The sequence below is a fragment of the Pseudomonas sp. No.117 genome (assembly GCF_054558395.1).
This window is the reverse complement of sequence record NZ_BAAJNP010000002.1, coordinates 618997-675707: the sequence shown is the minus strand read 5'-3', so window position 1 is coordinate 675707 and position 56711 is coordinate 618997. Positions and strand designations below refer to the sequence as shown.

The following is a 56711-nucleotide window of genomic DNA, read 5'->3' as shown; positions in this document are numbered from 1 at the left end:
CACCAGGGCGTGCAGGCCGAGACGGGCAAGAGTGGCGCGCCAGTCGTCGGCACGGTGACCCTCGGCGGCGACGAAGTTAAGCACCGGCACCAGCGGTCGCCCGCAGCCGGCCAGCACCGCCAGTTCGTCGCGATACTTGGCCAATACCGGCTCGCGCGCATCGATGACATAGAGCCCGGCGTCGGAGGCGCGCAGCTGGCGGATCACCTTGGCTTCCTGCTCGAACCTCTGGCGGGCTTCCACGCTGTCGAGGAAGCGGTCGAGCAGGGTGGCGGCATCCAGGCGTTCACCGGGGCGTTCGAGTTGTTCCAGGTAGTCGCGCAGGGCGATGGCGTCTTCCAGGCCCGGGGTATCGTAGAGCTCCAGCAGGGCTTCGCCGTCCACCGATAGCCGGGCGCCCTCCACATGTCGCGTGGTGCTGGGACGATGGGAGACCTCGCCGAAGTCGACGTCGCGGGTCAGGGTGCGCAGCAGCGAGGTCTTGCCGACATTGGTGTGACCGACCAGCGCCAGGCGCAGGGGGCCGCTCATGGATTCGTCTCCAGCCAGGCCAGTTCTTCGAGGTCACCCGCACAATGCGTCAGGCGCAGGGCATCCAGCGCCTGGCGCCAGTCGTCCAGGCGGACCAGATCGAGCTTGCCGCCCAGGGGCGCAGGAAGCAGCCAGATGCGAGTCGCCGTGGCGCAGCGCGACAATTCCGCCAGCAGGGCCAGGGTACCGCGATCGGGCGAGCGGCGGGGGTCGCAGGCGATCAGCAGGCGGCGGGCCGGGTAGCGGGTCAGCTGTTCCAGCAGGTGGCGGCGGCCCTGGCCGTCGTCGAGCACACCCGCGTCGCGTACCCCGGCGGGCAAGGGCGGCGGCCAGCTGTGGTCGGTGAGTTCGATGCCCACCAGCAGGGCCTCGTCGCCGGCCTGGGCCAGGCCACTGGCCTCCTGCTGCGGCAGCTGGGCGGGGGCGGCGTCATTGACGCCCAGGCGTTCGCTGGTCGGCAGCAGGCGTTCGCGCAGGCGCAGATAGCCGGGGCGCTCGACGTCCAGGCGCAGGCGCTGGCGGCCGCGTTGCCAGCGCCACAGGCAGAGCAGGGTCAACAGCAGGCGTGGCAGCAGGCCGTAGACCAGCACCACCCCCAGCAGCCAGCCGGCCCAGGCCTGGCGCGCCCCGGCCAGGGGGCTGGCGGCATCGCCACTGGCGGCGATGCTGGCGGGGTCGGGTAGCGGGAAGCCCAGCCACTGGGGCAGGGCGCCGAGGACCTGGGTGACGACGACGAAGGTGTCGCTGCCCAGCAGGGTGGTTTCCCAGACGAACAGATAGCTGCGTCCGGAGAGCAGTGCCAGCAGGGTGGCCAGGGCGCTGCCGAGGATCAGCAGCCAGAGACCGTGCACCAGGCCGCCCAGGGCCCAGGGCAGCAGCCGGGCGCGGCCGAGCAGGCCGACCAGCGCCGGGCCCAGGTGCAGGGCGCGGGCATCGCGCGCCAGGCGGCCGGACAGCCACAGCCAGAGGCGCGCCAGCGGCGAGGCCAGTTGCCGACCGCCGCCCATGAGACCGAACGTCCAGACCAGCAGGCTGAGCAGATTGAGGCCGAGCAGACTGCCCAGCGCCCAGAACACATTGACCGGTCGACTGCCGTCGCCCAGCGCCCCGGCGGCGAGACCAGCGCCGCAGCACAGGGCGACGATCCCCAGCAGCCAGGCGGCCAGCACCGCGCCCTGGCGCCAGCGGCGCCGCGCGGCCAACAAGCCGTCACGCTGGCCGAGCAGGCGGGCGCGATTCACCAGGCGCGTCTCGAAGGCGCCCCCGGATGCCCGCGCCTGGCGATTGGCCTCGGCGTCTTCCAGCGGGCCGCTGTCTTCCTCGGTCAGGCGCAAGGCCTCGGTCAGCCAGAGATCCTCGAAGGCGGGGGAGGGGGTAGCGGTCACGCGTCGGCGCCCTTGCAGCAAAAACGCCGAGGATAGTCCCTGGCGCCCGCCCTGTTAACGGCTCTGCTATGCTCTGTCACCATGAAAACCTCTCTTCCCCTGAGCCTGATCGTCGCCGTGGCCGACAACGGCGTCATCGGCATCGACAATCGGCTGCCCTGGCACCTGCCGGCGGAACTCAAATATTTCAAGGCCGTGACCCTCGGCAAGCCGCTGGTCATGGGTCGCAAGACCTGGGACTCCCTCGGCCGCCCGCTGCCGGGACGGCTGAACCTGGTGGTCTCCCGTCAGACTGATCTGCACGCCGAAGGTGCCGAGGTCCGGGCTTCGCTGGCGGCTGCCGTGGAGCGCGCTGAGGCTTGGGCCCGGGAGCGCGAGGCCAGCGAGATCATGCTGATCGGCGGCGCCCAGCTGTTCGCCGAGGCCCTGCCGGTGGCGCAACGTCTCTACCTGACTCGCGTTGCCCTGGCGCCGGAAGGGGATGTGTTCTTTCCGGACTGGCAGGAGAGCGACTGGCAACTGGTCTCGCGGCAGGAACATCCGGCCGAAGAGGACCGCCCTGCCTACTCCTGCGAGGTCTGGGAGCGGCGGGCCTAGCTGCCGCCTCCGCGTCTCGCGCTGCCTCTCGTAGGTTGGCGCTGAACGCAGCGAAGCCCAACATTCCCTGGTCGGCTCCCGCATGTTGGGTTTCGACGATAGGGCCGTCTCAACCCAACCTACGCCAGACCGGTAGGTTGGGTTGAGCGCCAGCGAAGCCCAACAATCCCAGGCTGGGTTCCTCATGTTGGGCTTCGACGATGGAGCCGTCTCAACCCAACCTACGCGGGTCGGTAGGTTGGGTTGAGCGCAGCGAAGCCCAACGGTGTCGGGCCGTGCGCGGGGGTGTTGGGCTTCGACGATGGAGCCGTCTCAACCCAACCTACGCGGCTGGTAGGTTGGGTTGAGCGTAGCGAAGCCCAACACGCCCACCAAGGCCCCCTCAGATCGCCTTGAGCTTCTTCGCCGGCAGGTAGTCGCGGTGCACGCGCTCTTCCACCAGGTACAGCCAGCAGGGGCCCTCCACCTGGGGGAAGAGGCGGACTTCCTGGATGCTGCTGGGCTTGAACGCGCCGTTGCCGAGCTGCACGGCCACCTCTTGCCCGAGGCGGAAGCGGGGGATGACTCCACTGTCCACCACGCTCTGCTCGGCCTTGGTGGCCGGGCGGCCCAGGTACTCGCCCAGGTCCACCGGACCGGACGGACCCTCGGCGACGGTATCCACATGGAAGCTGTAGGCGGTGGCAAGGCCTTCGTCGCCGCCATGGATCTCCCCCTGCTTGATGCGCGAGACCGCCTGGTCTAAGGCGGCGTCGAGCGTCAGCTCGTTGTTCGATTGCAGGGTGATGACGATGCGGCGTTCGAAGGGGTACTGGCTCATGGTTTCGACTTTTTCGGCAGAAGAAGAAAAGAAGGGACATCTTGTGCCCCCTTTGGCCGGCGCCTGTCCAGCCGGGGGCGCCCGATCGGTGACTTCGTTTGCAACCCCAGGTGTCGGGCGGCTCGACGGTTGCTAGTCCTTGCGCCGCTTGAGCTGGTCCTTGAGCTGGCTGGGCACCTCGCGAATGATCAGCAGGTCCTGGCCTTCGTCGTACTCGATGCGCGAACCCAGGAGGTGCGCCTCGAAGCTGATCGACAGCCCCTCGGCGCGGCCGGTGAAGCGGCGGAATTGATTGAGGGTGCGCTTGTCCGCCGGGATCTCCGGCGCCAGGCCGTAGTCCTTGTTGCGGATGTAGTCGTAGAAGGCGCGTGGGGCCTCGTCGTCCATCAGCTCGGAGAGGGCGTCCAGGGCCATGGGCTCGCCGCGCTTGGCCTGGCTGCTGGCGTAGTCCACCAAGGTGTCAGTCTTTTCCTTGGCGGCTTCCTCGGGCAGGTCTTCGCTTTCCACGTAGTCGCTGAAGGCCTTGAGCAGGGTGCGGGTCTCGCCCTTGGCATCGACGCCTTCCTGGCAGCCGATGAAGTCGCGGAAGTAGTCCGAGACCTTCTTGCCGCCCTTGCCGCGGATGAAGGAGATGTACTGGCGCGATTGCTTGTTGTTGCGCCATTCCGAGAGGTTGATGCGCGCCGCCAGGTGCAGCTGGCCCAGGTCCAGGTGCTTGGCCGGGGCCACTTCCAGGGTCTCGGTGACGGTCACCCCTTCGCTGTGGTGCAGCAGCGCGATGGTCAGGTAGTCGGTCATGCCCTGCTGGTACTGGGCGAACAGCACGTGGCCGCCGGTGGAGAGGTTGCTGTTCTCCATCAGGCCCTTGAGGTGCTCCACCGCCTGGCGGCTGAAGGCGACGAAGTCCTGCTCGCCTTCCAGGTAGGCGCTGAGCCAGCCGCTGAAGGGATAGGCGCCGGATTCCTCGTGGAACAGCCCCCAGGCCTTGTTGGGCTTGGCGTTGTAGCTGTCGTTGAGATCGGCCAGCAGGTTCTCGATGGCCTGGGAGTCGGCCAGTTCGGCGTCCCGCGCGTGCAGGGTCGCGGGCTGGCCGTCGGGCTTCTTGTCGATCAGATGGACGATGGCGTGACGGATCGGCATGGCGGACTCGGGTAACGGGAAAAGTCCGCCAGTCTAACGCCCAGGCGCGGCGACGGGCAGGCCCCTGACGCCGCAGCCTCAGGACGCGGCCGGCTCCTGCTTCTCCTCGGCGGCATTGCGCAGATGCCGGGTCATGAAGAGCGCCGCCTCCTCGCGGCGGTCCGTCAGCAGCAGGTCGATGAGCTGCAGGTGCTCCTGGCAGCGACGCTGGGCCTGCTCGCGATCCACCGACTTCTGGTATTCGATCAGCCGCCGCAGGCGATTGAGCCGGCGCAGGGCGTCGAGGATGAAGGCATTGCCCGAGCAGCGGGCGATGGTCTCGTGCAGGCGGGTGTTGGCGTCGAAGATCTCCGCCGGCGAAGCCTCGAACACCCGGCCCTCGGCCAGGAGCTCCTGCTCGTCGCGGCAGCGGCGCAGCGCCTCGGCATCCAGGGTGAAGTCGGCTTCGCCGATGCCGGCCGGTTCGATCAGCAGGCGGAAACGGTAGCTCTGGGCATAGGCGGCGGGCGAGGTGAGGCCTTCGACGAAACTCCAGCCATAGCCTGGCAGCCGCTCGGCCCAGCCCTCCTGGACGATGCGCCGGAGGATGTCCGCCAATTGTCCGCGGGTGACCTGGTAGCGACGGATCAGCTCGTTTTCCGAAACCTTCAGCGGCAACTCGCCCTCGATGCGGTCCCGGGCGATGGCCAGGTACAGGCGCTCGCTTGCCGATACCTCTTCGCGCGCCTGGGGCGTGGCCACCAGGGCTTCGGCAGCCACTGCGAAGCCGCCATCGACATGGCGCATGAGCAGGGCCTGATCGGCCATCTGCTGCAGGGCACTGCGCACCGGCGACCGCGACACCCGCAGTCGCTCGGCCAGCGTCCGTTCGGGCAGCCGCGTGCCCACCGCCAGCTGGTGGGAGGCGATGTAGCTGAGGATGTCGGGGATGAGGCGGGAGGCGAGGGTGTTGCCCATGGCAGCGCTGGCGAATCGGCGGGAAGAGTCAGGAATGCTAGCACGGGAGCCGCCGGGCGCAGCCGGCCCGGGCGGTTCTCTCAGGGTAGCGCCATCACTCGGCGCTGGGGCGTACGTCCATCTCCTGGAGCTTCACCAGCCGGCTGCGATGCTTGAATCTATAGCCCAGCCAGACGGCGAGGAACAGCGGCAGGCTGATGTAGGTGGCGGCCAGACCCAGCCAGTCGACCCCGTTCGGACCGAACAGCGCCCCGTAGTTCTGCCCCAGGGTGATCACCAGGCAGAGGGCGAAGGCCAGCAGCGGACCGAAGGGGAACAGCTTGGCGCGGTAAGGTAGGTCTTCCAGGCGGCGGCCCTGGGCCAGGTAGCCTTGGCGGAAGCGGTAGTGGGACACGGCGATGCCCAGCCAGGCGATGAAGCCGCACATCCCCGAGGTGTTGAGCAGCCAGCCATAGAGCGCCTTGTCGCCCACCAAGGAGGTGAAGAAGCACAGGGCGCCGACCGCCGTGGTGGCCAGCAGGGCGTTGCGCGGCACGCCGTTGCGGGCGACGCGGGCGAACAGTCGCGGCGCCTTGCCCTGTTCGGCGAGGCTGTGCAGCATCCGGGTCGAGGCATACATGCCGGAAGTGCCGGCGGAGAGTACCGCCGAGAGGATCACCGCGTTCATCAGGCTGGCGGCGAAGGCCAGGCCGGCACGCTCGAACAGCAGGGTGAACGGCGAGACCGAGACGTCGCTGGCATCGTTCTGCAACAGGCGCGGATCGGTGTAGGGAATCAGCATGCCGATGACGAAGATCGCCAGCACATAGAACATCAGGATGCGCCAGAACACCTGGCGGATGGCGATGGGCACGTTCTTGCGCGGATTTTCCGACTCACCGGCGGCGATGCCGATCAGCTCGGTGCCCTGGAAGGAGAAGCCGGCAATCATCGCGACCCCGACCATGGCCTGCAGGCCGCCGACGAAGGGCGCCTCACCCTGGGTGAAGACCGAGAGCCCCGGCGGCTCGATGCCGCTGAAGATGCCGAGAATGGCGGCCAGGCCCAGGCCGATGAAGACCACCACGGTGGCGACCTTGATCGCGGCGAACCAGAATTCGCTCTCGCCGAAGCCGCGCACCGATACCGCATTGAGCAGGAACATCAGGCCGAGGAACAGCGCGCTCCAGAGTAGCCCCGGTACCTCAGGGAACCAGAAGCCCATCACCAGTTGCGCCGCCACCAGCTCGGCGGCGATGGTCACCGCCCAGTTGTACCAGTAGTTCCAGCCGAGGGCGAAGCCGAAGCCGTCCTCGACGAAACGGCTGCCATAGATGGAGAAGGAACCCGATACCGGCTGGTAGGCGGCCATCTCGCCCAGGCTGGTCATCAGGAAGTAGACCATCAGGCCGATCAGCGCATAGGCCGCCAGGGCGCCACCCGGACCGGCCGTGGCCACGGTGGCGCCGGAAGCGACGAACAGGCCGGTGCCGATGGAGCCGCCGATGGCGATCATGTTGAGGTGACGGGGCTTGAGCCGGCGCTGCAGGCTCGGGGAGGGGGTGGACATGAGGTTTCCAGCTGGCAGTTGAACGGGGTCCGGCGCTGGCTCTGGCGGCCATTCGCGGTAATCGAAGCTAAGGGATTGCGCCACCCGCGAAAGACGTCCCGCGGGGACAGGCGGCAAAAAAGCGGCGAAGCTTAGCAGGCCGCGGGTGCCAGGTGGGATGACGGTCGTCGGTGCGGCGTTGTCGCAGTCCGATCATTGCCGGCCTGCGCTTCGGCTAGCATGGGCCCAGGTCGTAGAAGGCAGTGCAGCGTGATCGATTCGAGAACCTTCGGTAGCGGTATCCAGGGCAAGAACTACCTGCAGTTGCAGTCGACGCGGCCGCGGCCGGAGTTTTCCCGGCTGGTCGGCTTCATCCTGCTCGATCACTTTTCCCTGCCGTCCTTCACCCAGGCGCTGGACACCCTGGTCACCGCCAACCTGCTCGCCGCTGGGACCTTCGCCACCCGGACCTACAGTCCGACCGGCGCCGAGGTGCTCAGCGACCTGGGCATCGTCATCCGTCCGGACGGCGACTATCGCGCCGTGGAAGGCGCCCGCTTCGACCTGCTGGTGGTCTGCGGCGGGCTGCGCACCCCGCTGGAACTGGACCCGCGGCTCAAGGCGCTGCTGGTGCGGGCGGCCAAGCAGCAGGTCACCCTCTGCGGGCTGTGGAACGGCGCCTGGCAGCTGGGTCAGGCCGGGGTGCTGGACGGTTATCGCTGCGCCATCCATCCCGAGCAGCGCAGCGCCTTCAGCGAGCGGGTGCGCGGCTGCAAGACCTCGGCGGAAAGCCATGTGCTGGATCGTGATCGCCTGACCGCCGCCAGCCCCAGCGGCGCCTTCCACCTCTTCCTCGAATGGATCGGTGCCCAGTGCGGCAGCGCCCTGGCCGATGGCCTGGTCAACATCCTAGCCTTCGAGGAGTCGCGCTTTCGCCAGGTCAATCCGACGCTCAAGGTTCAGATGACCCCGCCGCTGCGCGAGGTGGTGACCCTGATGGAAGCCAACATCGAGGAACCCCTGACCATCGAGCAGCTGTGCGACTACGCGGGCCGTTCGCGGCGCCAGGTCGAGCGGCTGTTCCGCGAGCAGCTCGACACCGCGCCCATGCGCTACTACCTGGAGCTGCGCATTACCGAGGGCCGCCGTCTGCTGCAGCACTCCACCCTGTCGGTGCTGGAGGTGGCGGTCGCGTGCGGCTTCACCTCGGTCACCCACTTCAGCAAGAGATACTCGGCTTATTTCGGCTATCCACCATCTAAGGAGCGGCGGCTGAAGTACTAGGCCAGAACTTCGCCACCCCGGCATGCGCAACGCTCCCTGAGCAGCCGGAGTGGCCCGGCTCAGAGCGTTTCGTCGGCGCACAGGAACGGCTCCGTGCCGCCTCGCTCGAAACATCACCCCGTGCATTACGGCCTGCGTGATGCATCGAAGGGGCCCGAACGACCTACCGAGCGAGGCAATTCCATGACCGATCCACGTAACGTCGCCCACGACAAGAAGGTGCAGCAGGAAAAGAAGCATCAGGGCGAGGACATCGCCGCCGAGGCCGAGCACGCGCCGCAACCGGGCAAGAAGCCTGCGCTGAAGGACCATGACGAGCAGGCCGACGACAGGGCCTGACGTTACCCTGGCCTCGCAAGCGGGGCCTGCGCCGATGCTGACAGCCGTCAGCATCGCACTCCTTTGAAAGCCTCATCCGCCAAGCGCCGGCTCCAGTTGCCGGTTCCGCTCCGCCGCATTCAGGCACAGCAGTCCCGCCAGGGCGAACAGCAGCCCGAGCAGCATGCCCGGCGCCAGGGGTTCGTCGAAGCAGGCCCAGGCCCACAGCAGGGCCACCGGCGGGCTCAGATAGAGAGCGCCGCTCACCGCCTGGGGACTGCCCTGGCGCAGGCACAACCAATAAAGCCCGTAGCCGAGCAGGGTCGGGATCAGTAGCCAGAGCACCGCCAGGGCGAAGCCGGGGGTCAAGGGCGGGCGCAGCGACCCTTCCAGGCCGGCGGCCACCGTCATCACCAGGCTGCTGGCGGCGAGCTGGATGAACAGCTGGGTCGGCAGCGCCAGACGACTGGGCGGCAGGCGACTCTGCACCAGGGTGGCCAAGGCCAGTGCCAGGGCGCCGCCGAGGGGCAGGGCATAGGCCCAGCCGGGGGCCACGCCCAGGCCCAGTCCCGCTCCGGTGGCGAGCAGCACCCCGGTCAGCCCCAGGCCCAGCCCGAGCCACTGGCGGCCGCTAGTGCGCTGTCCCGGCAGCAGGCAACAACCCAGGGCCACCAGCAGCGGCGACAGGTCCGAGAGCAGCGCCGCCAGCCCCGGCGAGACGCCCAGCTCGATGGCCTTGGCTGCCGGGGCGATGCAACCGGCGAAGGCGAGGGCGCCGATGGCCGCTTGCTGACTGATGCTCTTCAGCGGCAACCGGCGCAGCTCGGCCCAGGCAAAGGGCAACAGCAGCAGGGCGGCCAGGGCGAAGCGCCAGAGCGTGACCAGCAGTGTGGGCGCCTGGTCCGCGGCGTAGCGATAGCCGACGAAACCGGCACTCCAGCACAGCACCAGGGCGAACTGACGGAATAGCGCGGAAGAGCGGATGGTAGGCATGAGCAGGCTCCAGGTGACGGAATGCCTTGAGCCTGGACCGGGGTGCTAATACACTCAAACGACATTATTGGTAGCTATTGTTCGATAAAAACGCATCATGCCCGCGCCCCTCGATATCGACGTCCTACGCACCTTCCACACCATCGTTCGGCTGGGGCAGTTCCGGGCCGCCTCGTTGCAGCTCAATCGCAGCCCCTCGGCGGTGAGCAGCCAGATCCGCCGGCTGGAAGAGCAGACCGGCGGACGGCTGTTCGAGCGGGACAACCAGGCGGTGACCCTGACCCCGCTCGGTCGCCGAGTACTTCTGGAAACCGCCGACCTGCTGCAGGCCCACGACCGCATCCTCGCCGGTCTCACCGGCCAGCCGGTGGTGGGCGAGGTGCGCCTGGGGGTGGCCGAGGACTATGCCGCCCGGCTGCTCAAGGCCGTGCTGCCGCGGCTGCAGGGCGAGTATCCCGGCATCGTGCTCGAGGTGCTCACCGGTAACAGCGGCCAACTCCGGCGCTGGCTCGGTCAGGGCTTGCTGGATCTGGCGCTGCTGGTGGGGCCGCCTGGCGCTGCCCAGGCGGAGGGCCAGGTGTTCGGCCATACCCAACCGGTCTGGGTCGCCGGTCCCGGTCTGCTGCTGACCCCGGACACCCGCGTGCCCCTGGCCCTGCACGGCGAAGGCTGCAGCTATCGGGAGCTAGGGATCGACCTGCTGACCCGCCAGGGCCGGCCCTGGCAGGCGGTTATGACCAGCGCCGCCTCTTCGGCGCTGGAGGCGGCGGTCGAACTGGGCCAGGCGGTCGCCATCACCGACCGCACGCGGATGACTGCACCCATGCGCGAATTGCGGCCGGAAGACGGCTTTCCCGCGCTGCCGGTGCACGAATTGCGCCTGGCGTCGCCGCCAGGAGAGCGCAGTCCCGCCTGCGCCCATCTGGCGGCCTTGATCGCTGAAGATTTCCATCTCTAGGCGGGGGAGGAGATACTGCGCCTCTTTGCCGCTTCGACCCCCAGGCCCATGGAAAACCTCCCGCTGTTCGACCTGCCCGCCACCGCCCCGCCGGAAAAGCCCACCGCCAAGCGTGCCCGCAAGCCGGTCGCGCGCGCTGGCCTGCGCCTGCTGCACACCTCCGACTGGCACCTGGGGCAGCACTTCCTCGGCCGTACCCGCGAGGCCGAGCATCGGGCCTTCCTGGCCTGGCTGGTGACCCAGGTGGAGGAACAGCAGGTAGACGTGGTGCTGGTGGCGGGGGATATCTTCGATACCGCGACCCCGCCGAGCTATGCCCGCGAACTGTACAACGGCTTCATCGTCGCCCTGCGCGGTACGGGGGCCAGCCTGGTGGTGCTGGGCGGCAACCACGATTCCGCGGCGGTCCTGGCGGAATCCCGCGAGTTGCTGGCCTGCCTGGATACCCGGGTCATCCCCTGTGTCAGCGCGACGCCGGCGGATCAGTTGTTGGAACTGCGTCGGCGGGACGGCGAGATCGGCGCGCTGCTCTGCGGCATTCCCTTCGTCCGCCCGCGTGACGTGGTGCAGAGCCAGGCGGGGCAGAGCGCCGATGACAAGCGCCAGGCGCTGCAACAGGCCATCCAGGGGCATTATGCCGAACTGCACGGCCTGGCCGAGGCGCGGCGCACCGAGCTGGGTGGCAGCCTGCCGATCATCGCCACCGGCCACCTGACCACCGTGGGTGCCAGCGCCAGCGAGTCGGTACGGGAGATCTACGTCGGCAGCCTCGATGCCTTTCCCACCAGCGCCTTCCCGCCGGCGGACTACATCGCCCTCGGCCATATCCACCGGCCCCAGCGGGTCGGTGGCCTGGAGCACGTGCGCTACAGCGGCTCGCCGCTGTGCCTGAGCTTCGACGAGGAGCGCGCCAAGGAGGTCCTGCTGGTGGATTTCGCCCATGGCCTGGAGCGGGTGACGCCCCTGGCGGTGCCCTGTTTCCAGCCGCTGGCGGTGGTGCAGGGCAACCTGGATACCCTGGGCACGGCCCTGGCCCAGGCGGCCGCCGACGGCAGCGCCGAGTTCCCGGTGTGGGCCGAGGTGGTGGTGGCCGGCGATGACTACCTGGCCGATCTGCAACCGCGCATCAATGCGCTGGTCGCCGAACTGCCGCTGGAAGTACTGCGGGTACGCCGGGCGCGTAGCGCCGCAGCGCCTACCCTGCAAGGCACCCAGCGCGAGACGCTGGAGGAACTCAGCCCCCTGGATGTCTTCCAGCAGCGCCTGGCGGACGAGCAGCTGGACGACGAGCTGCGCACCCGGCTGGAAGGGCTTTACCGCGAGGTTCTCGGCGAGATGCCCGCCTGATCGCAGCGAAACGCTTCCATCGGACGGTTTTTTTCGACAGGAACAACGCCCGTTTGCCCGGGGTCACCCTCCTAAGCACCCGCCATAGGAGGAGACCTGATGAACGACCTATCCCCACCCCTCGCCGCTACCCACCGGGCGCATTCGACGCGACAGGTACCCAATGTCCAGGGCAGCGAGCGCGTCATCTCCCTGTTGGGCGGTGGCCTGCTCATCCTCGGTGGTCTCCGCCGCGGCGGCCTGACCGGCTGCGTGAAGATGGCCCTGGGCGCCATGGCGCTCAGTCGCGGGGTACGCCAGCGCTGCGAGCTCAAGGCCGCACTGCAACCCTCGCCGTTCGAGCAAGCCCTGGCCGAGCGCTGGGGCTGGCACAATCCCACCGCCATCCAGCGCAGCGTCACCATCGCCAAACCACGCGAAGAGGTGTTCGCCTACTGCACAGACCTGCAGCACCTGCGCGAGCTGCTGCCCTTCGTCGATCGTATCGAGCTGGGCGCCGATGGCGATAGCCACTGGCATGCTTCTGGTCCCCTGGGCCGCACCCTGACCTGGACCCTGGAGCAGAGCGAGCGCCGCGACAACGAATTCCTGCTCTGGAGCACCGTGCCCGGCACGGTGATGGCGCACAAGGCCAGCCTGACCTTCAGCGACGCACCCCAGGGGCGCGGCACCCTGGTCCAGGCCGTCCTGGCCTGCGAGGCGCCCGCCGGGTTGCTCGGCCATGCCGTCACCGAAGGCATCAGCCGCTTCACCGGCAAGGCGGTCAATCTCGGCTTGCGCCGGCTCAAGCAGCAACTGGAGACCGGCGAGATCGCCACTCCCGAGATCACCCGCAGCGGCCGCCCGCTGGCGCCATCCCATCCGCCGGTCACCCGGCCGGCCGACGAACCCCAGGCTGACCTCGACGCCGGCCTGGGTACCCAAGCGAGGACCGAATAATGCGCGCGCTGACCTGGCAAGCCCCCAACCGTCTGCAGGTGGAAACCGTTCCAGACCCGGAAATCCTCAATCCGCGCGATGCCATCGTGCGCGTCATCATGTCCTCGGTGTGTGGCTCGGACCTGCACCTGCTGGGCGGCTACGTCCCGGCGATGAAGCCCGGCGACATCATCGGCCATGAATTCCTCGCCGAGGTGGTCGAGCTGGGCAGTGGCCTGCGCAATGGTGACCTGGCCATCGGCGACCGGGTGATCACCATCTCCATCATCGGCTGTGGTGACTGCGAGCACTGCCAGCGCGAGGACTACAACTGCTGCGACAACAGCAATCCCAAGCCCGAATTGACCGACCTGGCCTATGGGCAGCCCTGCACCGGCATCTTCGGCTACAGCCACGCCTTCGGCGGCTACGCCGGCAGCCACGCCACCTACGTGCGGGTGCCCTATGCCGACGTCAACCTGTTCAAGGTGCCCGATGGCGTCAGCGACGCCCAGGCGGTGTTCGTCTCCGATGCCGTGCCCACCGGCTACTACGCGGCGGACCTGGCCGACATCCAGCCCGGCGACACCGTGGCGGTCTGGGGCTGTGGCGGGGTAGGGCAGATGGCCATTCGCAGCGCCTACCTGCTGGGTGCCGAAAGGGTCATCGCCATCGACCGCTTCAGTGATCGCTTGCAGCTGGCGGCGCAGAAGGCCGGCGCCATCACCCTCGATTATGAGACCACCAACATCCACGAAGCCTTGCTGGAGCTGACCGGCGGCCGGGGCCCGGATCGTTGCCTGGATTGCGTCGGCATGGAAGCCCACGGCACCCAGCTGGACTACACCTACGACAAGACCAAGCAACTGCTGCGGCTGCACACCGAGCGGGGTTCGGCGCTACGCCAGGCCATCCGTGCCTGCCGCAAGGGCGGCACGGTCTCGGTGATCGGCGTCTACGGCGGGGTGATCGATAAATTCCCCATGGGCGCCATCGTCAACAAGGCGCTGACGGTCAAGTCGGGCCAGCAGCCAGGGCAGCGCTATGTGGAGCGGCTGTTCGAGCACATCAAGAAGGGCGAGCTGGACCCCTCCTACCTGCTCACCCACCCGATGAGCCTGGAGGAATCGCCCTATGGCTACGAGCTGTTCAAGTCAAAGGACAAGAACTGCATGAGGGCGGTGTTCATGCCTTGAGGGGCAGCCCGGTGATCCTGATGCCGCCGGGCTTCTTGGCGTTTACACCAGCCAGGTCGTCAGCGGCTGCACCAGCGCGGCGACCCGGTGGTCGCCGCTGCAACTGACCAGGGCCAAGGTGCCCAGGCCGATCAGGATGGGCATGCCGAGAAAATCGAAGGGGGACAGAGGCGAGCGCACGACGAATCCTCCCGGGATACGAGGTTGCAGAGCGATACCTTGCAGTTGAGAGCGGGGCAGGAGGCAAGTTCAGCGATGGACACGACCACAGGTCGAATGGTCGGTTGGCATGGGCGAGCGCGCCCAACAATGCCAGAATCGGCGGTTCGCCGAGTCGTCCTGGAAAAGCCCGATGAAGATCCTCACCCTGCGCCTGAAGAACCTCAATTCCCTCAAGGGTGAGTGGAAGATCGACTTCACTGCCGAGCCCTTCGCCAGCAGCGGCCTGTTCGCCATCACCGGGCCGACCGGGGCGGGCAAGACCACCCTGCTGGATGCCATCTGCCTGGCGCTCTATCACCGCACGCCACGCATGAGCAAGGTGGGCGGGGACAGCAATGAACTCATGACCCGCCACACCGGCGACTGTCTCGCCGAGGTCGAATTCGCCGTGCGTGGCGAGCGCTACCGCGCCTTCTGGAGCCAGCGCCGGGCCCGGGATCGCGCCGATGGCGCCCTGCAACCACCCAAGGTGGAACTGGCCAAGCTGGATGGCAGCATCCTCGCCGAAAAGACCGGCGACAAGCTGCGGCTCACCGAGGAACTCACGGGCCTCGATTTCGAGCGCTTCACCCGTTCCATGTTGTTGGCCCAGGGCGGCTTCGCGGCCTTCCTGGAGGCCAGTGCCAGCCAGCGTGCCGAACTGCTGGAAGAGCTGACCGGTACGGCGGTGTACGGGCAGATCTCCCAGCGGGTGTTCGAGCGCGCGCGGGAGGCCAAGGGGGTGCTGGAAGGCCTGCGCCAACGCGTCGCCGGCGTCGAGGTGCTGGATGACGAGCGCCGCCAGGCGCTGACCGCCGAGGGCGCCAGCCTGGCGGCGCGCGAGGCGCAACTGGGCGAAGAACTCAAGGCCTGGCAGGCGCAGCGGCACTGGCTGACCGAGTTGGAACAGGCGGCGACCAGCGAGCAGCAGGCGCAAGCCCGCCTGGCCACGGCGCAGCAGGCCTGGGACGCGGCCGAACCGCAACGCCAGCGGCTGGCCCTGGCCGAACCGGCAGCGCGCCTGCTGCCCCTGGAACAGGCCTGGCGCGAGGCCCAGGCGCGCGAGCAGCGCAGCGGTGCAGAACTGACGCAACTCGATCAGCGTATCCAGGCCCTGACGGGCCAGCGCGAGACCGCCCTGGCCCAGGCCCTGGGCGCCAGTCTGGAACAGCTGCGCCAGGCCGAGACGGAGCAGGCCGATACCCTGGCGGAACGCCAGCACCTGGACGCCAGCCTGGCGGAGCGCAGCGCCCATGCCGAGCTGGGCGAGCGCCTCGGCGATTGGCGCAGCCAGCTGGCCCTGCGCGACGAAAGAGCCGAAGGCCTGGCCCGTCTCGGACGACGCCAGCAGGAGCAGACCCGCCAACTGCAGCTGCTGGTCGAGGAGCGGGACGCCCAGCAGGTCGCGGTGACCCGGGCACGCGACCAGGCGAGTGTCGCCCAGGCCGCGGAACAGGTGCACCTCGAGCGCTGGCAGGCCGCCCTGGACGGTCGCGACGAAAAGGCCTGGCGGTCCCTCTGGCAGGCGGCGCTGGGGCGGGTCAACGAAGTGGACCAGCTCGATCAACTGGTCGAACGGCAGCGGCAGCTGCACACCCAGCTGGAACGCCTGGCCCGTACCCAGGGCGAGCGCCAGCGCCAGCACGATGACCAGCAGGTGCGACTGGATGCCCTGCGTGGTCGCTATCGCGAGGTGGCCCAGCAGGTGCGCGAGCGTGACAAGCTGCTCGAGCAGGAAAGGGTCATCCGCAGCCTCGAAGCCCAGCGCGCCGAATTGCAGCCCCATGAGCCCTGTCCGCTCTGCGGCTCGCGGGAGCATCCGGCGGTGGCCGAATACGCGGCCCTGGACGTCTCGGCCACCCAGACGGCCTTGCAGGAAGCCAAGGCCGAGCTGGAACGACTGACCCAGGAAGGCAAGGACCTCAGTGAAGCCCTGGCCGCCCTCAAGGCGCAGCTGGCGCAGACCACCGAACAGCAGACCGACGCCAACCAGCAGCTGGAGCAACTGGGCGAACTCTGGCGCCAGCGCTGCGTCGCCCTGGGCGCCGATCCCGCCGCACCGGGCGCGGTGGCCGAGTTGCGCCGCCGCCAGGACACCGAGTTGGCCCGCATCCAGCAGGTCCTCGCCACCCTGGATGGCCTGCGTCAGCAGGGCGAGGAAAGCCGCCAGGACGCCCAACGAGCGGCTCGCCAGCAGGCCGATGCCGAACAGCGCCTGGCGCTGGCCGAGGCGGCCTGGGAGCGCGCCCGCCAGAGCCTGGCCGAAGGCGCGGACGAGCAGCGGGCGGCCGAGGCACAACAGGCCCAGGCGGAGCGCGAGCTGGCCGCGGAGCTGGGGCGCTGGGGCCATGAGGTACCCGGCCGCGCCGCCGAGTGGCTGGCCGCGCGCGACCAGGAGTGGCGTGCCTGGCAAGCCGATGGCCGGCGCGCCCTGGAGGTGCAGCAGCGCCTGAAAGACCTCGAACAGCGTCTGGCCACCCTGGCGCCCGTGGTGGAGCAATGGCGTAGCCGGGCGACGGCGGTCGCGCCGGCCCAGGTGGCGCCGGAGGCGGCGGCCGCCATCCTCGCCGAGGCCACCCAGACCTGGGACGACTGCCGCGAGCAGGGCGCGGCCTTGCAGGGCACCCGGCAGTCGTTGCAGGCGCGCCTCGAGAGCGAGACGCGGGCGGTGACCGACGCGGGCGAGCGCTGGACGGCGGCCCTGGCCGCCAGCGCCTTCGCCGATGCCGACGCCTGGCGCGCAGCACAGTTGGACGAAACCGAGCGCCGCGCCCTGAGCGCCGCGCTGGCAAATCTCGATACCGCCCTGACCGAAGCCCGTGCCCTCGCCGGGGCGGTCCAGGAGCGTGACGCCACCTTGCGCGCCCAGCCCCTCACCGAGCGCAGCGCCGCCGAGGTGGATGCCGACCTGGCCGCCGGGACCGCCGAATTGCGCACCCTCGGCCAGCGCCAGGGTGAGGTCGGCGCCGCCCTGCGCGAAGACGAACGTCGTCGCGACGGCCTGCAAGCGCTGCTGGTCGAGATCGCCGCCCAGGAGCGCGACCACGACCTCTGGCAGCACCTCAATGGCCTGATCGGTTCGGCCGACGGCGCCAAGTTCCGCAAGTTCGCCCAGGGCCTGACCCTGGATCACCTGGTGCACCTGGCCAACGGCCAACTGCAGCGGTTGCACGGTCGCTACCGATTGATCCGGCGCCAGGCGGCCGAGCTGGAATTGCAGATCCTCGACACCTGGCAGGCCGATGCCCTGCGCGACATCCGTACCCTCTCGGGGGGCGAGAGCTTCCTGGTCAGCCTGGCGCTGGCCCTGGCGCTGTCGGATCTGGTCAGCCAGCGCACCGGCATCGATTCGCTGTTCCTCGACGAAGGCTTCGGCACCCTGGACGGCGAGACCCTGGAGGTCGCCCTCGATGCCCTGGACCAGCTCAACGCCGGCGGCAAGACCATCGGCATCATCAGCCACGTGGAGGCACTCAAGGAGCGGATACCCGTGCAACTCAAGGTGCGCAAGGGCGTCGGCCTGGGCCACAGTGGCCTGGAGCGGCGCTATGCGGTGGCGCAGGGCGCGACCGAGTGAGCATTTTTTCTTGCCTGGAGGTCGAAGCCCAGCGCCAAGCGATACGCCGAAACTGTTAACTTAGACCGGTTTCGCGTCCGCCTTCGCTCGGTGACGTCTTTTTCTCCAACCGGCCCGCTACCTACCATGTCCCAATTCCTTGCCGTCGGCCTGTTCGACTTCGATCCCCGCCGCGCCGAATGGCGCGCGGATGCCGTCTGTGCGGCCATGCTGGAGCGGGACGCCGAGGAGCTCGCCCGGGGCCTTCCGCTGGCCGAGCTGCTGGCCGGCTTGCAGAGCCGAACCGCGCCGCCCGAGGGATTGCTGCCCGCTCCGGGCGCGGTCTGGGAGGCCTGGCGCCATGGAGCGGACGGCAAGGCGCGCTGCCTGCAGTTCCAGCGCCGCGACGACGGCGGCGTGCTGCTCGACGTCACCGCACAGCGCCGGCACGAGGCCGAGCTGTGGCAGGGCGAGGCCTTCAAGCGCAGCGTCATGGTCTGCAGCGTCGACTGCATCAAGCTGATCGATCTCGAGGGCCGCCTGGAGTACATGAATCCGGGCGGTCTGGTGGTCATGGAGATCGACGACTTCATTCCCTTCCAGGGCCGCCCCTGGGCCGAACTCTGGCCCGAGGCGCAGCGCCACGAGGTACTGGGCGCGATCGAAGCGGCGCGCCAGGGTGGCATCGGCCGCTTCACCGGCCTCGCCCCCACCGCCAAGGGTACCCGCCGCTGGTGGGACGTGGTGGTCACGCCGATCCTCGGCGATGACGGCCAACCCCTGCGCTTCCTGTCCATCTCCCGCGACGTCAGCGAGACCGTCCGCGCGCGCGAGGCGCTGGACGAACTCAATCGCAACCTCGAGGAGCGCATCGAGGCGCGCAGCCAGGAGCTGGTCGCGCTGGAAGAGGAATTGCGCCAGGCGCAGAAGATGGAAGCCATCGGCCAGCTCACCGGCGGCATCGCCCACGACTTCAACAACCTGCTCACCGGCATCGTCGGCTCCCTCGACCTGATGCGACGCCGGGTCCAGCAGGGGCGCGTCCAGGAACTGGAGCGCTATCTGGACACCGCCACCCGCTCCGCGGAGAACGCCGCGGCCCTGACCCAGCGCCTGCTGGCCTTCGCCCGGCGCCAGGTGCTCGAGCCGCGGCCGGTGGATGCCGGCCAGCTGGTGCAGGGCATGCACGAACTGCTGCGCCACAGCCTGGGCAAGAAGATCCGCAAGGAAGTCCAGCTGGCCGACGACCTCTGGCTGCTGCACTGCGATCCGCACCAGCTGGAAAACGCCATCCTCAACCTGGCCATCAACGCCCGCGACGCCATGCCGGAGGGCGGTGAGCTGAGCATTCGGGTGGAGAACGTCAGCGGTCCGCTGAGCATCGGCCTGGGCGGCGAGACGCTGGCCGGCGATTTCATTCGGATCCAGGTCTGCGACAGCGGTACCGGGATGGATGCCGAGACGCTCCAGCGCGCTTGCGAGCCCTTCTTCACCACCAAGCCGAGCGGTCGCGGGACCGGGCTGGGGCTGTCGATGATCTACGGCTTCGTCCGGCAATCGGGTGGCCAGGTGGAAATCCAGTCGGTGCTGGGCGAGGGCACCCGTATCAGCCTCTATCTGCCTCGGCTGCTCGCCGAGCCGGAGACCGCCGTGGTGACGGTAGCCCCCCAGGGCCAGCTGCTGCCCGAGGTGTCCGGTGATTGCGCGCTGATCGTCGAAGAGGAACGCGAGGTCCGGGTGATCATCAGCGAGGCCCTCGCCGAGCTGGGCTACACGCCCCTGGCCGTGAGCGACAGCACCACGGCCGTCGCCCTCATCGCCTCGGGCAGCCTGCGCATCGACCTGCTGGTGACCAGCCTGGGTCTTTCCGGGCTGGACGGCCGCCAACTGGCCGAACAGGCGCGGGCCACCACCCCCAGTCTGCCGGTGCTCTATCTCTCCGGCCAGGCCGATCCGGCGAGCTTGCCGGAACTGGCCGAGGAGGGCGTCGAACTCATCAGCAAGCCCTTCGGCCTGGAGGAACTGGCCCGCTGCGTGAGGCGTCTGCGCCCGGACGTCTGAATGCGCCGCGGCGAACTGTCGCGGCGGTCGGGGGTCGATCCTTTCGTGTCGCAACGTCCTTTGCGGCTGCTGTCGTCTCGACAAGAAAAGGAGCGCTTCATGAAACGCCTGCCACCCGCGCCGCCCGCGCGGATGCTCGCCCTATCCCTGTCCATCGCCTTTCTCGCCGCCTGCGCCCATGACGGCGACAAGCCGGAAACCCTCTCCTGGAGTTGGCGCGACGCCAGCAGCGCACGCGTCGTGCCACCGGACCGGGCCTACCCCGAGCTGTTCACCGCCGTGCAGCAGGGCAAGCTGTTCACCGACCAGAAGCACTTCGTCGATGCGCTGCCCAAGCGCGACCCGGCCGCCATTCGCCGCGACTACCTGGCCCAGCGCGACCAGCCCGGCTTCGACCTCAAGGCCTTCGTCAGGGCCAACTTCGAAGAGTCCGACCCCATCAAGGCAGCACCGCCCAAGGCCGGCGCCGACCTGCCGACCCACATCAAGGATCTCTGGCCGGTGCTGACCCGCCATTACGAGGAGGTGCCGGCCTACAGCAGCCTGCTGCCGCTGCCCAAGCCCTATGTGGTGCCGGGTGGCCGCTTCCGCGAGGTCTACTACTGGGATTCCTACTTCACCATGCTCGGCCTGGCCAAGAATGGCCGTACCGACCTGGTACGCGACATGGTGGACAACTTCGCCCATGAGATCGACGTCTACGGTCACATCCCCAACGGCAACCGCAGCTACTACCTGAGTCGCTCCCAGCCGCCGTTCTTCGCCTACATGGTGGACCTGCAGGCCAGCCTGGAAGGCGACTCCGCCTATCGCCGCTACCTGCCGCAACTGCAGAAGGAATACGCCTACTGGATGGCCGGCGCGGACGCCTTGCAGGCGGGCCAGGCCAATGCCCACGTGGTCAAGCTGGCCGACGGCACCCTGCTCAACCGTTACTGGGACGCCAGCGATACCCCGCGCCAGGAATCCTACCTGGAAGACCTGGCCACCGCGGCCCAGGCCAAGGGCCGTCCGGCCGGCGAGGTCTATCGCGACCTGCGCGCCGGTGCCGAAAGCGGCTGGGACTTCTCCTCGCGCTGGCTCGGCGACGGCAAGACCCTGGCGACCATTCGCACCACCGCCATCGCCCCGGTGGACCTGAACAGCTTGCTCTATCACCTGGAGCAGACCATCGCCAAGGCCTGCGACAAGACCGGCGAGGCCAGTTGCGTCCAGGCCTACAGCCAGAAGGCCAAGAGCCGCCAGCAGGCCATCGACCGCTATCTGTGGAATCCGGCCGGCTACTACACCGACTTCGACTGGCAGGCCAAGCGCCGCACCGACAAGGTCAGCGCCGCCGCCCTGTTCCCACTGTACGTGGGCCTCGCCAGCCAGAGCAGCGCCGACCTGACCGCGGCGACGGTGGCCAACCAGCTGCTGCGTCCCGGTGGCATCGCCACCACCACGGTCAAGACCGGCCAGCAGTGGGACGAACCCAATGGCTGGGCGCCGCTGCAATGGGTAGCCGTGGATGGCCTGCGCCGCTACCAGCAGGACAAGCTGGCCGCGGACATCGGCGGCCGCTTCCTGACCCAGGTGCAGAACCTCTACGCCCGCGAGCAGAAGCTGGTGGAGAAATATGACCTCACCGGCGGCAAGGGCGGTGGTGGCGGCGAATACGAGTTGCAGGACGGCTTCGGCTGGACCAATGGCGTGACCCTCAAGCTGCTCGAGCTCTACAAGCCGCAAACCGGCGCGCAGTAAGGCCAAGGAAAAGGTCCGCCATGGCGGACCTTTTCAGGTTGCTGCCAATCCGTAGGTTGGGCTAAGACAACCTCATCGTCGAAGCCCAACGATCCGGGAGTGATGATCGACCCGTTGGGCTTCGCTATGCTCAACCCAACCTACGGGCTGCCATTCCCTCTCCCTCTGGGAGAGGGTCGGGGTGAGGGCAAACCCCACGCCAGACCTCTGTAGCCTGAAAGTCTAGAACTTCACAGCGGATCCACCGGTGGCGCATCGTCCTCGTCGGCGGGCAGCTCGGCGGGATGCAGGCCTTCCGGATCCTCTTCCTCGGGCAATGGCAGGATGGCGTTCATCAGCTGTACTCCGGGTTGCGCGGATTCTTCTGCGGCAGGCGCTCCTCGAGGGGGCGGTCATCCGGATCCTCGCCCACCGGCTCTTCGGGATCGGGCGCGATGTCCGGATCGATATCCAGGTCGTCGGGGTTTTCCTTGATCTGATCGTTCATACGGGCTCCGCGAGTGGGGTGGTAAAGGTTTGGGCAGAGCCCTACCCGCGAAGTTCGCCACCGGCGATCAGCGATAACCCCGCGCCTGCAGATCGAACAGCTGCGCATAGCGTCCGCCAGTGGCCAACAGCTGGGCATGATCGCCTCGCTCGCGAATCTCACCCCCTTCCAGCACCAGGATCTGATCGGCGTTGCGCACGCTGGAGAAGCGGTGCGAGATCAGCAGGGTCATGCGCTGCTGCGCCTGGGCGCGAAAGCGTTCGAAGATCACCGCTTCGGCCGCGGCGTCCAGGGCGGCGGTGGGCTCGTCCAGCACCAAAATGTCGGCGTCTTCGCGCATATAGGCCCGCGACAGGGCGATCTTTTGCCATTGGCCGCCGGACAGCTCCTGGCCCCCCATGAACCAACGCCCCAGTTGGGTGGCGTAGCCCTCGCGCAAGCCGGCGATGACCTCGTCGGCCAGTCCCTGTTCGGCGGCCTTGCGCCAGCGCGTCTCGTCGTCGAAGGCCTGGGTATCGCCGACACCGAGGTTCTCGCCGGCGCTGAGCTGGTAGCGGATGAAATCCTGGAAGATCACGCCGATGCGCCGGTGCAGGGCGGTGGGCTGCCAGTCCTGCAGATCGCTGCCGTCGAGCAGGATGCGACCCTGGCTGGGGGCATGCAGACGGGTCAGCAGCTTGATCAGAGTGGTCTTGCCCGAGCCGTTGGCGCCCACCAGCGCCAGGCTCTGACCCGGCGCCAGGTGGAAGCTGATGTCCTGCAGGGTCGGCGCCGTCGCGCCTGGATAGGTGAAGCCCACGTCTTCGAATCTCAGGCCATCGCCGGGCCGGCTGCCGGTCGTCAGGCTGCCGCCCTCCACGGTGGTCGGCTGGCCGAGGTAGTCATAGAGGTTGCTCAGGTAGAGGCTGTCTTCGTAGAGGCCGCCCACGGCGGTGAGACTGGCGCTGACCGCCGCCTGGCCCTGGCGGAACAGGGTCAGGTAGAGGGTCATCTGGCCCAGGCTGAGGCGGCCGCGCACCGTGTCGAGCACCACCCAGGCATAGGCGGCATAGAAGGCGAGGGTACCCAGCAGCCCGAAGACGAAGCCCCAGCCGTCGCGTCTCAGGGTCAGGCGGCGGTCCTCGGCGTAGAGCTTGGCGAAGGTGGCGCGGTAGCGCGCCAGCAGCAGCGGGGCGAGGCCGAACAGCTTGACCTCCTTGATGTAGGCCTCGTGGGACAGCAGCGTTTCCAGGTAGGTCTGGCGGCGCGTCTCGGGGGCGCGGCGGCTGAACAGGCGAAAGGCATCGCCGGAAAAGCGCGCCTCGGCCAGGAACACCGGCAGCGCTCCTACCACCAGCAACACCAGGGCCCAGGGCGAGAAATGCACCAGCAGCACGGCGAAGCTGACCAGCGAAATGAGGTTCTGCAGCAGCGTCAGGGACTTGGTCACCAGCGCCAGCGGCCGCACCGAGGCCTCGCGCCGTGCCCGCACCAGCTTGTCGTAGAAGTCGGCGTCCTCGAATTGCGCCAGCGACAGGGTCTGGGCCTTTTCCAGGATCAGCAGGTTCACCGTCTGCCCCAGGCGTACCCGCAGCAGCGATTGCTGCACCGACAGCAGCCGTTGGGCACCGGCGAGGGCGGCGAGCACCCCGGCTTCGGCGAGCACGAATTTCAGCACCGGCCACAGTGGCGCCTGGCCCTGCTGCGCATGCAGCTGCATGGCGGACACCACGGCATCGACGATACGCTGCCCCAGCCAGGCGGCCAGGGCCGGTAACAGGCCCGCGATCAAGGTGGCCAGGACCAGGCCGATCATGAGCGCCGGAGAGGTACTCCAGACCAGGCCGGCGGCGCGGCGCATCTGCAACTGGACGATAGCGAAGGAGGTGGAGAGGGCCATGGCGGATCTTCGGCTGGAATCCAGCATTAGGCGGAGCGGTGAGCAGGGTGTTCCCGGGGATATGGCAAAAGGCTTACACGCGATGGTGTCAGCTGGCCATGTTGCCACTCCAGCAGGGTGCGTAATCTACACCCATCAGCCGCGCAGGATGCGCAGCTCTGAGGTCAAGGACGATGACCAGGCCAGGATGGCGCCTGACAGGACGTTGGGATGGTCGCAACAAAGAACCCGCTTCGGCGGGTTTTTTGTTGTCCGGGATTTCTTGGCCTTGGTCGATCAGCCCTGGGGGTATGGCGAAAGGCTTACACGTGATGGTGTCAGCTGGCCATGTCGCCACTCCGGCAGGCTGCGTAATCTACACCCATCAGCCGCGCAGGACGCGCAGCTCTGAGGTCAAGGACGATGACCAGGCCAGGATGGCACCTGACAGGACGTTGGGATGGTCGCAACAGAGAACCCGCTTCGGCGGGTTTTTTGTTGTCCGGGATTTCTTGGCCTTGGTCGATCAGCCCTGGGGGTATGGCGAAAGGCTTACACGCGATGGTGTCAGCTGGCCATGTCGCCACTCCGGCAAGGTGCGTAATCTACACCCATCAGCCGCGCAGGATGTGCAGCTCTGAGGTCAAGGACGATGACCAGGCCAGGATGGCACCTGACAGGACGTTGGGATGGTCGCAACAAAGAACCCGCTTCGGCGGGTTTTTTGTTGTCTGGAGTTTCTCGGCTCGGGTCGATCACGCCAGGGGGTATGGCGAAAGGCTTACACGCAGTGGTGTCAGCTGGCCATGTCGCCACTCTGGCAGGGTGCGTAATCTACACCCATCAGCCGCGCAGGATGCGCAGCTCTGAGGTCAAGGACGATGACCAGGCCAGGATGGCACCTGACAGGACGTTGGGATGGTCGCAACAAAGAACCCGCTTCGGCGGGTTTTTTGTTGCCCGGGATTTCTTGGCCTTGGTCGATCACGCCAGGGGGTATGGCGAAAGGCTTACATGCGATGGTGTCAGCTGGCCATGTTGCCACTCCAGCAGGCTGCGTAATCTACACCCATCAGCCGCGCAGGACGCGCAGCTCTGAGGTCAAGGATGATGACCAGGCCAGGATGGCGCCTGACAGGACGTTGGGATGGTCGCAACAGAGAACCCGCTTCGGCGGGTTTTTTGTTGTCTGGAGTTTCTCGGCTCGGGTCGATCACGCCAGGGGGTATGGCGAAAGGCTTACATGCGATGGTGTCAGCTGGCCATGTCGCCACTTTGGCAGGGTGCGTAATCTACACCCATCAGCCGCGCAGGATGCGCAGCTCTGAGGTCAAGGACGATGACCAGGCCAGGATGGCACCTGACAGGACGTTGGGGTGGTCACAACAAAGAACCCGCTTCGGCGGGTTTTTTGTTTTCTGTCGTCCGGCATCCTTCATTCGGAGGATGAGCGTGAGCGGATCGGGTAGCACAGTGAGGGCTCTTCCCGGAGGATCTTCGCCATGCACTCGATATCGACCCTGTCGCTCGTCCCTGTCCTCATATTGACCGCCGCCTGCGCCAGTGGCCCGCGACCCGGGCACGAGCCGCCTCCGCCGAACGCCGTGACGCTGGACGACGCTGGCATCCGTGCCGCCATTGTCGGGAAAACCCTGCAGACTCGAAGCATGGGGGGCGAAAGCGTCACCCAGACTTTCAAGGCCGATGGCACCAGTGTGTTCACCATGGGGACGGAACGGTTGGTCGAGCGCTGGCGGGTGGCGGATGGGCAGATCTGTATCGATTCGCCTGGGTATCCCCGGGAGTGCGACGTGGTCAAGCAGGCAGCCGAGGGGCTGTGGTTCCTGGACGGCAAGACTGGAAAACTGCAGAACCACTACCAGGTGGTGCCCTGACCTAGCCGACCACCCGATTGCGTCCGGCCGCCTTGGCCGCATAGAGCGCCCGGTCGGCCTCCTCGGTGAGGGTGTAGGCGTCCATGCCAGGCGCATGGGCGGCCAGGCCGACGCTGAGGGTGATGGGCCGGCGTGACCAGGCGTGGTGGGCCACCGCCGTGCGGCAGCGCTCGGCCACCAGATGGGCCGCGGCGAGATCGGCGCCGGACAGCAGGATGGCGAATTCCTCGCCGCCATAGCGGAAACAGGCGTCATTGTCGCGACAGCTCTGCAGCAGCAGGCGGCTCACGGCCTGCAGCGCGGTGTCGCCGGCCTGGTGGCCGAAGGCGTCGTTGTAGGCCTTAAAGTGATCCACGTCGATCAACAGCATGGACAGGGCGCTGTGCTGTTCCTCGGCGCGCAGCAGATGCTCCGCCAGGCGCAGGTCGAAGGCGCGACGATTGTAGAGGCCGGTCAGGGCGTCGGTGACGCTGCGCTGTTCGGCGGCCTGCATCATGTCCAGCAACTGCCGCTGCGAGGCCTCCAGCATGTGCTGCTGCTCGATGTGCTCGGTGACGTCCACCGAAAGGCCGGCCAGGGCGATGCCCTGGCGCGTGACCAGGGGAAACTTGTAGGACTGCCAGAAGATGCGTCGGCCGTCGTGGGCGGCCATGTGCTCGACGAGTCGGCTCGGCTTGAGTTCGCCCATGACCTGTTCGTCGACCTGGCGAAAGCGCGGCGCCGATTCCGGCCAGATGGCGAAATCGTCCTTGCCGATGACCTCGTCGCGGGTCAGGCCGAGTTGCTGCAGGAAGGGTTCGTTGACGTACGAGAAGCGCCAGTCCTTATCCTTGATGTAGGCGACGAAGGGGCCGTTGTTCATGAAGGCGGAGAAGTTGATGTCCAGCTCTTCCAGCCGGTGCAGGGTCTCGCGCTGCTGCAGCAGGAGGGTGACCTGGCGGGCCAGCCGTTGCAGGTTGGTGATCTGGGCGGTCTCGAAGCGGCGGACGCGGTCGTCCATCACGCAGAGCGTGCCCAGGGCCACGCCATGCCGGTCGAGCAGCGGGATGCCCAGGTAGGCCCGCATCTTCTCCAGGCCCGGGGCCGCTCGCAGGTGCGCGACCCGCGGATCTTCCCGCAGGTCTTCCACCGCGAAGGGCTGCCGGGGGGTGAGGATCGCCAGGTGACAGAGCGAGGATTCGAGGGGGATCTCGTCCACCACCACCCCCTGGCACGCCTTGAACCACAGGCGATGCCGGTCGGCCAGGGTGACGAAGGCCGCTGGTGCGCGGGTCAGCTGGCAGGCCAGGGCGACGATGTCCTCGTAGGCGGATTCGACACCGCTATCGAGAATCTGCAACTCACCTAGGGCGTGGAGACGGCGGGCGTCATCGGGGGGAGTCATGCGGGCTCGCGAAGGCGGGGTCTCAGGCTTGAGCATAGTATCCCGCGGGGCGGAGGAAAACCGTGCCTCTCGCACAATCGGCCGAGGGGGCGGCTGGCGGCCGGCCCCTCGGGATTGCTGTCAGCGCCGGGGTTGCAGCAGCAGCGCCACCAGCGCGCTCCAGCCGGTCTGGTGCGAAGCGCCCAGGCCGCGGCCATTCTCGCCATGGAAGTACTCGTGGAACAGCACCAGGTCACGGCTGCGCGGATCGTCTTGCAACTGCGGGTAGTCGACCATGCTCGGGCGGCGGCCGTCGGCGTCCTTGAGGAACAGCCGCGTCAGCCGCTGGCTGAGGCCGTCGGCCACTTCTTCCAAGTTGGCTAGGTAGCCCGAGCCGCTGGGGTATTCCACCGAGAAGTTGTCGGCGTAGTAGCGGTGGAATTCGTGCAGCGACTCGATGAGCATGTAGTTGATCGGCATCCACAGCGGCCCGCGCCAGTTGGAATTGCCACCGTAGAGCCGGGAGTCCGATTCCGCCGGCTGGTAGCGGGCGCTGAGCAGGTTGCCGTCGGCCTGGCGCATCTCGAAGGGCTTGTCGGCATGGGCCTTGGACAGGGAACGGATGCCGTAGGCGGAGAGGAATTCGCCGTCGTCGAGCATGCGCTTGAGCAGCAGCTTGGTGCGATGGCCGCGCAACAGCGAGAGCAGGAATCTATTGCCCTGGCCGGGTTCGGTCCAGCGCGAGACCAGCCGCGCGAGATCCGGGCGTTGCCGCAGGAAGCCGCGCAGGCGACCGCCCAGGCCGGGCAGCCCTTCGTGCTCGCGCTGCTCCAGCACCTGCACCGCGAACAGCGGGATGAGTCCAACGATGGATCTCAGCCGTAGCGGTTCGGCGCTGCCGTCCGGCTTGTGCAGCACGTCGTAGAAGAATTCGTCCTGGTCGTCCCAGAGGCCGTCTTCCCGCTCGTCGCTGTGGTTGATGGCCCCGGCGATGTGCAGGAAGTGCTCGAAGAACTTCACCCCCAGGTCGACGTACACCGGGTTTTCCTTGGCCAGTTCCAGGGCGATGCGCATCAGGTCGAGGGCGTAGGCGGCCATCCAGGCGGTGCCGTCGGCCTGGTCCAGGTGGTAACCCTCGGGCAGCGGCGCCGAGCGGTCGAAGAGGGCGATGTTGTCCAGCCCGAGGAAGCCGCCCTGGAAGATGTTGCGGCCTTCGGTGTCCTTGCGGTTGATCCACCAGGAGAAGTTGAGCAGCAGCTTGTGGAAGACGCGCTCGAGGAAGGCCCGGTCGCCGACGCCGGTCAGGGATTTTTCCTGCAGGTAGACGTGCCAGGTGGCCCAGGCATGTACCGGCGGGTTGGCGTCCTCGAAGTTCCACTCGTAGGCCGGCAACTGCCCGTTGGGGTGCATGAACCTGTCCTTCACCAGGAGCAGCAGCTGCTGCTTGGCGAAGCCGGGATCGATCAATGCGTAGGCCACTGCCTGGAAGGCCAGGTCCCAGGAGGCGTACCAGGGATACTCCCACTTGTCCGGCATGGAGACGATGTCGAAATTGAGCAGGTGCCGCCAGTGGCCGTTGCGGATGCGCTGGCGTTGGGCCGGCGGCGTGGGCTGGGCCGGATCGCCGTCGAGCCAGCGATTGACCTCGAAATAATAGAGCTGCTTGGACCAGAGCAGGCCGGCCAGGGCCTGGCGCTGCACCAGGCGGGCGTCGGGATCGCTGATCTTTTCCTGCAGGGCGGCGTAGAAGGCATCGGCTTCGGCGATGCGCTCGGCAAAGACTGCGTCGGCGTCCACCGCCGGGGCGTTGGTGGGTGCCAGGCGCAGGTAGACCACGGTGCTGGCGCCGCCTTCCAGCTCGACGGTGAAGTGGGCGGCCGCCTTGCTGCCGAAGTCCCGGCGGATCGCCTCCCGGGCGCCGCGCACCACGTAGTCGTTGATGCCGTCCTTGAAGGGGCCTTCGGCGCTCTCGCCGGTGAGGCGGGGCAGGTTGGTTTCGTTGTTGCAGAATAGCCACTCCGCCTCGCGCGGGCCCCAGGCCGTGACGACCAGGTCGGGGCGGTCGAAGTAGCTGGCGCGCACCTGCTCGCCTTCGAGGCTGAGCATGGAACGCGGTGGCGTGCCGGTCCAGGCCCAGGTGTTGCGCGACCAGATCTGCGGCAGCACCCGCAGGCTGGCGCGCTCGGCGCCACGGTTTTCCACGGTCACCCGCATGAGGATGTCGTCTGGGGTGTGCTTGGCGTATTCGACGGTGACGTCGAAGTAGCGGTTCTCGGCGAAGACGCCGGTATCGAGGATCTCGTATTCGCGATCCTCCAGGCCGCGCCGGGCGTTCTCCTCGGTGAGCTGGGCATAGGGGAAGGCGGCGTGGGGATACTTGTAGAGCATCTTCTGGTAGGCGTGGCTCGGCACGCCGTCCAGGTAGAAGTAGAGCTCCTTGACGTCTTCGCCGTGGTTACCTTCGGCATTGGTCAGGCCGAACAGGCGCTCCTTGAGGAAGGGGTCGCGCTCGTTCCACAGGGCGATACCCAGGCACCAGTGCTGGGCCTGGTCGCAGAAGCCGGCGAGGCCATCCTCGCCCCAGCGGTAGGCACGGCTGCGCGCATGGTCGTGGGGGAAGTAGCGCCAGGCGTCGCCGTCGGCGCTGTAGTCTTCACGGACCGTGGCCCACTGGCGCTCGCTCAGGTAGGGCCCCCACTGCCGCCAGGCGGCGGCGTCGGTGTCAGCCAGGCGCTGGCCTTCTCGGGTATGCAGGATGCCCGGGGCGGGATGTGCCGTCATCGTGTCTCCAGATTCAGGTAACGGTTAAAGCTCGAGGATAGATCACCAGGGTGGCGCGCAGGGACCTTGCCTGGCGCATCCTTGCCATTTTAGTGCCTGCCCGCGACGAAAAAATTCACGCCGTTGCGTTTTCCATCACAGGGTGAGTACCCGTGGCAGGCCGGGGCAAGGGTCGAAAGCCAGGCGAAAAAAAGCCCCACGCCCTGGAGGGGGTGGGGCTTTGCGTGCCAGGCATCGGCCCGCTGCACGACAGCGGGCCGGCGGGCGATCAGAGCGCCATGTCGTTGGCGGCCTTGTCGGCGCGCGGGGCGGCGACCGTCGGCTTGGCGTTCTGGGCGCCGGTGGCGACCGGCGGGGTGGCCAGTTGCAGCACCTCGGCGGTGTAGTTCCACTCTTGCTGCACGCGCTCGGGGTCGCTGTTCAGCTTGGTGCCGTAGCTGGGCACGATCTGGTGCAGCTTGGCCTGCCACTCCGGGGTGGCGACCTTGTCCTTGAACACCTTCTCCAGCACGCTCAGCATGATCGGCGCGGCGGTGGAGGCACCCGGGGAAGCGCCCAGCAGGCCGGCGATGCTGCCGTCCTTGGCGGCGACGATCTCGGTGCCGAGCTTCAGCACGCCACCCTTGTCGGCGTCGCGCTTGATGATCTGCACGCGCTGACCGGCTTGCCACAGGCGCCAGTCTTCCTTCTTGGCGTTGGGGAAGTACTCGCGCAGGGCGGCCAGGCGATCGTCATCCGACAGCATCAGCTGACCGGCGAGGTATTCCACCAGCGGGTATTCGGCCACGCCCACGCGGACCATCGGCCAGGCATTGTGGGTGTTGGTGCTGGTCAGCAGGTCCAGGTAGGAACCCTGCTTGAGGAACTTGGTGGAGAAGGTGGCGAAGGGCCCGAACAGGATCACGCGCTTGCCATCGAGCATGCGGGTATCCAGGTGCGGAACCGACATCGGCGGCGCGCCGACCGAAGCCTTGCCATAGGCCTTGGCCAGGTGCTGCTGGGCGATCTCGGGGTTGTCGGTGACCAGGAAGGAACCGCCCACCGGGAAGCCAGCGTAGTCGTTCGCTTCGGGAATGCCCGACTTCTGCAGCAGGTGCAGGGCACCGCCGCCGGCACCGATGAAGACGAACTTGGCGTCGGTCTCGGTCTTCTTGCCGTCCTTGACGTTCTTGTACTCCACGCGCCAGCTGCCGTCGGCATTGCGGGTGATGTTCTCGACTTCGCTGGACAGGTTCAGCTTGAAGTTCGGCTTGGACTGCAGGTTGGCGGCGAACTGGCGGGTGATCTCGCCGAAGTTGACGTCGGTACCCAGCGGGCTCCAGGTGGCGGCGATCTTCTGCTGAGGATCGCGGCCTTCCATCATCAGCGGGACCCACTGCTTGATCTGCGCGGGATCCTCGGAATACTGCATGCCGGAGAACAGCGGGCTGGCCTTGAGGGCCTCGTAGCGCTTCTTCAGGAAGGCGATGTTCTCGTCACCCCAGACGAAGCTCATGTGCGGGGTGCTGTTGATGAAGCTCTTCGGGTCCTTGAGGACGCCGTTCTTGACCTGCCAGGACCAGAACTGACGGGAGATCTGGAAGGCCTCGTTGATCTCGATGGCCTTGGAGATGCTGACCTTGCCGTCCTTGTCTTCGGGGGTGTAGTTCAGCTCGGCCAGGGCGGAGTGGCCGGTACCGGCGTTGTTCCAGCCGTTGGAGCTCTCGTCGGCGACCTTGTCCAGGCGCTCGACCATTTCCATGGTCCAGGTCGGCTCCAGCTCGTTCAGCCAGATGCCCAGGGTGGAACTCATGATGCCACCGCCGATCAGCAGGACGTCGACCTTCTTGACGTCTTCGGCATGTGCGGTGCCCAGGGCGGAGGCGATGGCCATGCCGAGCAGCGCGCCAGTCATTTTCTTCAACATGTGGTCTCTCAATCGATAGAAGCTGTGTCTGCTTATCGAGTTTCGGTGCGGTGCGGCACCATGGCACATGGGTGGATGTGCAGTGGGCAAGGCAGAATGCAGCCAGAAACACGCAAGGGCAGGTTCTTGTCCCTCCACCGCCCCTCTCTCGTGAACCACCGGAGGGGTCGGAGCAAAAACGCAATACGCGGCCTCGGCAACGGCTGACCGGAGACCAGGTGTCTCGGGCGCGGCTGCGTGCGCGTGGCGTTTTTGTTGCCGGGCATTTTAATGACAAGGGGTAGGAATGCCTAGCCCGGAATTCATTAGGTTTGGCTATTAGCCTTTAGTCTAATCCCCATCGAATCCCCGCCAGGTCTTCCCGCAGGCGCCCCCGGGCTGTGCGCGAGCCGCGGACGCAGGGGGCCCAGCCCCGACGAAACCGGTCAGAAAGCCGCCGAAGGGTCGTGGCCCGCCGCACCCGGCGGGCGCCGGGCCTGGCCGGCTAGGCGAAGCGCCAGGCGAGAAAGCGACTCTGCTTCTGGCCTTGCGCCATGGCCACCACCCGCGTTTCCCTGGCCTGTTCACAGCGCAGCGCGGCTTGCAGCACCGGCAGGTTGCTGGCCTTGGACACCAGGCAGGTGAACCAGCCGACCTGGCTGGCGAAGGTGCGGCTCTCGCGGATCATCCGCTCGATGAAGGCCGCCTCGCCGCCTGGACACCAGAGTTCGGCCGCCTGGCCACCGAAGTTGAGCAGGGGCACCTGCTTGCCGGTGGTCTTGCCCAGGTTCTTCCACTTGCGCTGGCTGCCACGCACGGCGTCGTTGGGGCTGGCATGGAAGGGCGGGTTGCACAGGGTGGCGGCGTACTGCTCACCGGGCTGCAGGATGCCGGCGAAGATCGCCTGGGGATCGGGCTGGCGGCGCAGTTCGATGGCCGCCGCGCAATCCGGATTGGCGGCCAGGGTGCGGCCGAAGGCGTCCAGCGCCGCCGGAGCGATGTCGCTGCCGACGAAGTGCCAGCCGTACTCCTTGAAACCGATCAGCGGATAGACGCCATTGGCGCCGGTCCCCACGTCCAGCAGGCGAACCCTTTCCCCGCGCGGCAGCTTGCCGCCATTGCCTTCGGCCAACAGATCGGCCAGGTGATGCAGATAGTCGGCCCGGCCAGGAATCGGCGGGCAGAGGAAGTCGGCGGGGATATCCCAGTCGCGTACGCCATGGTGCAAGGCCAGCAGGGCGCGGTTGAGCGCCCGGACCGCCTGGGGATCGGTGAAGTCGATGGACAGGTTGCCCCGCGGCGTCGGTGCCACGAAAGGTCTGAGCGCGGGGCTCACGCGGATCAGGGCCGGAAAGTCGTAGCTGCCCTGGTGGCGATTGCGCGGATGCAGGGGAGCGGGGCGGCCCGGCAGGGGCCGGCGGGGCGAGGTCATGGCGACGGACGAGATGGAAAAGGGGGCGGCGAGCCTAGCACAGCCGCCCCTTGGACTCACATGGGGGGCTCACGCCGGGGTCGGGGCATCTTCGGGCAGCACGCCGATCTCGCGCAGGTTGCGCCAGAAAGCGGCCGGGATGGATGCGCGCAATAGCTCGGCGTTCTGTCGGGCCCGCTCCGGCTTGCTGCTGCCGGGAATGGTGGCGGCCACGGTGGGATGGGCGAGGCAAAATTGCAGGGCCGCGGCGCGGATATCCACTCCGTGATCCTGGCAGACACCCTCGATCAGCTCGACCTTGCGGCGCAGCGCCGGCTCGGCCTCGGCATAGTTGTAGTGCTTGCCGCCGGCGAGCAGTCCGGAGTTGAAGGGCCCGCCCACGACGATGCCCACACCGCGGCGTTCGCACTCGGGGAAGAGGGTATCCAGGGCTTCGCGATGGTCCAGCAGCGAATAGCGCCCGGCCAGCAGGAAGGCGTCGGGATCGCTCTGTTCCAGCGCCAGGCGGCAGGGCTCCACCAGGTTGACGCCCAGGCCCCAGCCCATGATCAGGCCTTCCTCGCGCATCTCGGTGAGGGCCTTGGCCGCGCCCTGCATGGCTTGGGCGAAGTAGTCGCGCCAGGCCGGGCCGTGCTGGTCTTCGGAAAGGTCATGGATCCAGACCAGGTCGAGGCGGTCGGTCTTCAGCCGTTCCAGGCTGTCTTCGATAGAGCGGCGGGCCCCATCGGCGGAATAGTCGAGCACCCGCTTGAAGGGCAGTTCATTGACGAACGGCGGGGCGTTTTCCGGCTGGTCGGCGGGCTCCAGCAGCCGGCCGACCTTGCTGCAGAGCACGAAGTCGTCGCGCGGCTTGTCGGCCAGCACCTCGGCGAAGCGGCGCTCGGAAAGGCCGGCGCCATAGTGTGGCGAGGTGTCATAGAGGCGGATGCCGGCGTCCCAGGCGGCTTCGAGGGTCGCTCGGGCATCGGCCTCACTGACCTCGCGGAACATGTTGCCCAGCGGGGCGCCGCCGAAACCGAGGGAGGGGATGTCGATACGCATGAGAGGTCTCCGGGTGGTGCGTGTCTGCATCCCGACCGACGTCAGCGTGGTCCTGTTCCCCTAGTCCGCCGGACGTAGCAGCGCCACCTCTGCGGGCGTGAGTGGACGACAGTCGCCCTCGGCCAGTGCCGGATCCAGTACCAGGCTGCCGATGCGATCGCGGTGCAGGGCGATGACCTCGATGCCGAAGCGACCGAACATGCGCTTGACCTGGTGATAGCGACCTTCGACCAGGGTCAGGTAGGCGTTGTGCTCGTCCAGCAGCTCCAGCCGCGCCGGTTGGGTGGTGAGGTCTTCGTAGGCGAAGTAGAGACCCTCGGCAAAGGCCGCGACCAGGTGCTGGGGGATGACCTCGGCGGTGGTGACCCGGTAGCGTTTGGTCTGCTTGTGGCGCGGATGACTCAGGCCGCGCGACCACTGGCCGTCGTTGGTGAGCAGCAGCAGGCCGGTGGTGTTGAAGTCCAGCCGTCCGGTCAGGTGCAGATCGGCGCGCTGGTCCGGCGCGAGACAGTCCAGCACCGTGGCATGGCGCGCGTCGACGGTGGCGCTCACGCAGCCGCGCGGCTTGTGCAGCATCAGGTAGCGGCCGCCGGGACCGTCCTGCAGCAGGCAGGCATCGGCCTCGATGCGATCGAAGGCGAACACCTCCTGGGCGGCCTGCAGGGTGGTGGCGCCGTTGACCCTTACCCGACCTTCCGCGAGCAGGCGCCGGGCGAGTTGGCGGCCCAGCTCGGGTCGGTTGCCCAGCCAGCGATCCAGACGCATCAGCAAGGCTCGTCGGCGACGCCGGCCGCGCAGGCCGGGCAGAGGCAGCGTCGATCACGCTCTTCCGCGGGCAGGCGTTCCAGGGCGGCGGGATCCATCGGCGTCTGCAGGCACCAGCAGTCGCGGAGCTCGCCACCGGCCGCCAGGGCGCAGCTGTTGGCCTGGCCGCACAGCGGGCAGCGGGTGGGATCGAAGGGGGTAAGCGATGCAGCCATGGTGATCTCGTCGGGCGAAGCGGGCGGCAGAGTACCGGAAATTGCGACCTGGATAACGTCCGCTACGCTGGGGGTCTGCGTACTGTCGCATCCGGGGTGCAAGCTGCATCCTAGCTCCGATCGTCGGACCACCCGAGGAACCCATGACAATAACTGCTCTGCGTACCCTGATCCGTACCCTCATTCCCGGCACCCTGCTGGTCAGCCAGCTGGCGCTGGCCACCGAAGGCGATATCGGCCAGACCCTGGCCCGCCAGGCCGGCATTCCCTGGCCGGCGGTGATCGCCCACCGCGGCGCCTCCTTCGACGCGCCCGAATCCACCGCCCCGGCCTACCTGGTGGCGCGGGAGCTCGGCGCCGACTATCTCGAGCTGGACCTGCAGCGCACCAAGGACGGTCAGCTCATTGCCCTGCACGACGACACCCTGGAGCGCACCACGGACGTCGCCAAGAAATTTCCGGAGCGCGCCAAGGCGCCGGTCAGCCAGTTCACCCTGGCCGAACTCAAGTCCCTGGACGCCGGCAGCTGGTTCAACCAGGCCCATCCCGACCGTGCCCGGCCGACGTTCGCCGGACTCAGGATCCTCACCCTCGACGAGGTCATCGACATCGCCGAAGGTGGTCGCCACAAGCCGGGTCTCTATATCGAGACCAAGCAGCCCAAGCTGTTTCCCGGCATCGAGCGCGACCTCAAGGCCAAGCTGACCCAGCGCGGCTGGCTGGGCCAACCCAAGGCCGGCGCCACCGGCGTGGCGGCCATGCCCGGGCGCGTAATCCTGCAGACCTTCGAGAAGAGCAGCCTGGAACTGCTGCAGAAGGAAATGCCCAACACGCCGAAGATCCTGCTGCTGTGGCTGGGTGACGACTACATCCCGGCCAAGGCGGGACCGAGCTACGCCGACTCGGGCGAGGCGAGCAAGGCGGCCTACTATGCCAAGCAACAGGTGCGTTCCGAGGGTGACTTCACCGCCTGGCTCGAATGGGCCAAGGCCCATGGCGCCATCGGCATCGGGCCCTCGGCCGCCCTGGAAGAGGGTGGCGACCAGAGCTATGCCGACCTGGTGAAGCCCTGGATGAACGACGTGGCCCACGAGCGCGGCCTGCTGGTGCATGCCTACACCGTGGACTCGGCGACGGACTTCGCTCGCCTGGCGCCCCGCGGCGTGGACGGTTTCTTCAGCAACCGCAGCGCCGAGTTGCTGAAGTTCTACGAGCGTCCTGCCAAGCAGGCGCCGGGGGCCCTGCTCAAGCAGCTCGGTTACTGAACCCGGGCGGGGAGGCCGGTCGGTCTCCCCCCTTCTCACTGGAAACCCTGCCATGTCCATCGAAGCCTTCAACGGTGCCAAGCTGGCGCTGCTCTGCGACGACCAGATCCTGGTCTATCAGCGTGACGACAAGCCGGACATTCCCTGGCCCGGCCTCTGGGACCTGCCCGGCGGCGGTCGCGAAGACGGGGAGACGCCCGCGCGCTGCGCCCTGCGCGAGCTGGAGGAGGAATTCGGCTTGGTGCTGGACGAGGCGCGGCTGACCTGGGGGCGGTGCTATGCCCCGCGCGAGCCAGGCCGCCTGCCCAGCTGGCTGTTCGCCGGCCGGCTGGATGCCGCCGAGATCGCCGCCATCCGCTTTGGCGACGAAGGCCAGGACTGGCGCCTGATGACCATCGCCGATTTCCTCGCCCATCCCCAGGGCGTGCCCCATCTGCAAGAACGCCTGCGCGACTACCTGGGCGCGCGTGAGGGTGGCGACGGGCGTCTCTTAATCCCGGCTGAATGAACGTGCGATAAGCGAGCAGGGGACAGGCACTCGGCTTAAGCTTTCTCCAGGCCCATCCGGGCCGTTCTGGAGATCTCCCATGCGCCATTTCCTCTTGGCGTCGCTCTGTGCCCTGACCTTCACCGGCTGCACCGTCTACGACACGTCCCCGCGCTACTACAGCCGTCCGGCGCCGCCCGCGGCGGTCTTCTACGGCACCCCGGCCTATCCGCCGCCCGCGGTCATCGTGCGGCCCTATGGCTACGGCTACTACTATCGGCCGCTACCGCCGCCCCCGCCGCCGCATTGGGGCCCGGGTCCCGGTTGGGGGCCGCCTGGGTGGGGGCCACGTCCGGGCTATGGTCCGCCCGGTTGGGGCCCGCGCTACGGTCCGCGTTGGTAACGGGTTTGACAGGGGCAGCCGGCTTTTCTAGGGTGCTGCCCTTGTCTTGACCAGGAATCCGACGCGTGGACGACGATCGCATCAAGCTCGACCCCCAATGGAAAGCCGCGCTGCGCGACGAGTTCGAGCAGCCCTACATGCGCCAGCTGAGCGAATTCCTGCGGCGGGAGAAGGCGGCGGGCAAGGTCATCTACCCGCCCGGTCCGCTGATCTTCAATGCCCTTAATACCACCCCTCTAGACCAGGTGAAGGTGGTCATACTCGGCCAGGATCCCTACCACGGCCCGGGGCAGGCCCATGGCCTGAGTTTCTCGGTACAGCCCGGCGTGCCGGCCCCGCCCTCCCTGCAGAACATCTTCAAGGAGCTCAAGCGCGACCTCAACCTGCCCATCCCCACCCACGGCTATCTGCAGCACTGGGCGGAGCAGGGCGTGCTGCTGCTCAACACCTCGCTGACGGTGGAACAGGCCAACGCCGGTTCCCATGCCAAGGCCGGCTGGCACAGATTCACCGACCGCATCATCGAGGTGGTCAGCGCCGAGCGCGAGAACCTGGTGTTCCTGCTCTGGGGCAGCCATGCCCAGGGCAAGCAGAACCTCATAGATCCGCAGAAGCACCTGATCCTCAAGTCGGCGCACCCCTCGCCGCTGTCGGCCCACCGCGGCTTCATCGGCAACGGCCACTTCGGCCGCACCAATGAATTCCTGCGCAATGCCGGTCTCTCCCCCATCGACTGGGCCCTGCCGCCGCTGGCGTAGCACGGGCCCGCACGCCCAGGCCCCTCCCGCTTAGGCCGCCCCCAGCAACGTTGTCGGCGGTCGCCGCCGGTGGCATTGCAGGCACCAGCTCGTCCCGAGCAGCAGCAGCATGATGGCCAGGGTCTCCAGCAGGGTCGGCAAGCGCCTGTTCCACAGGAAGCCGTAGAGCAGCGAAGCCAGGGTCTCGATGACGATGGCCTGGCCGCTCAGGGTCAGGGGCAGCCGGCGACTGGCCTGGTTCCAGCAGGCGCCGCCGATGATCGAGGCGAGCAGGGCCACGCCCGCGGCCACCAGCAGCGGCTGCGACCAGTCGGTGGGCGCCCGCCGTGCCAGCTCCGGGCCCAGCAGCAGGGGCGCGGCCAGCAGGGCCTGGAGCCCGGTCACGCTGCCGAGCAACAGCCCCCAGTCGTGGGCACCGATGGACGTCCTGGCCAATCGACGGGTGTTGACCACCGCGAACCAGCTCCAGGCCAGCAGGGCACCACAGGCGCACAGCAGGCCCAGGACGGGGTGGGCGCCGATGGCGGTCGTGGTCAGCGTCTCGTAGCTGATCAGGGCCACGCCGAGCAAGGCGCAGCCGAGCGACGGCCAGAGCCGGCCGAAGCCCACGGCGCCGGCGTCACGCTGTCCGGCGAGGGCCACCAGCAGCGGAATCAGGCCGACGATCAGGGTGGTCGCCGCGATCCCGGCTTGCTTCACCCCCACGCCGACCAGGGTGTAGTAGCCCAGGTTGCCGATCAGGGCGAGCCAGAACAGCCGCCTGCCATCCCCGGGGGTCAGGTTCGGCCGCAGGGCGCGCCAGCGCGGCAGCAGCAGTGCCAGGGCCACCAGGCCATAGCAGAGGAAGCGCAGCACGGCGAACTGGGCGCCGCTGAGGTCCGGTACCAGCGCCGGGGCCAGGAAGATCACGCCCCAGCACAGGCCTGCCGCCAGCCCGTAGCCGATACCCGTTGCCGATAGTGCTCGTTCCTGCATCGCGCCGTCTCCACCGATTCGCCTGCAGTGTGGCGAGGGCGGCGCGGGTCGGTCTTGCGCGAGACTGCGGAGTTTTTTACCTGGACTGCGTTATCCAGGCACGCGCTGGCCGCGCCGCCAGGCGGCCGGGCTGATGCCCTGGCGACGGGTCATGGCGCGGGTCAGGGCGGCTTGATCGGCGAAGCCGACCCGCAGGGCGATCTCGGCGATGGGCAGGCGACTATCACCCAGCCAGCGCTGGGCCTGCTGCAGCCGCAGGTCGGTCAGCCAGGCCTGGGGCGTCTGGGCGAAGCGCTGGTGGAAGAGCAGGTGCAGGCGGCTCAGGCCGACCCCCGCCAGGCGCGCCATGACCGGGTTGCGCCAGTCGCCGGCGGGCTGGGCGGCCACCTGCGCCAGTAGGCGGTCGAAGGCCGAGGTCGCGGCAGGAGCGGCGAGGGAGGCCAGCAGCAGGCGGGTCAGGTCGCCGGCCTGCTGGACGAGGGCTGCCGCCGGGGTCAGTTCGGCGAAGGCGACCAGTTGCCGCGCCGCTGGCGGGATGGTCAGGCAGGGCTGCTGCCGGGCGCTATCCAGGATCGGGGTGGGCAGCCAGTCGCTGGCGCAGTCGATCACCAGGAAGCGGCTGTCGGGCGCCGATTGCTGGGCATGGGCGCACCCGGGCGCCACCAGGGCGGCCAGGCCGGTATGCAGGCGCGCGCCGCGGCTCCCTTCGACCTCCAGCTCCATGCCGCCCTGGATGGGCAGCACCAACTGGGCGAAGGCATGGGCATGGGGCTGGTGTTCGCCCTGGTAGCTCTTGATGGCGAGGCGTGGGGTCAAGGCGCACCTCGGTGCTCGGTTACGTCGCTGGCGACGATTCTAGCACGCGGCCCCGGTGTCTTCGCGCCCTAGCGTACCGGCTGCAGCGGTAACTCGACCTCGCCACCGTTGCCCAGGTCGACGGCCACCGGATCCTGGGTCAGGTACAGCGGACGACCACCGAGGAGGATGCGGCCGCTGAGCAGGTAGCGCTCGCCGCTCTTGACCCGGGAGGGAGCGTAGTCGAGGCGGAAGGGCACCTGGCCCTGCTGCTTGACGAACAGGGTGCGCTGGGCAAGACGACCGGCCGGAGTGTCGCCAGCGCTGGCACTGTAGAGGCTGACGGTGAGCTTGGCGGTGGGCGGCACCGGCTCGCTGGCGGTGAAGGTGGCCTGGCCGCTGAGGCTGGTCATGCTCGGCTGGGCCGGTACGCCTGGCGTCGTGGTCTGCGGCTGCTCGGTCGGCGGCAGGGGCTGGCCCGTCGAAGGTGGCGGCGTCGCGGGGCCGGGGCGCAGTCCGCTACAGGCGCTGAGCAGCAGCAAGGTGGCGAGCAGGGTGGCGATTCTCTTCATGGGTGGATCCTAGGTTGAAATCGACTGCTGTGACCCGCGCAGGCACCCTTAGTTGCCGATGACGGCGGGTGATTCCGGGTCCGGCAGGTCAGGGGCGTCGGGTCGATCCAGGGCCACCTGGCGGATCGACAGGCGAATCTCGGCGGGTAGTACCCGCTTGCCCGCGCCCTCCGCCAGTTCGCCGAGCAGTTCGTGATGGCCCAGGGTGCCGTCGTCGGCCTTGCGCAGCACGCCCTCGGCCAGCAGCGTCTGGATGAAGTGGCGGAACAGCGACTTGTCGAAGAATTCCGGCGCGTTGAGACCATGCAGCACCGACAGCCGCTGGGCCATCACCGTGCACAGCTCCTCCAGCTGCGGCGCGGTCAGGCTGTTCTGGCCGTGGTTGAGGATCAGAGCGGTGGTCATGTAGTAGCGCTGCAGGGTCTGCAGGATGGCGCGCGCCAGCAGGGTCAGGCGCACGAATTGCCGTGAGCTGGGCGCTGCCCGGACGAAGACATCGTCCTCGATCCGCAGCAGGCCGCGTTCCACCATGGCTTCCAGCCAGCCGTCCAGCACCAGCGGCAGCTCCTCGCGTTCCCAGTGGATGAACAGCTCGGCCTGCAGGTAGGGGTAGAGCGCCAGGGCGAAACGGTGGATCAGCTCGCGGCTCATCCGCCCGGTGTTCTGGAAGAAGCTGGCGATCAGCGCCGGGATGGCGAAGAGGTGCAGGACGTTGTTGCGGTAGTAGGTCATCAGCACCGCGTTCTGCTCGTCCAGGTAGAGGATGCGCCCCAGGGCGTCCTGCTGCTCGGCGAGAAAACCCAGAGCGCGGACCTCCTCGATGATGCTCTGGCCATCCCCTTCGGGCAGGGTGACGCTGGTGGAGTAGGGCACCCGCTTCAGGAGATCCAGGTAGAGATCGATGGCGCGCACCAGGGCGCCTTCGTCGAGCGCCTGGCGATGGGTCGAGAGCAACGCCAGGGCCACCAGGTTGACCGGGGTGACCGCCGCGGCGGCATTGATCCGCCGGACCACCCGTTCGCCCAGTTCATGGGTGACCGGGTTGAACCACGCGGGCTTGAAATCCTCGTCGAGGGGCTCGTCGCGCCAGCCCGGACGCCGCGCATCGAGAAAGCCCTGCAGCGGAATGGGTTCGCCGAAGTTGACCCAGACCCGACCGAATCTCTGGCGCAGGGCGCCGAACACCTTGACCAGATCGAAGATGGACTCCTTCTTCTTCGCCGCACCGCGCAATTCGCCCAGGTAGGTACGACCCTCGAAGACCTTCTCATAGCCGATGTACACCGGCACGAAGACGATGGGGCGGCGGGAGTCGCGCAGGAAGCTGCGCAGGGTCATGGCCAGCATGCCGGTACGTGGCTGCAGGGTGCGGCCGGTACGCGAGCGGCCACCCTCGACGAAGTATTCGGTGGAGAAGCCGCGGCTGAACAGGCTGTGCAGGTATTCGTTGAACACCGCGGCATAGAGGGCGTTGCCCTTGAAGCTGCGCCTCATGAAGAAGGCGCCGCCGCGTCTCAAGATGTTGCCCACCACCGGCATGTCCAGGTTGATGCCGGCGGCGATGTGTGGCGGGGTCAGGCCATTCTGGAACAGCAGGTAGGAGAGCAGCAGGTAGTCGATGTGGCTGCGGTGGCAGGGTACGTAGACCACGGTATGCCCCGGCGCCATCTCCTGGATCCGCTCGATGTGGCTGACCGTCACGCCGTCATAGATGCTGTTCCAGAACCAGCGCAGGCCGACGTCCAGGCAGCGCACCACCGGATAGGAGAAGTCCGAGGCGATCTCCCGGGCATAGTGCGCCGCCTCGTCCTCGATGCGCCCCGGCGTGGCCTTGCGCTGGGCGATCTCGCGGGCGATGGTCGCCTTGACCTGGGGCGCCCGCAGCAGGCCGCGTAGCAGGGTACGCCGGTGCGACAGATCCGGGCCGATCACCGCCTGGCGCGCGTTGCGGAAGTGGATACGCAACTGGCGCATCACCAGGCGCTCCAGGCGTTGCGGGTCCGGCCGCTGAATGGCCAGGGCACCCAGCGACAGCGGCTTGGAGAACTGCACCCGGGTCAGCCGGCCCAGCACCAGGATGCGCGCCAGCTTGCGCAGCCGGCCGGTCACTACCCAGTTGTCCGCCCAGAGCAGCTTCCAGGGGCTGGTCTCGCGATCCGGCGACTGGCCCCAGAAGACACTGACCGGCACCAGCTGGACGTCAGTCAGCCCCTGCTCGGTCAGCGCCGTCACCACCCGTCGCAGGGTCGGCGGCACCGAGCGGCGCGCCTGGCGACCGCGCCAGTCCGCCTTGCCGATGGCGTTGAAGTAGGCCAGGGGTTCGGTCCTGCTGCCCAGCACCAACGGACGCAGGGGCCGCGGCAGGCCAGCCTTGCGGCATTCGCGGTCGAGCACCGCCAGGTCGCTCAGCGAGGCCTCGGGCAGCACATAGAGCACCGGTTTGCTGGGGTCGATGCGGCTGAGCAGGCTGGCTGCCTGGGTGGTTTCCGAGCGGACCCAGAGATAGAGCAGGCGCTTGAGCAGCGAGAAGGCCAGCAGGCGCAGCGGCGAACGAGTCATGGAGGGCTACCGGATTGACGAGGCGGCAGTGTGCCGGATGGCCTGGCGGGCGTAAAACCGCCCCTGTTATGCAGACTTCGACCCAGCAGTCGCTCGCTTGTCCCCACTGTCGAAAAAATGCCGCCTAAATCGTCGAAAAGCCGGCGCTGGCGCGGCTTCCAGCAGTGATGGCACTTTGCGTAAAGAACGTTGCTTTTGCCAGGAAAGCCATGCTTCATAAGCTGTCGGCAGGCCTCCTGCCGCTGCCCGGACCAAGGCCGCCAACCCCGGTGGCCGGTCCGGCGAAGGCTCTACACCGATATAACAAGGCAACCCGATCGCCCACACGGCGATGGTCGGGGATAGGAAATCCAGAAAGCTTCGGAGAGATGTGATGGGTGAGCAACGCGAAACCGGGACCGTCAAGTGGTTCAATGACGCCAAGGGCTATGGATTCATTCAACGCGAAGGCGGTGCCGACGTGTTCGTTCACTACCGCGCCATTCGCGGTGAAGGTCACCGCTCCCTGGTCGAAGGCCAGCAGGTGGAGTTCTCGGTGATCGAGGGCCAGAAGGGCCTGCAGGCCGAAGACGTCGCCCGGGTGTAAGCCTACTGCGCGAGGAGCTCAGGGCTCCTCGCGACCCTGCATCATTCGGTCCGCCAGACGATCTCTTCCACGCCCGCGTCCGTCACCTTCAGCCAGCGATCGGCGGCTTCCTCCTCCTCTTCCTCGCTCCAGCCACTCGGCGCGCAACGCACCTGCACCTGCAAGGCGTCATAGGCATCGCGCGCGCAGGCCAGGTCGTCCACCCAGGGCGATACATCGCTTTCCAGCAACAGGCTATGCCACTTGCCCACGGCCTTCGGCAGCCAGGTGACCGGAATGGACTCGCCGCCATAGCGCAGGGTGCATTTGAAGGTCTGCCCGCGGGCCTCCCAGGCGCAGGGCATGGCGAACACCTGCTCGAGCCAGGCGGAGACGGCTTCCTGGTCGACGTCCTTGAGGTAGATTTCGATATCGGGCTGGCGCATGTGGCTTAGGCTCCGGATTTGACGATCCAATCGTAACGTACTGCCACCCGCACCTCGAAGGGCTCGGCGAGGACCCGCTCGCGGCGCTCGGCATTGACCCGCCAGCCGTGGGGGGTCATGGCCAGCAGATCCTCGCGGGTCTGGCGCTCGGCCAGCGGCAGCACGAATTCGAGCCCTTCGCTGTGGGCCAGTTCCAGCCCCGGCGGCAGATCCTGCAGGTGCTTGTCTTCGGCGTAGTCGCGCACCTCGTCGTAGAGCCGCTGACGCAACTCCAGCAGGTGGGCGCTGGCCGGACCCAGGCGCAGGATGCCGCCACCAGGCACCAGCACGCGCTGGGCTTCGCTCCAGTCGATGGGGCTGAAGACGCTGGCCAGCAGCTGGCAACTGGCGTCCGGCAGCGGCAGGCGCGCCATGCTCGCCACCAGCCAGCTCAGCGCCGGGGTGCGCCGGCAGGCGCGGCGCACCGCCTCGCGGGAGATGTCCAGGGCGTAGCCATCCGTCGCGGGCAGGGCTTGGGCCAGCCGTGCGGTGTAGAAGCCTTCGCCACAGCCCACGTCGATCCAGCGCTCGGGCGCGCGTTCGGCGGCCAGCTGCGCCAGGCGCTCGGCCAGGGGGGCGTAGTGGCCGGTATCGAGAAAGCGCCGGCGCGCCTCGACCATGGCGGCGTTGTCGCCGGGGTCCAGGCTCTTCTTGTGCTGCACGGGCAGCAGATTCAGATAGCCCTGGCGGGCACGGTCGAACCTATGGCCGACGGGGCAGCCGACGCCGCCGTCGAGTTCGGCCAAGGGGGCCTGGCAGAGCGGACAGATCAGCTTCATGCCAGCAACCGTACCAGGGTGCCGTAGTAGACCTCGGTCAGCAGGTCCAGGTCGCTGGCCAGCACGTGCTCGTCCACCTGGTGGATGGTGGCATTGACCGGACCCAGTTCCACCACCTGGGCGCCCAGGGTGGCGATGAAGCGGCCGTCCGAGGTGCCGCCGCTGGTGGAAGCTTCGGGGCGGTAACCGGTGACGGCTTCCACACTGGCCGAGACGGCGTCGAGCAGGTCGCCCGGTTCGGTGAGGAAGGGCAGGCCGGACAGCGACCAGTCGATGTGCCAGTCCAGGCCATGCCGGTCGAGGAGGGCCTCGACCCGGGCCTGCAGGCCTTCCACGGTGGATTCGGTGGAGAAGCGGAAATTGAATAGCGCCTGCAGCTCGCTCGGCACCACGTTGCCGGCGCCGGTACCGGAATTGAGGTTGGAGATCTGGAAGCTGGTGGGCGGGAAGAAGGCGTTGCCCTGGTCCCACTGCTCGGCGGCTAGATCGGCCAGGGCCTGGGCCGCCAAATGGATGGGGTTGCGCGCCAGGTGCGGATAGGCCACGTGGCCCTGCTTGCCGCGCACGGTCAGGCGACCATTGAGCGAGCCGCGACGCCCGTTCTTGACCACGTCGCCCAGCAGCCGGGTGCTGGAAGGCTCGCCGACGATGCACCAGTCCAGCCGCTCGCCGCGTTCGCGCAGGCGTTCCACCACGGCGCGGGTGCCGTGCAGCGCCGGACCTTCCTCGTCGCTGGTGATGAGGAAGGCGATGGCACCGCGATGGTCGGGATGGTCGGCGACGAAGCGCTCCACGGCGATGATCATGCTCGCCAGGCTGCCCTTCATGTCGGCAGCGCCACGGCCGCGCAGCATGCCGTCGGCATCCACGTGGGCGTTGAAGGGCGCCTGCTGCCAGGCTTCCAGCGGACCGGTAGGCACCACGTCGGTGTGACCGGCGAAGCACAGCACCGGACCCTCGCCGCCACGGCGCGCCCAGAAGTTGTCCACCTCCTCGATGCGCAGGGGCTCGAGGGCGAAGCCCAGGCGCTCCAGGCGCTGCATCATCAGCGCCTGGCAGCCTTCGTCCAGCGGCGTGACCGAGGCCCGGCCGATCAGGTCGCAGGCGAGTTCCAGGGTGGGGGTGAGGGCGGTGGTCATGGCGGGTCCCGGGAGGCAGCTAGGGTTCAGGGGGAGCGGTATGGTAAAGGAAAACCTATACTGTGGCTTTTGCGGAAAGCCTTCATGACGTTCGATGAACAACGCTTCGGCGGGATTGCCCGGCTCTATGGGCAGGAGGCGGTCGAACGCCTGGCCGCCAGCCACGTCGCCGTGGTCGGTATCGGCGGGGTGGGCTCCTGGGCTGCCGAGGCCCTGGCCCGTAGCGGGGTCGGGCGCATCAGCCTGTTCGACCTGGACGACGTCTGCGTCAGCAATACCAATCGCCAGGTGCACGCCCTGGACGGGCAGGTGGGGCGGCCCAAGGTCACGGTGATGGCCGAGCGCATCCAGGCCATCAACCCGGCCTGCGCGGTCAGGGCGGTGGCGGACTTCGTCACCCGCGAGACCATGGCTGACTACATCACCGAGGATCTCGACCTGGTGCTGGACTGCATCGACAGCGTGGCTTCCAAGGCGGCGCTGATCGCCTGGTGCAAGAGACGCAAGATCGCCATCGTCACCACCGGCGGCGCCGGCGGCCAGATCGATCCCACCCAGATCCAGGTGGTGGACCTCAATCGCACCTACAACGACCCCCTGGCCTCGCGGGTGCGCTCGCTGCTGCGTCGCGACTACGGCTTCTCGCGCAATCCCAGCCGCTACTACAGCGTGCCCTGCGTTTTCTCCACCGAACAGCTGCGCTATCCCAAGCCGGATGGCAGCGTCTGCCAGCAGAAGAGCTTCGTCGGCGAAGGCGTGCGCCTGGACTGCGCGGGTGGCTTCGGCGCGGTGATGATGGTCACCGCCACCTTCGGCATGGTCGCCGCCGCCCGTGCCGTGGACAAGTTGATCCAGAAGCCCAAGGGCTAGCGCATTTCGTCGGTTGGGTTGAGCGCAGCGAAGCCCAACGGTGCCCCGATCGAGCCAGCCATGTTGGGCGTGAAGGCACCCGCGGGGGCGTAGGGTGGACAACGGCGCAGCCTTGTCCACGCGGGAGGTGCCGGGTTGCCAGTGGAAAACGCTGCGCGGTTTTCCACGCTACGAGGGTTCGAGCGAGGCGGCCCTCACCCCAGCCCTCTCCCGGAGGGAGAGGGGGCGGTACTGGCGCATCGGGCGAACGAGGGCACGTCTCTCTCTACATATCCTGCGGCGTTTCCCGGGCGGGGCGGTCGTCGGCGATGGCGGGGACGTGCAGGCCGGTCTTGGCCAGTTGCTGGCCTTCCATCTGCGGCTGGGTGGTCCAGGTGAGGATGTCGTAGTAACGGCGGACGTTCTGCACGAATTCCACCGTCTCGCCGCCGCGGGCGTAGCCGTAGCGGGTCTTGCTGTACCACTGCTTCTGCGCCAGGCGCGGCAGCATCTTCTTCACGTCCAGCCAGCGATCCGGGTCCAGACCCTGGGATTCGGCCAGGCGGCGGGCGTCGAGCAGGTGGGCGATACCGATGTTGTAGGTGGCCAGGGCGAACCAGGTGCGGTCCGGCTCCTTGATGCTGTCCGGCAGTTCGTCGCGGATCTGGTCGAAATACTTGGCGCCGCCGGTGATGCTCTGCTCGGGGTCCAGGCGGTTGGCGACGCCCATGGCCTGGGCGGTGTTGTTGGTCAGCATCATCAGGCCGCGCACCCCGGTCTTGGAGGTGGCGTCCGCCGTCCACAGCGATTCCTGGTAGCCCATGGCGGCGAGCAGGCGCCAGTCCAGCTGATGCTTCTGCGCCACCTTGCGAAAGTGCTTCTCGTACTTGGGCAGGCGTTCCTGCAGGTGCTGGGCGAAGGTGTAGGCGCCGACGTAGCCGAGCACGTCGACATGCCCGTAGTAGCGCTCCTTGAGCTGTTGCAGGGTGCCGTCGCGGCGGACCTTGTCGAGGTAGGCGTTGACCGCGTCGAGCAGGCTGTTGTCCGCACCGGGCTGCAGCGCCCAAGCCTGGCCCTGGTTGTCGCCCAGGTCGAAGGCCACCCGCACGTTGGGGAAATAGACCTGGTTCATGGCCAGCTCGTTGGAATCCACCAGGGTCAGGTCGATCTGGCCCTCGTCGACCATGCGCAGCAGGTCGCTGACCTCCACCTGGTCGGATTCGTCGAAGGCGAGGCCCGGCACCTGGGCCTGCAGCGCCTTGAGCTGCTGGGCCTGGCTGCTGCCCTTGAGCACCAGGATGCGCTTGCCGACCAGGTCCTTGGGCGTGCTGGGGCGGACGGTGCCGTTGCGGTAGATGACCTGGGGCACCACGTCCAGATAGCTGCGGGAGAACTTCAGGTCCTGGCGATTGGCCGAGGGCGTGAGTCCGGCCGCGGCGATCACCGGGCCGTCCGGGGCGGTCAGGCGATTGAAGAGGTCGTCGAGGTTGTCGGCGGTGCTGATTTCCAGGCGCACCTTGAGCGATTCGGCGAAGCCCTTGACCAGCTCATACTCGAAGCCGGTCTCGCCGTTGCGGTCCTGGAAGTAGGTTGCCGGGCTGTTGCGCGTCACCACGCGCAGCACGCCAGCCTGCTGCACCTTTTCCAGGGCGGTCGGCGGGGGCGGCGCAGGCACGTCGGCCTCCCCGCAGCTCATGAGCAAGGCGAGGAAGGGCAGGGTAAGCCAGGCGAATCGCTTGAAGGCTTTATTCAAATGGGCTAGCTCGGCCATACGGCATCAAAACGGCACTGGCGCCTTGCTGACGCGCCTCATCGGTCGGCCCCTCCGGGCACTCGTTATCGTCGGGACGCTCCGCGCCACCGGTCCGGCCAAGGGCTCTATCCTGAGCCCAATGGGGAGCCGCGTCCATGGGGCGCGGCAGGCCGTCTCGGCGCGCAGTATACGCGAGAAGTGGCAGAGCGCCCATTTTATACATACAAGGTTGGTGGTAAGGCTGTATGAACCCTCGTCGCCAGAAGGTGTCCCGAGCGCGCCTTTAGGCTAGAATGCACGGCCCCAAAGTGACTTGGCCCCGAGGCTGTCCCCGATGCTGATCCTGCGCGGCGCTCCCGCTCTTTCTTCGTTCCGTCACGGCAAACTGCTCGACCAGCTGACTCGCCTGGTTCCCGGTGTCTCCGGGCTCTATGCCGAGTTCGTCCATTTCGCCGAAGTTGCCGGCACCCTGAGCGCGGAGGAAGAGGGCATCCTCGGCCGACTGCTGCAATACGGCCCCAGCGTCCCCCAGCAGCAGCCCAGCGGCGCGCTGTTCCTCATCGTACCCCGTCTGGGCACCATCTCGCCCTGGTCGAGCAAGGCCACCGACATCGCCCACAACTGTGGCCTGGCGCAGATCGAGCGCCTGGAGCGCGGCGTGGCCTACTACGTCGCCGGCGAGCTGGATGCCGCCGCCCACGCACAGCTGGCCGCGGCCCTGCATGACCGCATGACCCAGCGCGTGCTGCCGACCCTGGACGCCGCCGCCGACATCTTCAGCCATGCCACGCCCAAGCCGCTCACCGCGGTGGACGTGCTCGGCGGCGGTCGCGTCGCCCTGGAACGCGCCAACCTCGAACTGGGCCTGGCCCTGGCCGAGGACGAGATCGACTACCTGGTGAAGAGCTTCACCGCCCTGGGGCGCAATCCCCACGACGTCGAACTCATGATGTTCGCCCAGGCCAACTCCGAGCACTGCCGGCACAAGATCTTCAATGCCAGCTGGGACATCGACGGCGAGAGCCAGGAGAAGTCCCTGTTCGGCATGATCAAGAACACCTACGAGATGAACCGCACCGGCGTGCTGTCCGCCTACAAGGACAACGCCGCGGTCATGGAAGGCTTCACCGCCGGGCGCTTCTACCCCGACGCCGAGTCCCGCGAGTACGGGGCGCACAGCCAGCCCGTGCACATCCTGATGAAGGTGGAGACCCACAACCACCCGACCGCCATCGCGCCCTTCCCCGGCGCCTCCACCGGCTCCGGCGGCGAGATCCGCGACGAAGGCGCCACCGGTCGTGGCTCCAAGCCCAAGGCTGGCCTGACCGGCTTCACCGTCTCCAACCTGAACATCCCCGGTTTCGAGCAGCCCTGGGAGCAGCCCTACGGCAAGCCCGAGCGCATCGTCACCCCGCTGGACATCATGATCGAGGGCCCGCTCGGCGGCGCCGCCTTCAACAACGAATTCGGCCGTCCGGCCCTGGCCGGCTACTTCCGCACCTTCGAACAGCAGGTCGAGACCCCCCGCGGTCCCGAGGTGCGCGGCTACCACAAGCCGATCATGCTCGCCGGCGGCCTGGGCAACATCCGCGCCGACCACGTGCAGAAGGGCGACATCTCGGTGGGCGGCAAGCTCATCGTGCTGGGCGGCCCGGCCATGCTGATCGGCCTGGGCGGTGGCGCGGCCTCGTCCATGTCCACCGGTGCCAGCTCCGCCGACCTGGATTTCGCCTCGGTGCAGCGCGAGAACCCGGAAATGGAGCGCCGCTGCCAGGAGGTCATCGACCGTTGCTGGCAGCTGGGTGAAAACAACCCCATCACCTTCATCCACGACGTCGGTGCGGGCGGCCTGTCCAACGCCTTCCCCGAGCTGGTCAACGACGCCGGTCGTGGTGGCCGTTTCGAACTGCGCAACGTGCCCAACGACGAGCCGGGCATGAGCCCGCTGGAGATCTGGTGCAACGAGTCCCAGGAGCGCTACGTGCTCTCCGTGGACGCCGAGAACTTCGAGACCTTCAAGGCCATCTGCGAGCGCGAGCGCTGCCCCTTCGCCGTGGTCGGCGAGGCCACCGAGGAGCGCCAGCTGACCGTGGCCGACAGCCACTTCGGCAACAATGCCGTCGACATGCCGCTGGAAGTGCTGCTCGGCAAGCCGCCGCGCATGCACCGCAGCGTGACCCGTGAAGACGAACTGGGCGATGCTTTCGACGGCGCCGGCCTGGACCTGACCGAGTCGGTGGAGCGCGTGCTGCGCCATCCGGCGGTGGCCAGCAAGAGCTTCCTGATCACCATCGGCGACCGCACCATCACCGGCCTGGTCGCCCGCGACCAGATGGTCGGCCCCTGGCAGGTGCCGGTGGCCGACTGCGCCGTCACCGCCACCAGCTTCGACGTCTTCACCGGCGAAGCCATGGCCATGGGCGAGCGCACCCCGCTGGCCCTGCTCGACGCTCCCGCCTCGGGCCGCATGGCCATCGGCGAGACGGTCACCAACCTGGCCGCCGCACGCATCGAGAAGCTCGGCGACATCAAGCTCTCCGCCAACTGGATGGCCGCCGCCGGTCACCCGGGCGAAGACGCGCGCCTCTATGAAACCGTCAAGGCGGTGGGCATGGAGCTGTGTCCGCAGCTGGGCATCACCATCCCGGTGGGCAAGGACTCCATGTCCATGAAGACCCGCTGGCAGGATGGGGACGAAGACAAGAGCGTCACCGCGCCGCTGTCGCTGGTGATCACCGGCTTCGCCCCGGTGCAGGACATCCGTCGCACCCTGACCCCCCAGCTGCGTCTGGACAAGGGCCAGACCGACCTGATCCTCATCGACCTGGGCCGTGGCCAGAATCGCCTGGGCGGCTCCATCCTCGCCCAGACCCACGGCAAGCTCGGCCAGGCGGCTCCCGACGTCGACCAGGCCGAAGACCTCAAGGCCTTCTTCGCCGTGATCCAGGGCCTCAACCAGGACGGCCTGCTGTTGGCTTACCACGACCGTTCCGACGGCGGCCTCATCACCACCCTGGTGGAAATGGCCTTCGCCGGTCACTGCGGCCTGGCCCTGCGCCTGGACGCCCTGGCCGCTGACCGCGACGAGCTGACCCGTGCGCTGTTCGCCGAGGAGCTGGGCGCCGTCATCCAGGTGCCCCAGGACTTCACCCACGAGGTGCTGGCCCAGTTCAGCGCCGCCGGCCTGGAAGACTGCGTGGCGGTGATCGGCAACCCGGTCAACGGCTACGAGATCAACATCCACTTCAACGACGAGCACCTCTATCGCGCCGAGCGCCGCATGCTGCAGCGTCTGTGGAGCGAGACCAGCTTCCAGATCCAGCGCCTGCGCGACAACGCCGAGTGCGCCAAGCAGGAATTCGACGCCCTGCTGGAAGAGGATCACCCGGGCCTGTCGGCCAAGCTGTCCTACGATCCCAACGAGAACATCAGCGCGCCATACATCAAGAAGGGCGTGCGCCCGCAGGTGGCCATCCTCCGTGAGCAGGGCGTCAATGGCCAGGTGGAGATGGGCGCGGCCTTCGATCGCGCCGGCTTCTCGGCCATCGACGTGCACATGAGCGACATCCTCTCCGGGCGCATCGACCTGGCGGACTTCAAGGGCGTGGTGGCCTGTGGCGGCTTCTCCTATGGCGACGTCCTCGGCGCCGGCGGTGGCTGGGCCAAGTCCATCCTGTTCAACGCCCGTGCCCGTGACGGCTTCCAGCAGTTCTTCGAGCGCACCGACACCTTCACCCTGGGCGTGTGCAACGGCTGCCAGATGGTCGCCAACCTGCGCGAGCTGGTGCCCGGCAGCGACTTCTGGCCACGCTTCGTGCGCAACCGCTCCGAGCAGTTCGAGGCGCGGGTGGCCATGGTCCAGGTACAGGATTCGCCCTCGCTGTTCCTCGCCGGCATGGCCGGGTCGCGGCTGCCCATCGCCATCGCCCACGGCGAAGGCTTTGCCGAATACCCGAACCAGCAGGCGCTGGTCGCGGCTGATGTGTCCGGCACCGTGGCGCTGCGCTACGTCGACGGCCACAGCAAGGTCACCGAGACCTACCCGGCCAACCCCAACGGCTCGCCGCTGGGCATCACCGGTCTGTCCAGCCAGGACGGTCGCGTGCTCTTGATGATGCCGCACCCCGAGCGCTGCTTCCGCGCCGTGCAGAACTCCTGGATCCCGGCCGACTGGCAGGGCGAGGACGGTGGCTGGATGCGCCTGTTCCGCAATGCGCGGGTGTGGGTGGACTAAGGGCTTCGGTGTCTAGCCAACTCTCCTTGCCTATAGGTGGGGAGAGTTGGCTCGTGGCGGGCCCCCCGACATCTGCCACAGCGCTCTTACCCCCTCTCCCTCCGGGAGAGGGCTGGGGTGAGGGCCACCAGCCAGAGAGCCACCAGCATGTTCAAACTCTGCTTCTACGTCCCCGACTCCCACCTGGAAACCGTCAAGCAGGCGATCTTCGCCGCCGGCGGCGGCCGCATCGGCCGCTATGACAGCTGCTGCTGGCAGGTCCAGGGCCTCGGCCAGTTCCGCCCGCTAGCAGGCAGCCAGCCTCACCTGGGCGAGCAGGGCAGTCTCGAACAGGTCGTTGAGTGGCGGGTGGAGCTGGTGCTGGCCGACGAACAGATTGCCCGCCAGGCCGTGGCGGCGCTAAAGAGGGCGCATCCCTACGAGACGCCCGCCTATGACGTCGTGCAGGTGCTGCATTTCTAGGTTCTGTACGAAAAGTCGCCGAGCGAAGGTCAGGCGAGGCCTAGGCGGCCCCGCGAAAAAAGCTGAGGAAGCGGATCGGGCCCGCGCTCGGGTTTACGAGCGGTAAATGAGCATTCCGACCGGGCTGGCGACCCAGGCCTTTTTCAACGAAGCATCACCGAGCGTAGGCATTTTCGTACAGAATCTAGCGCTCAGGGATAGCCGAGCACCGTCTTGAGCCGCGGCAGCTCCCGCTCGACCCAGCGCGGGTCCACCGCACCCCAGTCACGGATCTCGTAGCCACCGGCATTGTTGCGGGCACCTTCGCCCTGCACGAACTGGCAGTCGATATCCAGATCGGCCAGCGCCAGTAGGGTGTCCTGGGCGGTACGCCGCGGCATGCCGGTAGCCGCCATCAGGGCCGGCACGCTGGTGGCGGTACCGCTGGCCACCAGCCAGGCCACATAGAGACGGCGGTAGAAGCTGGTCTTGGTCTTGCTGACGTCCATGGAAACTCCGGTTTTCAGGGGATGCGACGGTGCAGTACCCGGTGGCGACTGGCGAAGAACAGACGCAGGAACAGCCGTACCACGGGCGCGCCGAACAGTGGCTCGACGGTTAGGCGATCGATGATCCAGGTGCCGCTGGCGTCCCGCGCCTCGAGGCGACGCTCGTGGCGCCACAGGCGCATGCCGGTCATGGGCGACTCTTCGATGAAGCCGACATGGGGCACGAGCTCACTCAGGGTCAGGCGCGACGTGCCCAGGGGCAGGACACCGAACAGCCAGAGGCGACTGGTGAACAGCGGCACGCCAGGCTGGAAGGCGAGATCCGCCAGCGTGCGCACGCCAGCGGGCACGCTCATGCGCAGCCAGGGATGCATCTCCTCGCGCAGCAGCGCCACCTCGGTGATCCACTGCCAGGCTTGAGTGGGGCTCACGGCCAGACGGGATTCGAAACGCAACTCGATGGGCATGTCTTTCATGTCCTTATGAAAGAACAAGGCCCGCCAGAGGGCGGGCCTGCATGGCTTACAGGGTGGCGATCTTCTCGCGCTGCTCCACCAGCTTGGCCAGGGCCTGTTCGGCCTCGGCCAGCTTGGCGCGCTCCTTCTCCAGCACCTCGGCCGGGGCCTTGGCGACGAAGCCTTCGTTGGCCAGCTTGCCGCCGACCCGCTTGACCTCACCGTCCAGGCGGGCGATCTCCTTGTCCAGGCGTGCCAGTTCGGCGTCCTTGTCGATCAGCCCGGCCATGGGCACCAGCACTTCCATCTCGCCGACCAGGGTGGTGGCGGACATCGGTGCTTCTTCGCCGGCGGCCAGCACGCGGACCGATTCCAGCTTGGCCAGCTTGTTCAGCAGCGGCTCGAAGTCGGCCAGGCGGCGCTGGTCCTCGGCACTGGCGTTGGCGACGATGATGTCGATGCGCTTGGCCATGGAGATCTTCATCTCGCCGCGGATCTGCCGCACGCCCAGCATCAGCGCCTTGACCCACTCGATGTCGCCTTCGGCGGCGACGTCGATACGCGCCTCGTTGGCCACCGGCCAGGGCTGCAGCATCAGAGTCTCGCCCTGGACGCCGGCGGGCGCTTTGAGGCGCTGCCAGATTTCCTCGGTGATGAAGGGCATGAAGGGGTGCGCCAGGCGCAGCACCACTTCCAGCACCCGCGCCAGGGTACGGCGGGTGCCGCGCTGACGCTCCACGGAGGCGTTCTCGTCCCACAGCACCGGCTTGACCAGCTCCAGGTACCAGGCGCAGTACTCGTCCCAGACGAATTCGTAGAGCGCCTGGGTGGCCAGGTCGAAGCGGAAGGCGTCGAGCTGACGGGTCACCTCGGCCTCGGTGCGCTGCAGCTGGGAGATGATCCAGCGATCCACCGAGGACAGCTCGACGGGCTCGTCGTTGACGCCGGTGTCCTGGCCCTCGACGTTCTCCATGACGAAGTTCGCCGCATTCCACAGCTTGTTGCAGAAGTTGCGATAGCCCTCGACGCGACCCATGTCGAACTTGATGTCGCGGCCGGTGGTGGCCAGGGAGCAGAAGGTGAATCTCAGGGCGTCGGTGCCGTAGCTGGCGATGCCGTCCGGGAATTCGGCGCGGGTCTGCTTGGCGATCTTCTCCGCCAGCTTGGGCTGCATCAGGCCACTGGTACGCTTTTGCAGCAGGGTATCCAGGTCGATGCCGTCGACGATGTCCAGCGGATCGAGCACGTTGCCCTTGGACTTGGACATCTTCTGGCCCTGGCCATCCCGCACCAGGCCGTGGACATAGACGGTCTTGAAGGGGATCTGCCCGGTCAGGTGGGTGGACAGCATGATCATCCGGGCGACCCAGAAGAAGATGATGTCGAAGCCGGTGACCAGCACGTCGGTGGGGTGGAAGGTCTTCAGCGCCTCGGTCTGCTCGGGCCAGCCGAGGGTGGAGAAGGTCCACAGACCGGAGCTGAACCAGGTGTCCAGCACATCGTCGTCCTGGCGCAGGACGATGTCACCCAGGTCGTGCTTGGCACGCACCTCGGCCTCGTCGCGACCGACGTAGACGTTGCCGGCCTGGTCGTACCAGGCGGGAATGCGATGGCCCCACCAGAGCTGGCGGCTGATGCACCAGTCCTGGATGTCGCGCATCCAGCTGAAGTACATGTTCTCGTACTGCTTGGGCACGAACTGCACCTCGCCGCTCTCGACCACGGCGATGGCCTTGTCGGCCAGGGGCTTGGTGGAGACGTACCACTGGTCGGTCAGCCAGGGCTCGATCACGGTGCCGGAACGGTCGCCCTTGGGCACCTTGAGGGCGTGATCCTCGATCTTCTCCAGGCGCCCGGCCGCGTCCAGGTCGGCGACGATGCGCTTGCGCGCCTCGAAGCGGTCCAGGCCGGCATAGGCGGCGGGGAGGGTGGCGTCGAACATGCCGTTGACGCTGCCGTCCAGGTTGAACACCTGGGCGCCGGGCAGAATGGCCGCGTCGGCGTCGAAGACGTTGATCAGCGGCAGGTTGTGTCGCTTGCCGACTTCATAGTCGTTGAAGTCGTGGGCCGGGGTGATCTTGACGCAGCCGGTGCCGAATTCGGGGTCGCAGTAGTCGTCGCCGACGATGGGAATGCGGCGGCCCACCAGGGGCAGCTCGACGTACTGGCCGATCAGGTCCTTGTAACGCGGGTCTTCCGGGTGCACGGCCACGGAGGCGTCGCCCAGCAGGGTCTCGGGACGGGTGGTGGCGACCACCAGGTGATCCGCGCCCTCGGCGGTGCGGGCACCGTCCGCCAGGGGGTAGCGCAGGTGCCAGAGGTGGCCCTTCTCGTCATGGCTCTCTACTTCCAGATCGGAAATGGCGGTGTGCAGCTTGGTGTCCCAGTTGACCAGGCGCTTGCCGCGGTAGATCAGGCCGTCCTCGTGCAGGC

Annotated in this window: 47 protein-coding genes (2 of these 47 only partly in view); 19 read left to right on the top strand and 28 right to left on the bottom strand. The window is 67.7% G+C overall.

From position 1 onward, the window contains the following. Positions 1–531, bottom strand: the 5' end (the start) of a protein-coding gene (locus ACYJP6_RS06525) for a GTPase/DUF3482 domain-containing protein (protein WP_459474230.1). 846 nt of this gene lie to the left of the window's left edge; 531 of the gene's 1377 nt are visible here — the first part of the coding sequence; its start codon is at positions 529–531; its stop codon lies off the left edge, out of view. Further along, the gene (locus tag ACYJP6_RS06520) at positions 528–1916 is read right to left on the bottom strand and encodes a DUF2868 domain-containing protein (RefSeq protein ID WP_459474229.1); all 1389 of its coding nucleotides are present in this window, start codon (positions 1914–1916) and stop codon (positions 528–530) included. Before ACYJP6_RS06520 ends, ACYJP6_RS06525 begins: the two co-directional genes overlap by 4 nt. 81 nt (positions 1917–1997) lie before the next feature. Between ACYJP6_RS06520 and ACYJP6_RS06515 the strand changes: the two genes are divergently transcribed. Beyond that, the gene (locus tag ACYJP6_RS06515) at positions 1998–2513 is read left to right on the top strand and encodes a dihydrofolate reductase (RefSeq protein ID WP_459474228.1); all 516 of its coding nucleotides are present in this window, start codon (positions 1998–2000) and stop codon (positions 2511–2513) included. Between the two features lie 382 nt (positions 2514–2895). On the opposite strand, the gene ACYJP6_RS06510 is transcribed toward ACYJP6_RS06515, so the two are convergent. The 4 genes from ACYJP6_RS06510 to ACYJP6_RS06495 all read right to left on the bottom strand — a co-directional run bounded on the left by ACYJP6_RS06510 (position 2896) and on the right by ACYJP6_RS06495 (position 6979). Further along, positions 2896–3333 carry a hypothetical protein gene (locus ACYJP6_RS06510; protein ID WP_459474227.1) on the bottom strand — a complete coding sequence of 146 codons (438 nt, stop codon included), beginning with the start codon at positions 3331–3333 and terminating at the stop codon, positions 2896–2898. A gap of 132 nt (positions 3334–3465) precedes the next feature. After that, the gene (gene yejK / locus ACYJP6_RS06505; protein WP_459474226.1) at positions 3466–4473 is read right to left on the bottom strand and encodes a nucleoid-associated protein YejK; all 1008 of its coding nucleotides are present in this window, start codon (positions 4471–4473) and stop codon (positions 3466–3468) included. A 78-nt stretch (positions 4474–4551) separates the two neighbouring features. Next, on the bottom strand, positions 4552–5430 hold the full coding sequence (locus ACYJP6_RS06500; protein WP_459474225.1) for a GntR family transcriptional regulator: 879 nt from the start codon (positions 5428–5430) through the stop codon (positions 4552–4554). A 94-nt stretch (positions 5431–5524) separates the two neighbouring features. After that, the gene (locus ACYJP6_RS06495) at positions 5525–6979 is read right to left on the bottom strand and encodes an amino acid permease (protein WP_459474224.1); all 1455 of its coding nucleotides are present in this window, start codon (positions 6977–6979) and stop codon (positions 5525–5527) included. A 219-nt stretch (positions 6980–7198) separates the two neighbouring features. Between ACYJP6_RS06495 and ACYJP6_RS06490 the strand changes: the two genes are divergently transcribed. Further along, on the top strand, positions 7199–8242 hold the full coding sequence (locus ACYJP6_RS06490) for a GlxA family transcriptional regulator (protein ID WP_459474223.1): 1044 nt from the start codon (positions 7199–7201) through the stop codon (positions 8240–8242). A 183-nt stretch (positions 8243–8425) separates the two neighbouring features. Continuing rightward, entirely contained in the window at positions 8426–8581 is a 156-nt protein-coding gene (locus ACYJP6_RS06485) for a hypothetical protein (protein ID WP_459474222.1), read from the top strand. Between the two features lie 72 nt (positions 8582–8653). On the opposite strand, the gene ACYJP6_RS06480 is transcribed toward ACYJP6_RS06485, so the two are convergent. Further along, complete coding sequence (locus ACYJP6_RS06480; RefSeq protein WP_459474221.1) at positions 8654–9553, bottom strand: DMT family transporter; 900 nt, start codon at positions 9551–9553, stop codon at positions 8654–8656. 97 nt (positions 9554–9650) lie between these two features. Between ACYJP6_RS06480 and ACYJP6_RS06475 the strand changes: the two genes are divergently transcribed. The 4 genes from ACYJP6_RS06475 to ACYJP6_RS06460 all read left to right on the top strand — a co-directional run bounded on the left by ACYJP6_RS06475 (position 9651) and on the right by ACYJP6_RS06460 (position 13972). Continuing rightward, positions 9651–10511, top strand: coding sequence for a LysR family transcriptional regulator (locus ACYJP6_RS06475; RefSeq protein ID WP_459474220.1), 861 nt, complete (start codon positions 9651–9653; stop codon positions 10509–10511). Between the two features lie 141 nt (positions 10512–10652). Continuing rightward, a complete protein-coding gene (gene sbcD, locus ACYJP6_RS06470) occupies positions 10653–11858 on the top strand; it encodes an exonuclease subunit SbcD (RefSeq protein ID WP_459474293.1) in 1206 nt (401 codons plus the stop codon). A 99-nt stretch (positions 11859–11957) separates the two neighbouring features. After that, positions 11958–12797 (top strand): SRPBCC family protein, encoded by an 840-nt coding sequence (locus tag ACYJP6_RS06465; protein WP_459474219.1) that lies wholly within the window; start codon positions 11958–11960, stop codon positions 12795–12797. After that, complete coding sequence (locus ACYJP6_RS06460) at positions 12797–13972, top strand: zinc-dependent alcohol dehydrogenase (protein ID WP_459474218.1); 1176 nt, start codon at positions 12797–12799, stop codon at positions 13970–13972. Before ACYJP6_RS06465 ends, ACYJP6_RS06460 begins: the two co-directional genes overlap by 1 nt. A 42-nt stretch (positions 13973–14014) precedes the next feature. Here the strand turns inward: ACYJP6_RS06460 and ACYJP6_RS06455 are convergent, their stop codons facing one another. Further along, positions 14015–14152, bottom strand: a complete 138-nt coding sequence (locus ACYJP6_RS06455) for a hypothetical protein (RefSeq protein WP_459474217.1) — start codon at positions 14150–14152, stop codon at positions 14015–14017. A 172-nt stretch (positions 14153–14324) separates the two neighbouring features. On the opposite strand from ACYJP6_RS06455, the gene ACYJP6_RS06450 reads away from it, so the two are divergent. The 3 genes from ACYJP6_RS06450 (at position 14325) to treA (ending at position 21533) form a co-directional block, all read left to right on the top strand. Beyond that, entirely contained in the window at positions 14325–17750 is a 3426-nt protein-coding gene (locus ACYJP6_RS06450) for an AAA family ATPase (protein ID WP_459474216.1), read from the top strand. A 126-nt stretch (positions 17751–17876) separates the two neighbouring features. Continuing rightward, positions 17877–19790 (top strand): ATP-binding protein, encoded by a 1914-nt coding sequence (locus ACYJP6_RS06445; protein ID WP_459474215.1) that lies wholly within the window; start codon positions 17877–17879, stop codon positions 19788–19790. A gap of 99 nt (positions 19791–19889) precedes the next feature. Beyond that, on the top strand, positions 19890–21533 hold the full coding sequence (gene treA, locus ACYJP6_RS06440) for an alpha,alpha-trehalase TreA (RefSeq protein ID WP_459474214.1): 1644 nt from the start codon (positions 19890–19892) through the stop codon (positions 21531–21533). A 334-nt stretch (positions 21534–21867) separates the two neighbouring features. On the opposite strand, the gene ACYJP6_RS06435 is transcribed toward treA, so the two are convergent. Beyond that, positions 21868–22020: a hypothetical protein gene (locus ACYJP6_RS06435; RefSeq protein WP_186309295.1), complete on the bottom strand. Its 153-nt coding sequence runs from the start codon at positions 22018–22020 to the stop codon at positions 21868–21870. A gap of 67 nt (positions 22021–22087) precedes the next feature. Then, positions 22088–23899, bottom strand: coding sequence for an ABC transporter ATP-binding protein (locus ACYJP6_RS06430; protein ID WP_459474213.1), 1812 nt, complete (start codon positions 23897–23899; stop codon positions 22088–22090). Between the two features lie 1481 nt (positions 23900–25380). Here ACYJP6_RS06430 and ACYJP6_RS06425 point away from each other — a divergent pair. Beyond that, positions 25381–25773: a hypothetical protein gene (locus ACYJP6_RS06425; RefSeq protein WP_459474212.1), complete on the top strand. Its 393-nt coding sequence runs from the start codon at positions 25381–25383 to the stop codon at positions 25771–25773. A gap of 1 nt (position 25774) precedes the next feature. Here ACYJP6_RS06425 and ACYJP6_RS06420 read toward each other — a convergent pair whose 3' ends face one another. From ACYJP6_RS06420 to ACYJP6_RS06390, 7 genes are all read right to left on the bottom strand, one after another. After that, on the bottom strand, positions 25775–27157 hold the full coding sequence (locus ACYJP6_RS06420) for a GGDEF domain-containing protein (protein WP_459474211.1): 1383 nt from the start codon (positions 27155–27157) through the stop codon (positions 25775–25777). A 120-nt stretch (positions 27158–27277) separates the two neighbouring features. Next, complete coding sequence (locus ACYJP6_RS06415) at positions 27278–29917, bottom strand: MGH1-like glycoside hydrolase domain-containing protein (protein WP_459474210.1); 2640 nt, start codon at positions 29915–29917, stop codon at positions 27278–27280. A 268-nt stretch (positions 29918–30185) separates the two neighbouring features. Next, positions 30186–31823 carry a malate dehydrogenase (quinone) gene (gene mqo, locus ACYJP6_RS06410; RefSeq protein WP_459474209.1) on the bottom strand — a complete coding sequence of 546 codons (1638 nt, stop codon included), beginning with the start codon at positions 31821–31823 and terminating at the stop codon, positions 30186–30188. A 484-nt stretch (positions 31824–32307) separates the two neighbouring features. Then, entirely contained in the window at positions 32308–33234 is a 927-nt protein-coding gene (gene rlmF / locus ACYJP6_RS06405; RefSeq protein WP_459474208.1) for a 23S rRNA (adenine(1618)-N(6))-methyltransferase RlmF, read from the bottom strand. Between the two features lie 69 nt (positions 33235–33303). Beyond that, positions 33304–34275 carry an aldo/keto reductase gene (locus tag ACYJP6_RS06400; protein ID WP_459474207.1) on the bottom strand — a complete coding sequence of 324 codons (972 nt, stop codon included), beginning with the start codon at positions 34273–34275 and terminating at the stop codon, positions 33304–33306. A 60-nt stretch (positions 34276–34335) separates the two neighbouring features. Next, complete coding sequence (locus tag ACYJP6_RS06395) at positions 34336–35040, bottom strand: 16S rRNA pseudouridine(516) synthase (RefSeq protein ID WP_459474206.1); 705 nt, start codon at positions 35038–35040, stop codon at positions 34336–34338. After that, entirely contained in the window at positions 35040–35255 is a 216-nt protein-coding gene (locus ACYJP6_RS06390; RefSeq protein ID WP_042138526.1) for a cysteine-rich CWC family protein, read from the bottom strand. Before ACYJP6_RS06390 ends, ACYJP6_RS06395 begins: the two co-directional genes overlap by 1 nt. 143 nt (positions 35256–35398) lie before the next feature. Between ACYJP6_RS06390 and ACYJP6_RS06385 the strand changes: the two genes are divergently transcribed. The 4 genes from ACYJP6_RS06385 to ung all read left to right on the top strand — a co-directional run bounded on the left by ACYJP6_RS06385 (position 35399) and on the right by ung (position 38168). Then, positions 35399–36520 (top strand): glycerophosphodiester phosphodiesterase, encoded by a 1122-nt coding sequence (locus tag ACYJP6_RS06385; RefSeq protein WP_459474205.1) that lies wholly within the window; start codon positions 35399–35401, stop codon positions 36518–36520. A 52-nt stretch (positions 36521–36572) separates the two neighbouring features. Continuing rightward, the gene (locus tag ACYJP6_RS06380) at positions 36573–37028 is read left to right on the top strand and encodes an NUDIX hydrolase (protein WP_459474204.1); all 456 of its coding nucleotides are present in this window, start codon (positions 36573–36575) and stop codon (positions 37026–37028) included. Between the two features lie 79 nt (positions 37029–37107). Then, positions 37108–37410, top strand: coding sequence for a hypothetical protein (locus tag ACYJP6_RS06375; RefSeq protein ID WP_459474203.1), 303 nt, complete (start codon positions 37108–37110; stop codon positions 37408–37410). Between the two features lie 65 nt (positions 37411–37475). Then, positions 37476–38168 carry a uracil-DNA glycosylase gene (gene ung, locus ACYJP6_RS06370; RefSeq protein WP_459474202.1) on the top strand — a complete coding sequence of 231 codons (693 nt, stop codon included), beginning with the start codon at positions 37476–37478 and terminating at the stop codon, positions 38166–38168. Positions 38169–38198: 30 nt separating this feature from the next. Here the strand turns inward: ung and ACYJP6_RS06365 are convergent, their stop codons facing one another. The 4 genes from ACYJP6_RS06365 to plsB all read right to left on the bottom strand — a co-directional run bounded on the left by ACYJP6_RS06365 (position 38199) and on the right by plsB (position 43069). After that, positions 38199–39143 carry a DMT family transporter gene (locus tag ACYJP6_RS06365; protein ID WP_459474201.1) on the bottom strand — a complete coding sequence of 315 codons (945 nt, stop codon included), beginning with the start codon at positions 39141–39143 and terminating at the stop codon, positions 38199–38201. Between the two features lie 90 nt (positions 39144–39233). Next, the gene (locus ACYJP6_RS06360; RefSeq protein ID WP_459474200.1) at positions 39234–39959 is read right to left on the bottom strand and encodes a helix-turn-helix transcriptional regulator; all 726 of its coding nucleotides are present in this window, start codon (positions 39957–39959) and stop codon (positions 39234–39236) included. A 68-nt stretch (positions 39960–40027) separates the two neighbouring features. Further along, the gene (locus ACYJP6_RS06355) at positions 40028–40510 is read right to left on the bottom strand and encodes a YbaY family lipoprotein (RefSeq protein ID WP_459474199.1); all 483 of its coding nucleotides are present in this window, start codon (positions 40508–40510) and stop codon (positions 40028–40030) included. A 48-nt stretch (positions 40511–40558) separates the two neighbouring features. Further along, positions 40559–43069 carry a glycerol-3-phosphate 1-O-acyltransferase PlsB gene (gene plsB, locus ACYJP6_RS06350; RefSeq protein WP_459474198.1) on the bottom strand — a complete coding sequence of 837 codons (2511 nt, stop codon included), beginning with the start codon at positions 43067–43069 and terminating at the stop codon, positions 40559–40561. A gap of 373 nt (positions 43070–43442) precedes the next feature. Between plsB and ACYJP6_RS06345 the strand changes: the two genes are divergently transcribed. Next, on the top strand, positions 43443–43655 hold the full coding sequence (locus ACYJP6_RS06345) for a cold-shock protein (RefSeq protein WP_145010562.1): 213 nt from the start codon (positions 43443–43445) through the stop codon (positions 43653–43655). A gap of 41 nt (positions 43656–43696) precedes the next feature. On the opposite strand, the gene ACYJP6_RS06340 is transcribed toward ACYJP6_RS06345, so the two are convergent. The 3 genes from ACYJP6_RS06340 to dapE are packed head-to-tail and all read right to left on the bottom strand — an operon-like array spanning position 43697 to position 46037. Further along, complete coding sequence (locus ACYJP6_RS06340) at positions 43697–44080, bottom strand: hypothetical protein (RefSeq protein WP_459474197.1); 384 nt, start codon at positions 44078–44080, stop codon at positions 43697–43699. 5 nt (positions 44081–44085) lie between these two features. Then, the gene (locus ACYJP6_RS06335) at positions 44086–44898 is read right to left on the bottom strand and encodes a putative RNA methyltransferase (RefSeq protein WP_459474196.1); all 813 of its coding nucleotides are present in this window, start codon (positions 44896–44898) and stop codon (positions 44086–44088) included. Continuing rightward, positions 44895–46037 carry a succinyl-diaminopimelate desuccinylase gene (dapE, locus tag ACYJP6_RS06330; RefSeq protein WP_459474195.1) on the bottom strand — a complete coding sequence of 381 codons (1143 nt, stop codon included), beginning with the start codon at positions 46035–46037 and terminating at the stop codon, positions 44895–44897. The genes ACYJP6_RS06335 and dapE overlap by 4 nt, the downstream gene beginning before the upstream one ends. Positions 46038–46121: 84 nt before the next feature. Here dapE and tcdA point away from each other — a divergent pair, with 84 nt between their 5' ends. Further along, positions 46122–46907 (top strand): tRNA cyclic N6-threonylcarbamoyladenosine(37) synthase TcdA, encoded by a 786-nt coding sequence (gene tcdA, locus ACYJP6_RS06325; RefSeq protein WP_459474194.1) that lies wholly within the window; start codon positions 46122–46124, stop codon positions 46905–46907. A gap of 265 nt (positions 46908–47172) precedes the next feature. On the opposite strand, the gene mltF is transcribed toward tcdA, so the two are convergent. Next, the gene (mltF, locus tag ACYJP6_RS06320; RefSeq protein ID WP_459474193.1) at positions 47173–48657 is read right to left on the bottom strand and encodes a membrane-bound lytic murein transglycosylase MltF; all 1485 of its coding nucleotides are present in this window, start codon (positions 48655–48657) and stop codon (positions 47173–47175) included. Positions 48658–48973: 316 nt separating this feature from the next. On the opposite strand from mltF, the gene purL reads away from it, so the two are divergent. Both purL and ACYJP6_RS06310 read left to right on the top strand, forming a co-directional pair. Further along, a complete protein-coding gene (gene purL, locus ACYJP6_RS06315; protein WP_459474192.1) occupies positions 48974–52873 on the top strand; it encodes a phosphoribosylformylglycinamidine synthase in 3900 nt (1299 codons plus the stop codon). Positions 52874–53020: 147 nt separating this feature from the next. Then, positions 53021–53335 (top strand): NGG1p interacting factor NIF3, encoded by a 315-nt coding sequence (locus ACYJP6_RS06310; protein ID WP_459474191.1) that lies wholly within the window; start codon positions 53021–53023, stop codon positions 53333–53335. 191 nt (positions 53336–53526) lie between these two features. Here the strand turns inward: ACYJP6_RS06310 and ACYJP6_RS06305 are convergent, their stop codons facing one another. The 3 genes in view from ACYJP6_RS06305 to ACYJP6_RS06295 are tightly spaced (at most 46 nt apart) and all read right to left on the bottom strand, a layout consistent with a single transcriptional unit that may run on beyond the window. Continuing rightward, positions 53527–53823 (bottom strand): winged helix-turn-helix domain-containing protein, encoded by a 297-nt coding sequence (locus tag ACYJP6_RS06305; protein WP_459474190.1) that lies wholly within the window; start codon positions 53821–53823, stop codon positions 53527–53529. Between the two features lie 14 nt (positions 53824–53837). Continuing rightward, positions 53838–54299: a hypothetical protein gene (locus tag ACYJP6_RS06300; protein ID WP_459474189.1), complete on the bottom strand. Its 462-nt coding sequence runs from the start codon at positions 54297–54299 to the stop codon at positions 53838–53840. 46 nt (positions 54300–54345) lie between these two features. After that, a protein-coding gene (locus ACYJP6_RS06295; protein WP_459474188.1) for a valine--tRNA ligase crosses the window boundary here: on the bottom strand, positions 54346–56711 show its 3' portion. Its footprint extends 466 nt past the window's final position; 2366 of the gene's 2832 nt are visible here — the last part of the coding sequence; its start codon lies off the right edge, out of view; the stop codon is at positions 54346–54348.

Bases quoted from the DNA above. Each gene is read 5' to 3' on its own strand.
- ACYJP6_RS06515 (WP_459474228.1), top strand. From the start codon at position 1,998: ATGAAAACCTCTCTTCCCCTGAGCCTGATCGTCGCCGTGGCCGACAAC.
- ACYJP6_RS06510 (WP_459474227.1), bottom strand. From the start codon at position 3,333: ATGAGCCAGTACCCCTTCGAACGCCGCATCGTCATCACCCTGCAATCG.
- yejK (WP_459474226.1), bottom strand. From the start codon at position 4,473: ATGCCGATCCGTCACGCCATCGTCCATCTGATCGACAAGAAGCCCGAC.
- ACYJP6_RS06500 (WP_459474225.1), bottom strand. From the start codon at position 5,430: ATGGGCAACACCCTCGCCTCCCGCCTCATCCCCGACATCCTCAGCTAC.
- ACYJP6_RS06495 (WP_459474224.1), bottom strand. From the start codon at position 6,979: ATGTCCACCCCCTCCCCGAGCCTGCAGCGCCGGCTCAAGCCCCGTCAC.
- ACYJP6_RS06490 (WP_459474223.1), top strand. From the start codon at position 7,199: ATGGGCCCAGGTCGTAGAAGGCAGTGCAGCGTGATCGATTCGAGAACC.
- ACYJP6_RS06485 (WP_459474222.1), top strand. From the start codon at position 8,426: ATGACCGATCCACGTAACGTCGCCCACGACAAGAAGGTGCAGCAGGAA.
- ACYJP6_RS06480 (WP_459474221.1), bottom strand. From the start codon at position 9,553: ATGCCTACCATCCGCTCTTCCGCGCTATTCCGTCAGTTCGCCCTGGTG.
- ACYJP6_RS06475 (WP_459474220.1), top strand. From the start codon at position 9,651: ATGCCCGCGCCCCTCGATATCGACGTCCTACGCACCTTCCACACCATC.
- ACYJP6_RS06465 (WP_459474219.1), top strand. From the start codon at position 11,958: ATGAACGACCTATCCCCACCCCTCGCCGCTACCCACCGGGCGCATTCG.
- ACYJP6_RS06460 (WP_459474218.1), top strand. From the start codon at position 12,797: ATGCGCGCGCTGACCTGGCAAGCCCCCAACCGTCTGCAGGTGGAAACC.
- ACYJP6_RS06450 (WP_459474216.1), top strand. From the start codon at position 14,325: ATGAAGATCCTCACCCTGCGCCTGAAGAACCTCAATTCCCTCAAGGGT.
- ACYJP6_RS06445 (WP_459474215.1), top strand. From the start codon at position 17,877: ATGTCCCAATTCCTTGCCGTCGGCCTGTTCGACTTCGATCCCCGCCGC.
- treA (WP_459474214.1), top strand. From the start codon at position 19,890: ATGAAACGCCTGCCACCCGCGCCGCCCGCGCGGATGCTCGCCCTATCC.
- ACYJP6_RS06435 (WP_186309295.1), bottom strand. From the start codon at position 22,020: ATGAACGATCAGATCAAGGAAAACCCCGACGACCTGGATATCGATCCG.
- ACYJP6_RS06430 (WP_459474213.1), bottom strand. From the start codon at position 23,899: ATGGCCCTCTCCACCTCCTTCGCTATCGTCCAGTTGCAGATGCGCCGC.
- ACYJP6_RS06425 (WP_459474212.1), top strand. From the start codon at position 25,381: ATGCACTCGATATCGACCCTGTCGCTCGTCCCTGTCCTCATATTGACC.
- ACYJP6_RS06420 (WP_459474211.1), bottom strand. From the start codon at position 27,157: ATGACTCCCCCCGATGACGCCCGCCGTCTCCACGCCCTAGGTGAGTTG.
- ACYJP6_RS06415 (WP_459474210.1), bottom strand. From the start codon at position 29,917: ATGACGGCACATCCCGCCCCGGGCATCCTGCATACCCGAGAAGGCCAG.
- mqo (WP_459474209.1), bottom strand. From the start codon at position 31,823: ATGTTGAAGAAAATGACTGGCGCGCTGCTCGGCATGGCCATCGCCTCC.
- rlmF (WP_459474208.1), bottom strand. From the start codon at position 33,234: ATGACCTCGCCCCGCCGGCCCCTGCCGGGCCGCCCCGCTCCCCTGCAT.
- ACYJP6_RS06400 (WP_459474207.1), bottom strand. From the start codon at position 34,275: ATGCGTATCGACATCCCCTCCCTCGGTTTCGGCGGCGCCCCGCTGGGC.
- ACYJP6_RS06395 (WP_459474206.1), bottom strand. From the start codon at position 35,040: ATGCGTCTGGATCGCTGGCTGGGCAACCGACCCGAGCTGGGCCGCCAA.
- ACYJP6_RS06390 (WP_042138526.1), bottom strand. From the start codon at position 35,255: ATGGCTGCATCGCTTACCCCCTTCGATCCCACCCGCTGCCCGCTGTGC.
- ACYJP6_RS06385 (WP_459474205.1), top strand. From the start codon at position 35,399: ATGACAATAACTGCTCTGCGTACCCTGATCCGTACCCTCATTCCCGGC.
- ACYJP6_RS06380 (WP_459474204.1), top strand. From the start codon at position 36,573: ATGTCCATCGAAGCCTTCAACGGTGCCAAGCTGGCGCTGCTCTGCGAC.
- ACYJP6_RS06375 (WP_459474203.1), top strand. From the start codon at position 37,108: ATGCGCCATTTCCTCTTGGCGTCGCTCTGTGCCCTGACCTTCACCGGC.
- ACYJP6_RS06365 (WP_459474201.1), bottom strand. From the start codon at position 39,143: ATGCAGGAACGAGCACTATCGGCAACGGGTATCGGCTACGGGCTGGCG.
- ACYJP6_RS06355 (WP_459474199.1), bottom strand. From the start codon at position 40,510: ATGAAGAGAATCGCCACCCTGCTCGCCACCTTGCTGCTGCTCAGCGCC.
- plsB (WP_459474198.1), bottom strand. From the start codon at position 43,069: ATGACTCGTTCGCCGCTGCGCCTGCTGGCCTTCTCGCTGCTCAAGCGC.
- ACYJP6_RS06345 (WP_145010562.1), top strand. From the start codon at position 43,443: ATGGGTGAGCAACGCGAAACCGGGACCGTCAAGTGGTTCAATGACGCC.
- ACYJP6_RS06340 (WP_459474197.1), bottom strand. From the start codon at position 44,080: ATGCGCCAGCCCGATATCGAAATCTACCTCAAGGACGTCGACCAGGAA.
- ACYJP6_RS06335 (WP_459474196.1), bottom strand. From the start codon at position 44,898: ATGAAGCTGATCTGTCCGCTCTGCCAGGCCCCCTTGGCCGAACTCGAC.
- dapE (WP_459474195.1), bottom strand. From the start codon at position 46,037: ATGACCACCGCCCTCACCCCCACCCTGGAACTCGCCTGCGACCTGATC.
- tcdA (WP_459474194.1), top strand. From the start codon at position 46,122: ATGACGTTCGATGAACAACGCTTCGGCGGGATTGCCCGGCTCTATGGG.
- mltF (WP_459474193.1), bottom strand. From the start codon at position 48,657: ATGGCCGAGCTAGCCCATTTGAATAAAGCCTTCAAGCGATTCGCCTGG.
- purL (WP_459474192.1), top strand. From the start codon at position 48,974: ATGCTGATCCTGCGCGGCGCTCCCGCTCTTTCTTCGTTCCGTCACGGC.
- ACYJP6_RS06310 (WP_459474191.1), top strand. From the start codon at position 53,021: ATGTTCAAACTCTGCTTCTACGTCCCCGACTCCCACCTGGAAACCGTC.
- ACYJP6_RS06305 (WP_459474190.1), bottom strand. From the start codon at position 53,823: ATGGACGTCAGCAAGACCAAGACCAGCTTCTACCGCCGTCTCTATGTG.
- ACYJP6_RS06300 (WP_459474189.1), bottom strand. From the start codon at position 54,299: ATGAAAGACATGCCCATCGAGTTGCGTTTCGAATCCCGTCTGGCCGTG.